The 56,844-nt window shown below is 57.2% G+C and carries 54 protein-coding genes, 3 pseudogenes and 1 riboswitch (2 of these 58 only partly in view); of the genes and pseudogenes, 21 read left to right on the top strand and 36 right to left on the bottom strand.

What is annotated here, in order from left to right:
* A protein-coding gene (locus CCOS865_RS11605; protein ID WP_119140828.1) for an MFS transporter crosses the window boundary here: on the bottom strand, positions 1-1,285 show its 5' portion. It extends 20 nt beyond the left edge of the window; only the first 1,285 of its 1,305 coding nucleotides appear in the window; it begins with the start codon at positions 1,283-1,285; its stop codon lies beyond the left edge, outside the window.
* 315 nt (positions 1,286-1,600) lie between these two features.
* Between CCOS865_RS11605 and CCOS865_RS11600 the strand changes: the two genes are divergently transcribed.
* Positions 1,601-2,515 carry a LysR family transcriptional regulator gene (locus CCOS865_RS11600; RefSeq protein WP_119140826.1) on the top strand — a complete coding sequence of 305 codons (915 nt, stop codon included), beginning with the start codon at positions 1,601-1,603 and terminating at the stop codon, positions 2,513-2,515.
* 150 nt (positions 2,516-2,665) lie between these two features.
* Here the strand turns inward: CCOS865_RS11600 and tenA are convergent, their stop codons facing one another.
* On the bottom strand, positions 2,666-3,325 hold the full coding sequence (gene tenA, locus CCOS865_RS11595) for a thiaminase II (protein ID WP_119140824.1): 660 nt from the start codon (positions 3,323-3,325) through the stop codon (positions 2,666-2,668).
* A gap of 2 nt (positions 3,326-3,327) precedes the next feature.
* A complete protein-coding gene (locus CCOS865_RS11590; protein ID WP_119140822.1) occupies positions 3,328-3,975 on the bottom strand; it encodes a TenA family protein in 648 nt (215 codons plus the stop codon).
* Between the two features lie 78 nt (positions 3,976-4,053).
* Positions 4,054-4,169, bottom strand: a riboswitch (TPP riboswitch).
* Positions 4,170-4,318: 149 nt separating this feature from the next.
* Between CCOS865_RS11590 and CCOS865_RS28430 the strand changes: the two genes are divergently transcribed.
* Entirely contained in the window at positions 4,319-5,236 is a 918-nt protein-coding gene (locus CCOS865_RS28430; RefSeq protein ID WP_415842657.1) for an RHS repeat-associated core domain-containing protein, read from the top strand.
* Between the two features lie 39 nt (positions 5,237-5,275).
* Here CCOS865_RS28430 and CCOS865_RS11580 read toward each other — a convergent pair whose 3' ends face one another.
* Positions 5,276-5,527 carry a type II toxin-antitoxin system Phd/YefM family antitoxin gene (locus tag CCOS865_RS11580; protein ID WP_119140820.1) on the bottom strand — a complete coding sequence of 84 codons (252 nt, stop codon included), beginning with the start codon at positions 5,525-5,527 and terminating at the stop codon, positions 5,276-5,278.
* Between the two features lie 170 nt (positions 5,528-5,697).
* On the opposite strand from CCOS865_RS11580, the gene CCOS865_RS11575 reads away from it, so the two are divergent.
* Positions 5,698-6,237, top strand: coding sequence for a WYL domain-containing protein (locus CCOS865_RS11575; RefSeq protein ID WP_119140818.1), 540 nt, complete (start codon positions 5,698-5,700; stop codon positions 6,235-6,237).
* Positions 6,238-6,375: 138 nt separating this feature from the next.
* Here CCOS865_RS11575 and CCOS865_RS11570 read toward each other — a convergent pair whose 3' ends face one another.
* The 4 genes from CCOS865_RS11570 to codB form a co-directional block, all read right to left on the bottom strand.
* Entirely contained in the window at positions 6,376-7,095 is a 720-nt protein-coding gene (locus CCOS865_RS11570; protein WP_119140816.1) for a hypothetical protein, read from the bottom strand.
* A gap of 361 nt (positions 7,096-7,456) precedes the next feature.
* The gene (codA, locus tag CCOS865_RS11565; protein ID WP_119140814.1) at positions 7,457-8,698 is read right to left on the bottom strand and encodes a cytosine deaminase; all 1,242 of its coding nucleotides are present in this window, start codon (positions 8,696-8,698) and stop codon (positions 7,457-7,459) included.
* Positions 8,699-8,702: 4 nt separating this feature from the next.
* Entirely contained in the window at positions 8,703-9,917 is a 1,215-nt protein-coding gene (locus CCOS865_RS11560; RefSeq protein ID WP_119140812.1) for a PucR family transcriptional regulator, read from the bottom strand.
* Positions 9,914-11,173, bottom strand: coding sequence for a cytosine permease (gene codB, locus CCOS865_RS11555; RefSeq protein ID WP_119140810.1), 1,260 nt, complete (start codon positions 11,171-11,173; stop codon positions 9,914-9,916). The genes CCOS865_RS11560 and codB overlap by 4 nt, the downstream gene beginning before the upstream one ends.
* Before the next feature lie 284 nt (positions 11,174-11,457).
* Here codB and CCOS865_RS11550 point away from each other — a divergent pair, with 284 nt between their 5' ends.
* From CCOS865_RS11550 to CCOS865_RS11540, 3 genes are all read left to right on the top strand, one after another.
* Positions 11,458-11,859 carry an antitoxin Xre-like helix-turn-helix domain-containing protein gene (locus CCOS865_RS11550; RefSeq protein WP_119140808.1) on the top strand — a complete coding sequence of 134 codons (402 nt, stop codon included), beginning with the start codon at positions 11,458-11,460 and terminating at the stop codon, positions 11,857-11,859.
* A complete protein-coding gene (locus CCOS865_RS11545; RefSeq protein WP_119140806.1) occupies positions 11,853-12,551 on the top strand; it encodes an RES family NAD+ phosphorylase in 699 nt (232 codons plus the stop codon). Before CCOS865_RS11550 ends, CCOS865_RS11545 begins: the two co-directional genes overlap by 7 nt.
* A gap of 83 nt (positions 12,552-12,634) precedes the next feature.
* Complete coding sequence (locus tag CCOS865_RS11540; protein ID WP_119140803.1) at positions 12,635-13,057, top strand: hypothetical protein; 423 nt, start codon at positions 12,635-12,637, stop codon at positions 13,055-13,057.
* A 9-nt stretch (positions 13,058-13,066) separates the two neighbouring features.
* Here CCOS865_RS11540 and CCOS865_RS11535 read toward each other — a convergent pair whose 3' ends face one another.
* On the bottom strand, positions 13,067-13,531 hold the full coding sequence (locus tag CCOS865_RS11535; protein ID WP_119140801.1) for a DUF6998 domain-containing protein: 465 nt from the start codon (positions 13,529-13,531) through the stop codon (positions 13,067-13,069).
* Positions 13,532-13,656: 125 nt separating this feature from the next.
* Between CCOS865_RS11535 and CCOS865_RS11530 the strand changes: the two genes are divergently transcribed.
* Positions 13,657-14,634: a hypothetical protein gene (locus tag CCOS865_RS11530; RefSeq protein WP_119140799.1), complete on the top strand. Its 978-nt coding sequence runs from the start codon at positions 13,657-13,659 to the stop codon at positions 14,632-14,634.
* A gap of 15 nt (positions 14,635-14,649) precedes the next feature.
* On the opposite strand, the gene CCOS865_RS11525 is transcribed toward CCOS865_RS11530, so the two are convergent.
* The gene (locus tag CCOS865_RS11525; RefSeq protein ID WP_119140797.1) at positions 14,650-15,057 is read right to left on the bottom strand and encodes a YybH family protein; all 408 of its coding nucleotides are present in this window, start codon (positions 15,055-15,057) and stop codon (positions 14,650-14,652) included.
* Between the two features lie 295 nt (positions 15,058-15,352).
* Here CCOS865_RS11525 and CCOS865_RS11520 point away from each other — a divergent pair, with 295 nt between their 5' ends.
* Together CCOS865_RS11520 and CCOS865_RS11515 are read left to right on the top strand one after the other, a co-directional pair.
* Positions 15,353-16,066, top strand: a complete 714-nt coding sequence (locus tag CCOS865_RS11520; RefSeq protein WP_167469047.1) for a CPBP family intramembrane glutamic endopeptidase — start codon at positions 15,353-15,355, stop codon at positions 16,064-16,066.
* Between the two features lie 135 nt (positions 16,067-16,201).
* Positions 16,202-16,648: a hypothetical protein gene (locus CCOS865_RS11515; protein ID WP_167469046.1), complete on the top strand. Its 447-nt coding sequence runs from the start codon at positions 16,202-16,204 to the stop codon at positions 16,646-16,648.
* Positions 16,649-16,776: 128 nt separating this feature from the next.
* Here the strand turns inward: CCOS865_RS11515 and CCOS865_RS11510 are convergent, their stop codons facing one another.
* The 5 genes from CCOS865_RS11510 to CCOS865_RS11490 all read right to left on the bottom strand — a co-directional run bounded on the left by CCOS865_RS11510 (position 16,777) and on the right by CCOS865_RS11490 (position 19,445).
* Positions 16,777-17,334 (bottom strand): hypothetical protein, encoded by a 558-nt coding sequence (locus CCOS865_RS11510; protein ID WP_208644519.1) that lies wholly within the window; start codon positions 17,332-17,334, stop codon positions 16,777-16,779.
* Positions 17,335-17,521: 187 nt separating this feature from the next.
* On the bottom strand, positions 17,522-17,860 hold the full coding sequence (locus tag CCOS865_RS11505) for a DUF3077 domain-containing protein (RefSeq protein ID WP_147406507.1): 339 nt from the start codon (positions 17,858-17,860) through the stop codon (positions 17,522-17,524).
* Positions 17,861-18,436: 576 nt separating this feature from the next.
* Positions 18,437-18,703 (bottom strand): DUF3077 domain-containing protein, encoded by a 267-nt coding sequence (locus CCOS865_RS11500; RefSeq protein ID WP_119140789.1) that lies wholly within the window; start codon positions 18,701-18,703, stop codon positions 18,437-18,439.
* A 115-nt stretch (positions 18,704-18,818) separates the two neighbouring features.
* Positions 18,819-19,127 carry a DUF3077 domain-containing protein gene (locus tag CCOS865_RS11495; protein WP_119140787.1) on the bottom strand — a complete coding sequence of 103 codons (309 nt, stop codon included), beginning with the start codon at positions 19,125-19,127 and terminating at the stop codon, positions 18,819-18,821.
* Between the two features lie 81 nt (positions 19,128-19,208).
* Positions 19,209-19,445: a hypothetical protein gene (locus CCOS865_RS11490; protein WP_119140785.1), complete on the bottom strand. Its 237-nt coding sequence runs from the start codon at positions 19,443-19,445 to the stop codon at positions 19,209-19,211.
* 577 nt (positions 19,446-20,022) lie between these two features.
* On the opposite strand from CCOS865_RS11490, the gene CCOS865_RS11485 reads away from it, so the two are divergent.
* From CCOS865_RS11485 to CCOS865_RS11470, 4 genes are all read left to right on the top strand, one after another.
* Positions 20,023-20,868 carry an HNH endonuclease gene (locus CCOS865_RS11485; RefSeq protein ID WP_244216086.1) on the top strand — a complete coding sequence of 282 codons (846 nt, stop codon included), beginning with the start codon at positions 20,023-20,025 and terminating at the stop codon, positions 20,866-20,868.
* A 439-nt stretch (positions 20,869-21,307) separates the two neighbouring features.
* The gene (locus CCOS865_RS11480; RefSeq protein WP_119140780.1) at positions 21,308-22,420 is read left to right on the top strand and encodes an FAD-dependent monooxygenase; all 1,113 of its coding nucleotides are present in this window, start codon (positions 21,308-21,310) and stop codon (positions 22,418-22,420) included.
* 134 nt (positions 22,421-22,554) lie between these two features.
* Entirely contained in the window at positions 22,555-22,755 is a 201-nt protein-coding gene (locus tag CCOS865_RS28305) for a hypothetical protein (RefSeq protein ID WP_208644518.1), read from the top strand.
* A gap of 459 nt (positions 22,756-23,214) precedes the next feature.
* Positions 23,215-24,120, top strand: coding sequence for a pPIWI-associating nuclease domain-containing protein (locus tag CCOS865_RS11470; RefSeq protein WP_147406506.1), 906 nt, complete (start codon positions 23,215-23,217; stop codon positions 24,118-24,120).
* 206 nt (positions 24,121-24,326) lie between these two features.
* Here the strand turns inward: CCOS865_RS11470 and CCOS865_RS28735 are convergent, their stop codons facing one another.
* On the bottom strand, positions 24,327-25,424 hold the full coding sequence (locus CCOS865_RS28735; RefSeq protein WP_119140776.1) for a tetratricopeptide repeat protein: 1,098 nt from the start codon (positions 25,422-25,424) through the stop codon (positions 24,327-24,329).
* Positions 25,425-25,647: 223 nt separating this feature from the next.
* Between CCOS865_RS28735 and CCOS865_RS11460 the strand changes: the two are divergent.
* Positions 25,648-25,758: pseudogene (locus tag CCOS865_RS11460) on the top strand (alkene reductase); the annotation flags it as partial.
* A 260-nt stretch (positions 25,759-26,018) separates the two neighbouring features.
* Positions 26,019-26,387, top strand: coding sequence for a hypothetical protein (locus CCOS865_RS28040; RefSeq protein WP_147406505.1), 369 nt, complete (start codon positions 26,019-26,021; stop codon positions 26,385-26,387).
* A 329-nt stretch (positions 26,388-26,716) separates the two neighbouring features.
* Here the strand turns inward: CCOS865_RS28040 and CCOS865_RS11455 are convergent, their stop codons facing one another.
* Entirely contained in the window at positions 26,717-27,580 is an 864-nt protein-coding gene (locus CCOS865_RS11455) for a restriction endonuclease (protein ID WP_119140774.1), read from the bottom strand.
* A 366-nt stretch (positions 27,581-27,946) separates the two neighbouring features.
* Between CCOS865_RS11455 and CCOS865_RS11450 the strand changes: the two genes are divergently transcribed.
* From CCOS865_RS11450 to CCOS865_RS11440, 3 genes and pseudogenes are all read left to right on the top strand, one after another.
* Positions 27,947-28,672 carry a DUF5677 domain-containing protein gene (locus tag CCOS865_RS11450; protein WP_244216085.1) on the top strand — a complete coding sequence of 242 codons (726 nt, stop codon included), beginning with the start codon at positions 27,947-27,949 and terminating at the stop codon, positions 28,670-28,672.
* Between the two features lie 101 nt (positions 28,673-28,773).
* Entirely contained in the window at positions 28,774-29,013 is a 240-nt protein-coding gene (locus CCOS865_RS11445; RefSeq protein ID WP_064615052.1) for a DUF2188 domain-containing protein, read from the top strand.
* 319 nt (positions 29,014-29,332) lie between these two features.
* Positions 29,333-29,758 (top strand): annotated as a pseudogene (locus CCOS865_RS11440) (class II aldolase/adducin family protein); the annotation flags it as partial.
* Positions 29,759-29,988: 230 nt separating this feature from the next.
* Here CCOS865_RS11440 and CCOS865_RS11435 read toward each other — a convergent pair.
* From CCOS865_RS11435 to CCOS865_RS28035, 6 genes are all read right to left on the bottom strand, one after another.
* On the bottom strand, positions 29,989-35,310 hold the full coding sequence (locus CCOS865_RS11435; protein WP_147406504.1) for an NACHT domain-containing protein: 5,322 nt from the start codon (positions 35,308-35,310) through the stop codon (positions 29,989-29,991).
* A 458-nt stretch (positions 35,311-35,768) separates the two neighbouring features.
* Positions 35,769-38,261 (bottom strand): nuclease-related domain-containing DEAD/DEAH box helicase, encoded by a 2,493-nt coding sequence (locus CCOS865_RS11430; protein WP_119140770.1) that lies wholly within the window; start codon positions 38,259-38,261, stop codon positions 35,769-35,771.
* Between the two features lie 356 nt (positions 38,262-38,617).
* Positions 38,618-39,001 carry a hypothetical protein gene (locus CCOS865_RS11425; RefSeq protein ID WP_147406503.1) on the bottom strand — a complete coding sequence of 128 codons (384 nt, stop codon included), beginning with the start codon at positions 38,999-39,001 and terminating at the stop codon, positions 38,618-38,620.
* 591 nt (positions 39,002-39,592) lie between these two features.
* Positions 39,593-40,315 (bottom strand): HNH endonuclease signature motif containing protein, encoded by a 723-nt coding sequence (locus CCOS865_RS11420; RefSeq protein ID WP_147406502.1) that lies wholly within the window; start codon positions 40,313-40,315, stop codon positions 39,593-39,595.
* A gap of 110 nt (positions 40,316-40,425) precedes the next feature.
* Positions 40,426-41,823, bottom strand: coding sequence for a relaxase/mobilization nuclease domain-containing protein (locus CCOS865_RS11415; protein WP_119140764.1), 1,398 nt, complete (start codon positions 41,821-41,823; stop codon positions 40,426-40,428).
* Between the two features lie 14 nt (positions 41,824-41,837).
* Positions 41,838-42,197, bottom strand: a complete 360-nt coding sequence (locus CCOS865_RS28035) for a hypothetical protein (protein WP_147406501.1) — start codon at positions 42,195-42,197, stop codon at positions 41,838-41,840.
* Between the two features lie 420 nt (positions 42,198-42,617).
* Between CCOS865_RS28035 and CCOS865_RS11410 the strand changes: the two genes are divergently transcribed.
* The 3 genes from CCOS865_RS11410 to CCOS865_RS11400 all read left to right on the top strand — a co-directional run bounded on the left by CCOS865_RS11410 (position 42,618) and on the right by CCOS865_RS11400 (position 44,703).
* Positions 42,618-43,688, top strand: coding sequence for a DNA repair protein RecN (locus tag CCOS865_RS11410; RefSeq protein WP_147406500.1), 1,071 nt, complete (start codon positions 42,618-42,620; stop codon positions 43,686-43,688).
* Between the two features lie 60 nt (positions 43,689-43,748).
* Positions 43,749-44,108 carry a histone-like nucleoid-structuring protein, MvaT/MvaU family gene (locus CCOS865_RS11405; protein WP_119140760.1) on the top strand — a complete coding sequence of 120 codons (360 nt, stop codon included), beginning with the start codon at positions 43,749-43,751 and terminating at the stop codon, positions 44,106-44,108.
* Positions 44,109-44,343: 235 nt separating this feature from the next.
* Positions 44,344-44,703 (top strand): hypothetical protein, encoded by a 360-nt coding sequence (locus CCOS865_RS11400; protein WP_119140758.1) that lies wholly within the window; start codon positions 44,344-44,346, stop codon positions 44,701-44,703.
* Between the two features lie 41 nt (positions 44,704-44,744).
* On the opposite strand, the gene CCOS865_RS11395 is transcribed toward CCOS865_RS11400, so the two are convergent.
* From CCOS865_RS11395 to CCOS865_RS11335, 13 genes and pseudogenes are all read right to left on the bottom strand, one after another.
* Positions 44,745-45,605, bottom strand: a complete 861-nt coding sequence (locus tag CCOS865_RS11395; protein ID WP_119140756.1) for a hypothetical protein — start codon at positions 45,603-45,605, stop codon at positions 44,745-44,747.
* The gene (locus CCOS865_RS11390; protein WP_147406499.1) at positions 45,602-46,813 is read right to left on the bottom strand and encodes a PDDEXK family nuclease; all 1,212 of its coding nucleotides are present in this window, start codon (positions 46,811-46,813) and stop codon (positions 45,602-45,604) included. Before CCOS865_RS11390 ends, CCOS865_RS11395 begins: the two co-directional genes overlap by 4 nt.
* A 449-nt stretch (positions 46,814-47,262) precedes the next feature.
* Complete coding sequence (locus CCOS865_RS11385) at positions 47,263-47,517, bottom strand: hypothetical protein (protein WP_119140752.1); 255 nt, start codon at positions 47,515-47,517, stop codon at positions 47,263-47,265.
* Between the two features lie 70 nt (positions 47,518-47,587).
* Positions 47,588-47,770, bottom strand: coding sequence for a hypothetical protein (locus tag CCOS865_RS11380; protein WP_244216094.1), 183 nt, complete (start codon positions 47,768-47,770; stop codon positions 47,588-47,590).
* A 40-nt stretch (positions 47,771-47,810) separates the two neighbouring features.
* Positions 47,811-48,305 carry a DUF2514 domain-containing protein gene (locus CCOS865_RS11375; RefSeq protein ID WP_119140748.1) on the bottom strand — a complete coding sequence of 165 codons (495 nt, stop codon included), beginning with the start codon at positions 48,303-48,305 and terminating at the stop codon, positions 47,811-47,813.
* The gene (locus CCOS865_RS11370) at positions 48,302-48,841 is read right to left on the bottom strand and encodes a glycoside hydrolase family 24 protein (protein WP_119140746.1); all 540 of its coding nucleotides are present in this window, start codon (positions 48,839-48,841) and stop codon (positions 48,302-48,304) included. Before CCOS865_RS11370 ends, CCOS865_RS11375 begins: the two co-directional genes overlap by 4 nt.
* 87 nt (positions 48,842-48,928) lie before the next feature.
* Positions 48,929-50,428 (bottom strand): hypothetical protein, encoded by a 1,500-nt coding sequence (locus CCOS865_RS11365; protein WP_119140744.1) that lies wholly within the window; start codon positions 50,426-50,428, stop codon positions 48,929-48,931.
* Positions 50,429-50,482: 54 nt separating this feature from the next.
* Positions 50,483-53,533: a host specificity factor TipJ family phage tail protein gene (locus CCOS865_RS11360; RefSeq protein ID WP_119140742.1), complete on the bottom strand. Its 3,051-nt coding sequence runs from the start codon at positions 53,531-53,533 to the stop codon at positions 50,483-50,485.
* On the bottom strand, positions 53,502-53,906 hold the full coding sequence (locus tag CCOS865_RS11355; RefSeq protein ID WP_119140740.1) for a hypothetical protein: 405 nt from the start codon (positions 53,904-53,906) through the stop codon (positions 53,502-53,504). The genes CCOS865_RS11360 and CCOS865_RS11355 overlap by 32 nt, the downstream gene beginning before the upstream one ends.
* Positions 53,907-53,908: 2 nt before the next feature.
* Positions 53,909-54,388, bottom strand: coding sequence for a DUF1833 family protein (locus CCOS865_RS11350; protein ID WP_119140738.1), 480 nt, complete (start codon positions 54,386-54,388; stop codon positions 53,909-53,911).
* Positions 54,385-55,542: a phage head spike fiber domain-containing protein gene (locus CCOS865_RS11345; protein ID WP_119140736.1), complete on the bottom strand. Its 1,158-nt coding sequence runs from the start codon at positions 55,540-55,542 to the stop codon at positions 54,385-54,387. Before CCOS865_RS11345 ends, CCOS865_RS11350 begins: the two co-directional genes overlap by 4 nt.
* A 217-nt stretch (positions 55,543-55,759) precedes the next feature.
* A pseudogene (locus CCOS865_RS11340) lies at positions 55,760-56,206 on the bottom strand (transposase); the annotation flags it as partial.
* Positions 56,207-56,218: 12 nt separating this feature from the next.
* Positions 56,219-56,844: the final stretch of a phage tail length tape measure family protein gene (locus CCOS865_RS11335; RefSeq protein ID WP_119140734.1), read on the bottom strand. The gene runs 2,404 nt beyond the window's last position; 626 of the gene's 3,030 nt are visible here — the last part of the coding sequence; its start codon lies beyond the right edge, outside the window; its stop codon occupies positions 56,219-56,221.

Raw genomic sequence — 56,844 nt, 5'->3', positions numbered from 1 at the left:
GGCTGCGGGTGTATTGGCGTGCCAGGGCCAGCACGCAGATCAGCGAAATCGCCGCGATCAGCGTGTAGAACAGCGCCATCGGCCACCACTGACCGATAAAACGGTGCGCCAGCCAGGTGCCGATCAGCGGCGTCAGGCCGCCGGCGATGGCGCCGCAGATCTGGTAGGCCAGGGAGATCGCGGTGTAGCGCACGCGGGTGTCGAACATGCCGCTGACGTAGCCGGCGATCACCGCGTAGAACGACGCCATGCACGCCGCCGCGAGGGCGATACCGAGCACGATCAACGGGCCCTGGCCACTGCTGACCAGCACGAACATCGGGTACGGCGAGGCCATTGCCAGCAGCGCCACCAGTGCCAGGAAGCGCGTGGCGCCGAGCTTCTCCGACAGCCACGCGGCCAGCGGTTGCACGCAAAACTGGATGACCGCCACGAAGAACAGGCATTCGAGAATCAGCGAGCGGTCGAGGTGCAGCTGCTGGGTGGTGTAACTGATCATGAAGGTGTTGGTGAAATACACCCCGGCGATGCCCAGGGTATTGGCGCCGATGCACAGCAGCAGTGGCCGCCAGGCGGTGCGCAGCACCTCGAACACCGGCGCCTGCTCCTTGCGCTGGGTCTTGGCCGCCTGCTCGCGGCTGGCAAGAAACTCCGGCGACTCGTTGACCCCCAGGCGGATCGCCAGGCCGACCAGCAGCAGCAAGGCGCTGGCGAGGAACGGCACGCGCCAGCCCCAGCTCATCAGTTCGGCTTCTGGCAGCCGGGTGACCGCGGCGAACGCCAGCAGCGAGAGGATCAGGCCCGCCGGGCTGCCCAGCTGGGCGAACGAGGCAAAGAAGGTGCGCCGGCCCTTGGGCGCATGCTCGCCGGCCATCAACACCGCCCCGCCCCACTCGCCGCCGACGGCGATGCCCTGGATCACCCGCAGGATGATCAGCAGCACCGGTGCGGCGGCGCCGATCTGGGCATAAGTGGGCAGCAGGCCGATGCACACGGTGACCACACCCATCATCAGCAGGGTGATCACCAGCGACTTCTTGCGGCCGATGCGGTCGCCGATATGGCCGAAGATGATCCCGCCCAGCGGCCGCGCGAAGAAGCCCACGGCAAAGGTGCCAAAGGCCGCCATGGTGCTGAACAGCGGGTCGTCGGAGGGGAAGAACAAGGCGCCGAACACCAGCGCGGCGGCGGTGGCATAGATGTAGAAGTCGTACCACTCGATCATGGTGCCGATGAACGCAGCGGCCGCGGCCCGGCGCGGTTGGGGCGAAGCGGTGGGCTTCATGGGTCAGGCTCCTTTGCTTGTTTTTTTGGCAGGAGTTATGGGGTCACGGGGGCGCTCTGGTGGCGCTTGGTCGGTGTCTGATCAGGCGGCTCGGCGGTGGCCTCTTCGCGGGTAAACCCGCTCCCACAAGGGTTGATGCAAACCTGCGAAGCCGCACTGAACCCTGTGGGAGCGGGTTTACCCGCGAAGAAGTCACTGCCCAAGCCGACTGCAGCACACCTTTCCTGAGCACGATTTTTCAGCTCAGGGCTATGATTAGTCAATTTTCTATTTATTATTCGAACTATAACGACCACTTATTATCCCGAGCCCGCCATGCCTGACCGCCTGCTCAACGATCGCCTCGACTGGAACCTCCTGCGCACCTTTCGGGTGATCGGCCAGGAGCTCTCGATCAGCCGCGCCGCCGCTCGCCTGCACCTGACCCAGCCGGCGGTCAGCCAGGCGCTCAAGCGCCTCGAGGAGCAACTCGGGCGCCAGCTGATCGCCCGCCGTGGGCCCCGCTTCGTGTTGACCGAAATGGGCGAGCAGCTGTTCGAGCTCGCCGGCGAGGTCTACGGGCAGATGTCGCAGATCGGCGGCCTGCTCGAGCAACCGGCCGACGAGTTGGTCGGCAAGGTCCGCCTGCTGATGATCAGCCGCATCTGCTCGGAGCGCTTCGACGACTTTCTCGCCGGTTTCCACCGCCAGCACCCGCGGGTCGACCTGGAAATCGACGTGATGCGCAGCTCGGACATCGTCGCCGCCCTGCAGGAAAAAACCGCCACCGCAGGGTTGAGCCTGAACCGCCGGCCGCAGCCGCGCCTCGAGCAGCGGCTGTTCCTGCGTCAGCGCTATGCGTTTTTCTGTGGCAAGCACCATGCGCTGTTCGGCAAGCTGGAGGGCGATTTGCAGCGGGAGAATTTCGTCAGTTTCACCAGTGACCAGATTGGCGGGATGCTCTCGCCGCTGACCATTTTTCGCGATCAGCAAGGTTTTAGCGGGCGCATCGTGGCGTCATCGCCGAGCCTTGAGGAAGTCAGGCGGCTGGTGATTGCCGGGTTTGGCATCGGCTGCTTGCCGGAGCATGTGGTGGCGCCGGATGTCGAGGCCGGGCTGTTGTGGCGGTTACCGCCGCAGGAAGGGATTGCCGATGTGGATATTCATCTGCTGTGGAACCGCGACCAGCGCTTGAGCCGCGCGGAGGGGGTATTTATCGAGGCGCTGCAGGGGTGTCTGGAGGATCAGTGAAATGGGGGGCTGCTTTGCAGCCCATCGCCGGCAAGCCAGCTCCTACAAGCATCGCACCGACCTCCAGGACGACGCGGCCGTTGTAGGAGCTGGCTCGTCGGATCGCCGCACCGCTGCGATGGGCCGCAAAGCGGCCCCAGGATCCAACGCTCAAACCGCCCCGTCGAAGCCCATCTGCCAAAAGTCCGCCTCGAGCTTTGAAGCCTGGCCAAAGATCCCCGCCAGCTCGACGAAGCGCTGCTCGGTCATGCTGCGCGCCGCCAGCTCATCCAGGTGTTTGCGCGCCGCCGCCGCCACGCTTTGATACCCCTCGCCGGCATACTCACCAATCCATTCGCGGTAAGGATGGCTGGCCAGGTCAGCGATGTTCTCCGACAACCTGCGACCAATCTCGGCATAGCCAATCACGCACGGCGCCAGCGCCACGTGCAGCTCCAGCAGGTCACCCGCCGCGCCGCAGTCGAGCACATAGCGGGTATAGGCCACGGTCGCCTGATGCTCCGGCGCCGCCTCGATATCCGCCTGCGACAACCCCCAGCGCGCGCACAGGCGCAGGTGCAGCTCGGTCTCGTCGAGGATCGCCGCCAACCCCGCCTGGGCCGCGCGGATATCGCTCGGCAAGCGGCTCTTGTACGCCGCCAGCGCCCAGGCCCGGGCGAACTGGATGAGGAACAGGTAGTCCTGCACCAGGTACGTGCGGAAGGCCGCCTCGCTCAGCGTGCCCTCGCCCATCTGGCGGACGAAGTCATGGTCGACATAGCTGGACCATTGCGGCGCGGCGGCGGCTTTGAGCCGATCGAAGATATCCATACTCACGCCTCCTCCTCATACACGGCATCGAAGAAAGCCAGCTCAAGGTCCACCGTGCGCAGATAGAAATCGCGGCTCAGTTCGGCTTCCTGCGGCCCGACACGGTCCAGTTCAGCCTGCAGAAACGCGACAAAGTCCTGGAAGAACGGGTTGTCGTGCAAGGTGATCCATTCGGCGTAGACGAAGTGCTCGGGCAACGGCTGCGGCGCCTTGAGCGCCCAGTCCAGGTACAGGCCTTCGGCGACATTGAGCACCGCCAGGGCCGCCGCATAGGAACGCGTGGCCGCCGCTTCGCGCATGATCGCCTTGAAGCCGGCGGTGGGCTCGGTGTCGGCAGGTTCGTCGCGCTGCGCCGGGCTCACGTCGAGCGCCTCGAAGGCACGCAGGAAGTAGGTGTTTTCATCGCTCGAGATCATCCCGGCGAATCGCCCCAGGCGCAGGCGCGCCTCGAAGGTGTCGGCGGTGGCGATCGCGGCGCCGAGCAGGGTCAGGAAGCTGTCGAGAAAACGGTGGTCCTGGACCAGGTAGCGGACCATCACCGGGTCGGCCACGGTACCGTCGCACAGCTGGGTGACGAAGCGATGGCCAACGGCGGCCGACCAGGTCGGCTCGCTCTGACGGCGCAGGGTTTCGGTGAAGCGTTCGGTCATCGTGCTGTCCTCTGAAAAGTGACAGCGAGACCGTGGCAATGTGGCATGGAGCGGCCTCGCAGTGAGGCCGGCGGAAAGGCAGGTCGGCAGTCCCATCCCTTCGCCGGCATGATCCGGATCAGGTTCGAAGGGTCACCGCGCTGCAGTCGCTAGCGGTTTCTCAGCCCGTTGCCGGGGCTCCCCTTGGTGACGCTCAGGTATACAGCAGGTGGGCGGGATTTGTCACCACGCATCCACAGTACCCGGCCCCCAGACACTGTCATTTCCACCAGTTGTGCAATGACGACTACGGTCTGATGATGCCCCCACAACTGCTGAGCCAGGAAACCTGCGGGTGAACGCCATGGACTATTTTTATCAAGGCCAGCAACTGGCGACGCTCACCCAGGACAGCGAGTACTTCTCGATCTTGAGCAACGGTGCGCAAGCATTGGCCCTGCTGCGCAAAGCGCATGACCGGGCCGAGAGTGGAGTGGTTGCGAGCGACCCATCGGGCTCGTTGATAGCGGTCAGGTTTCTCAAGACCGACGTTCGAAAAACCTACAGCGTTTACGGACATACACTAGCTACCACCGCCGTCCCCTTGGGCTTTACGGGAGCACACTGCGACTCATTTACCGAACACTACCTCTTGGGCAACGGCTACCGTGCTTACAACCCCGTACAAATGCGTTTCAATTCGCCGGACAGTTGGAGCCCTTTCGGGGAGGGGGGCCTCAATGCCTATGCCTATGGTTCAGGCGACCCGGTCAACGGCTCGGACCCGAGTGGGCATGCCTACATAGGTAGGGTCAAAATCATCCAGCCGGGTCTTCATGCCTATTACAAAAAGGGGTTCTTTGGCGGAAAAAAAGAACTGCGCATCATCATGCACGGGCGACCCGGTAGCGGCGAGTACAACGGTACCGTCAAGGCCGCTGGCGCAATAATCGCTGACTTGAAGGCTGGTGGAGTAGATCCAAGCAAACACACGACCCGTTTCTATACATGCTTCTCAGCCACGCCGAACCCGGCAACCCAGAGTTCGTTGATTCAGGACTTCTCTCGCCTGACGGGTAAACCCGCCATTGGCTACGATGGAACAGTCTCCATTGCCGCCGAAACTCAGCATGCCCGAAGAACAAGCTCGTCTCCCACAATGGTGTTCAAACACTTCAAGAAAAATCCACACCCCCCCGAGCACCCAGACTACTCCACGTTCACGAGTACCGCCGTCAAGGCCCTTCCTCAAAGTGCAACCGCCACCTCGATTCGCCGTTAGCGGTTCACGGTCTGCGCAGGCGGGCAATGGGTGGCTCACCTACCGGGCTAGATCATCCAGGCTAACCGGTATGCCCTGCTCATCCGCGCGCGACCTGGCCAGTTTGACCAGATCGAGGTCATCCAGGCGCGCTATCATCGCCTCGTACAGGTCGGCAGGTACCATGTAGCCCATCACGCGATTGTGGTTGAGTACGGCGACCGGCATGCCTTGTGCCCCGGCCATCACAGCCGTTGGATTCTTCTTCAGCTCGGATACGCTCACGGTGACGTCGGCAAATATCTTTTGCATGGTCTCAGACCTGAATTCAGAACACTATTCTGGTCATTATTTCGGTCATGAGTAAACCCTTGTAACCCTCTCTCCTTGGAACCTGCATCAGGCCGGGTTATGCTTAGCGCAATAGCCAATTGCCATCACCGGCGTTACCAGCATCCTGCTGAGCGCCAAGGATCCTCGTTTTGCCCAGCAACCCCACCCGCCAAACCATCGCCCGTCAGTGGCAGCTGCTCAAGCTGCTGCCCAACCGCCACCCCGGCCTGAGCACCTCGCAGTTGCAGTTCGCATTGACCGAAGCCGGCCAAAAGGCCAGCAAGCGCACGGTGGAGCGGGATCTCAACGAGCTGGCGACGCTGTTTCCGTTGCAGTGCAACAGCAAGGGCATGCCCTATGGCTGGTACTGGCAGCCGGGGCTGAGCTTGGGAGAGGCGCAGAAACTGCAGCCGGGCGACTTTGCCACTGCGGCGCCGATTGTGCTGAGCGCCTGGGTTGATCAAGGGCTGGCGCTACATCTGGCGGAACAACCATTGTCGGCTGACATGCGTTTGGAACCTCAGGCCGACGGCGGCGCAACGCTGGAGGCCACGGTCGACGACAACCGTGCGTTGATGGGCTGGCTGCTGTCGCATGCGGGGGCGATTCGTGTGCACGCGCCCGAGGTATTGCGCAATGCCATGCTCGAGCAGTTACGCCAGAGCCTGGCGCTGCACGACGAGGGTTGATAGGGCCCGGGGTGTGCCTGGCTTGACGCCATCGCGGGCAAGCCCGCTCCTACATTGCCCGCGTCGATCCCGAGATTCGGGCTTTGCAGCGGGGTCGTGGAGCGGCGGTGCGCCGATGCGACTTGCCCCGCGATGGCGTCAGGTTGAACGACGACGCAAGCTGCTATAACCCAGCCCCAACACCGCCAACACCAACGCCGCCAGCGCGGCCACCAGCACCTGGCTGTACTTGGCCACCGTCGCCGGGAAGCCGATGAACTCGCGGTACGCCCGCACCTGGGCGACGCCATCGGCATGGCGAATGCTCAACGCACCCTGGCGAACCTGCGAATAGTCCGAGTCGAAATAGACCCACACCTTGCAGTCCTCGCCCGCGCCGAGCGTGGCGATATCGACCACGCTGGTGGCCGTCTGCGGAATGATGTCGTTGCCGGCATCGTCGCGGATCTGCACCAGGCCCTTGGCCGGCAGGCGGATCTGCACGTCCTTGAGTGGCGTGTCGCGGGTGTTCTCGAGCTCGATCAGCAGGCCGGTGCGGTGGTCGACCAGGCCGGCTTCGAAGGGCTTGGCGAACAGCTGCGCATACGGCTCCTGGGCCAGGTCGATCAGTTTGTCGACCTGCTGATGGCTGAGCAGGCCGTCGCTGATGTCGCTCATGCGGTCATGCAGGCGCTCGTACCTGAGCAGGTCGTTGGCCTTGCTGATGCGCTCGCTGAACTGGCTCGGGTAGGTCAGGTAGGCGTAGGTCAGCCGCGCCTCGAGTGCCGGGTCTTCCTTGAACGCCGTGTACAGCCCGGCAGCGCAGGCGCCGACGACCAGCAGGCCGACGAGGGACTTCCCGACTTTTTCCCAACTCACCTTGGCGGTTCCTTTTTTTCGCTGGATGGGCGATGCAAAATCGCCGGCAAAGCGTGCCACCGATCCGCCCGAGGGGCAATTGCGAATTGCACTCAACGGGCCAGCAAGACCGGTATTGATGCCAGCAGCATGGCCAGCTGCAGTTAATCCTTGCGAAGAGAAGACACTGACAGGGTACCGCCGCAAACCCTGTAGGAGCGGGCTTGCCCGCGAAGCGGCCGACCTGAGCAACGAGGCTGTATGGCACCGGCTGTGCCGGTGTTCGCGGGGCAAGTCGCATCGGCGCACCGCCGCTCCCACAGGGTTGCGTGGAGCCGCAGAATTCGTGCCCTACAGCGAATCCTGTGGGAGCGGGGAGCACTCAGCCCAATCGCTCGATCTGCGCCGGGGTGCGGCGCATCAGCACCTTGCCATTACGCACCGACACCAACGCATGCCCCTGGCTACGCACCATCTCGTAATCATCCGGCGCCGACAGTACCAGCAAGTTCGCCGGCCGCCCCACCTCGATGCCATACCGCTCACCCAGGTTCAGCGTGCGCGCGCTGTTGTCGGTAATCAGGTCCAGCGAGCGCTGCAGGTCCTCGTACCCGAGCATGTGGCAGATGTGCAGCCCCGCCTCGAGAATCCGCAAGATGTTGCCGTTGCCCAACGGATACCACGGGTCGACGATCGAATCCTGGCCAAAGCACACGTTCATCCCGGCCCGGTCGATCTCCGCCACGCGGGTCAGCCCACGCCGCTTGGGATAGGTGTCGAAGCGCCCCTGCAAGTGAATGCTCTCGGTCGGGCACGAGACAAAGTTGATCCCCGACATCTTCAACAAGCGGAACAGCTTCGAGCAGTAGGCATTGTCATACGAGCCCATCGCGGTGGTATGGCTGGCCGTCACCCGCGCGCCCATGCCACGCACCCGCGCCTCCTCGGCCAGCACCTCGAGAAAGCGCGACTGCGGGTCATCGGTCTCGTCACAGTGCACATCCACCAGGCAGCCCGTGCGCTCGGCCAGGTCCATCAGGAACTTCACCGACGACACGCCCTGGTCGCGGGTGTTCTCGAAATGCGGGATGCCGCCGACCACGTCCGCGCCCATCGCCACCGCCTCGGTCATCAACGCCCGGCCATTGGCGTACGACTCGATGCCCTCCTGCGGAAACGCGACGATCTGCAGGTCGATCAGATGGCGCACCTCTTCGCGCACCTCGACCATCGCCTTGAGCGCGGTCAGCTTGGGGTCGGTCACATCGACGTGGGTGCGCACATGCTGGATGCCATGGTCGACCAGCATACCGATGGTCTTGGTGGCGCGGGTCTTGGTGTCTTCGTGGGTGTTCAGCTCCTTGCGCTCGGCCCAGCGCTCGATGCCCTCGAACAGCGTGCCGCTCATGTTCCAGTTCGGCTCGCCGGCGGTGAGCGTGGCGTCGAGGTGGATGTGCGGCTCGATGAACGGCGGCACCACCAGGTTCTGCTCGGCATCGATGTCGTCGGCGTGCGCGGGCGCGGCGACGTCGGCCTGCGCCTGGATCGCGGCGATGCGGTCGCCGTTCAGCTCGATACGGAACAAGCCGGCCTTGCCACGCAGGCGTGCATTGATGATATTCATGGGTCTACTCCTTGCCTTGGGCTTCGGTCATGCGCCATATCAGCATAGCGACCGCAGCATTCATACGAAAAAGCGGGTCGTCAAGGGACTGCCCGCTGAGGTGTTCGATGCGTTGCATCCGTTGATTGAGGGTGTTGCGGTGCAGGCCCAGGCGCTGCGCGGCCTTGAGCGCGTTGCCGTTTTCGCTGAGCAGGGCGTCGAGGGTGTGCAGCAGTGCGTGCGGATGCTTGCGGCCGGTCTCGATCAGCGCACCCACCGTCTGGCTGACGAAGGTGTCGATCAACGAGCGGTCGCTGATGCCTTGCAGCAGGCGCAGCACGCCCAGCTCGCTGAAATCGCAGAGCCCGCTGGCCGGGCGCAGGTGCTGCGCCACCTCCAGCGCCTGGCGCGCCTCGTTGAGCGCCTGGCGGTAGTGGGCGCAGTCTTCGGCAAGGGTCGACAGGCCCATGGACAGGCTCATCTCCCCCGCTACGCCGAGCAACTGCCGATGCAGCTCGGCCAGCACTGCGCGCAGGTCTGCCGCCTCCGGCACCAACAGCACGAACAGGTCACCCGGCAACTGCGCCGTGACCGCGCCCGGGGTGGCTCGGCACCAGGCTTCGAGGTGATCTTCCAGCGCCTGCTGGGTGGCCTGCCACAGCCGCTCGGCCTGGGCCGGATCGTGGTGTTCGAACAGACCATCGAGCGACAGCCGCAACGCCACCAGCCGCCGCGGTTCATCCAGCGCCAGCTGCAAGTGCGCGGCGCGCTGCCGGGCGATCGCCAGGCTCGGGTAATCGCCGGTCAGCAGTTGGCCAAGAATGTCGTGGCGCGAGCGCCGCACCTGGGCCATCTGCACCAGCGCCGTGCCGATCAGATGAGTGACCACGACCATCTTCAGCGCATACGGCTGCTCGATCAGCGGCAGGCCCAGCTGCTCGGCGCGGGCGATCACCGCCGGCGGAATCTGCTGGATGAAGGTGCCGCCGGTGAGGATCACCAAGCCGGCGATCCCCACCGCCTCGCCATCCTCGACCAGGCTGAGCAGGTTGGCCTCGCCGCGCGGGTGATTGATGCCGGTGACGAACACCAGCTCGCCGCCCATCACCCACTCGGCGATGCCCTCGTTCTCCGCCACGTACGGCCAGCGCACCCGCCGCTGCAGGTTGCGCCCGCCCGCACGCACGGCCATGTCCTCCAGCCCCGGCAGGTGCAGAATCTCTTCCAGCGCCAGGCTCACGTCTCGACCTGACCCAGCGCCCGACGCCGCCCGCTCAGTTCAAGCAGGAGGATGTAGCACAGCGCCGACGCGCCGATGCCCACCAGCGGCGCGACCCAGGGCGAGGCATACGCCAGCACCGCGCCGACCGCATAGGCCAGCAGCCCTTTGAGGTTGTAGCGCGGCAGCCGCACCGAGGCCAGCGCCGGGTATTTGCCGCGATGGCGGTACCAGAAGTCCGCCATGATCACCCCGCCCACCGGCGGAATGATCGACCCCAGCAACACCAGGAACGGGATCAGCAGCTCGTACATGCCACCGATCGCCAGCACGATGCCCACCCCCGCCGCGACCAGCGTCGCCGTGCGCCGGCGCTCGCTGCGCAGCAGGTGGCAGGCCGCCGCCGAGACGTTGTAGATGGTCGGCCCCTGGATGGTCCAGAGGTTCAGGCAGAGCATCACCACCGCCGCGAACGACAGCCCCTGGAGAATCATCACCTCGACGATATCCGCCTGTTGATAGACCATCGCACACCAGGCCCCGGCCACCACCATCAGCCCGTTGCCGAGCAGAAAGCTGACCACGCTGGCCGTCACCGCCACCCGCCCGCTGCGCGACAGGCGCGTCCAGTTGGTGGCCTGGGTGGCACCGCTGGCAAAGGTGCCGAAGACCATGGTCACCGCCGCCGAAAACGTCATCGCCTCATGCGGCACCACCGCCGCCAGCCCGGCAAAGCCGCCGGCGTCATGCGTGGCGATGTACATCGACACCACCAGCAGCGCGAACATCAGCGGCACCGACACCCGCGACAGCAGGTCCAGGCCCTTGAAGCCGATGATCGCGGTGATGCTGAAGCCCAGGCCGAACAGCACCATCAACGGGATGGTGAAGCCCTCTGCCAGGCCGAGGATCTTCACCAGCACGATCGCCACCGTCGCCGTGCCCCAGGCGTACCAGCCCAGCTCGGCGAAGCCCAGGAGAAAGTCCGACAGCCGGCTGCCCGCCTCACCGAAGCAGAAGCGCCCCATCAGCACCGTGTTGAGCCCGCTGCGCGAGGCAATGAACGCCAGGCTCGCGGCGTACAGCGCCAGCAGCGAGTTGCCGATAGTGGCGATCCACAGCATGTCGACGAAGTTGAACGCCATGCCCAGCTTGCCGCCGGCGAACATGGTGCCGGTGAAGAAGGTAAAGCTGAACAGGACCATCGCGATCGGCAGCAGGCCCTTGCGGGCTGACTGGGGTGCTTCGCTGAGGGGGAATTCGCTGGGCGCGCTCATGGGGTGGGGCTCCGGGTTTTCGATGGGAGCAGCTAGAGCAATATGCGGGCCGGTTTTGTGCGGGCCTGGAACGCGGGAAAAGAGTGCGAATGGAACAATGGTTTATGTGCAATCTGCACTGCTTCCACTTATGAATAGCCAGATCAGTGTGCTTAATGACTCATTGCGAGGCAGTGCTGCACCATTCAGGAACAGGGCGGATGAGTAGTTCAGAAACGCGCCATTTGATCTATAGACGCAAATTACCTACTATTGAGTCTATAGATATTGAAGGTGGAGTATTCATGAGCCAAGCTACTGCAGCCCCAGCATCACCCACCAAGGATGTGGGCGCGGTCGCCTTGCGCACCGCCATCAACATCATGGAAAAGTGGCAGGCCAGCACCAAGCAGATCGAGAACGTCCTGCGCATTTCCCGCAGCACCTACGCCCGCGCCAAGGATCAACAGCGCGCGGTCAGCCTCGACAGCGACCAGATGGCCCGCATCAGCCTCGTGCTGAATATGCACGCCGCGCTGCGCACCGTCTTCGACAACCCGGACAACGTCTACGGCTTTGTCTCGATGAAGAACAGCAACGACTTCTTCGACGGCCAGTCGCCCCTGGAGGTGATGGCCCAGGGCTCGTTCATCCAGCTGTACGAAACCTTCCGCCGCATCGACGTGCTGCGAGGTGCGCAGTGGTAAGCGCCGCTGAGCTGCAGCCCCTGGAGAGCCGCGAGGCGATCAAGTCTTACCGGCTGGTGAACTCCAAGTACCCACCGATCGCGCTGTTCGATGATGTGGCCAGCGCGGATGAGTTCGACATCCTCTACCAGATCCAGGCCCTCACCAACCCCCGCCTGCAGAACGAGCTCGGCGCGCTGAAGCTGATCGCGCGCAGCGAGATTCCGTTCGGCATTACCGGTTGCTCGTATGCGACTGCGCCGTTTACCCATGTGAACCCGGATGGCTCGCGCTTTGGCGATGGCAGCTTTGGCGTGCTGTACCTTGCGGACACGGTGGAGACCGCGATTGCCGAGGTGCGGCACCATCAGCAGGCGTACTGGAGCAAGGTTGCAGGGCTGAACTATGAGCGGTTCGTGTTTCGCGGGCTGGTTTGCCAGTTCGATGAAACTGGGGTGCTGGATGCTACGGCTTTGCCACTCTCGAATGCCATCTATGCACCGGATGACTACAGCGCCTCGCGCGTGCTCGGGCGTGACGTAAGGCAGGCCAAGGCCGTGGGGTTGCGGTATCACTCGGTCAGGTCACCGGGCAACACGTGCTGGGCGTTGATGACGCCTCGGGTGGTGACGTCGATTGTGCAGTCGAGTCATTACGAGATGGTCTGGAATCAGCGGATTACCAGTGTGAACAAGTTGGTTTCGGGGGGATGAGCCCCGCCCGCTCTCGACTTGACCACCCTCCCCGCCTCGCACGGTAAGATGACCCACCGCCGCTTTGAGCAAGGAGTAAACGCGTGACCGTCATTACCCAAGTCGACACTACCCTGTGGGCCCTGATCAGCCGGCTTCAGGGCACCGAGCTGCAAACGCCCTACACGCCGTCCAACAGCCGGTTTGGGGTCGCCAGCATTGATGCGACCAGCGTCACGATCACTACCGGGGCCAAGGACAGTGCCGTGGTGCTCACCCGCGCCGCGTTTCAGCAGACGCTGGACTACCTGACCACGCACGAGCACATCGGCCAAGCGCACGCGGTGGTCATCCAATCCAGCCATGACAAAGAAAAGGCCGGCCCGTTGTGCCTTGCCGCACGCAAGCAGCCGAATGGTAAATCCGGCACCTGCGTGATTACCTACATTCTGCCAATCCTCGAGCAGTGCCAGGTAGTGGGCATCAGCCGCATGGCGGCACCGACCACCACCTGGCTGCTGCACTAACGCCCGCGCTCAGCGCCGCGGAATCCGGTCGCTGTCCGGCACGGTTGCGTTGATGCGTTTGAGCATCGCCATCAGCCCGCCATGCAGGCCCGTGCGGGTCGGCCTGCGACCCGCCAACTGTGCCTGGATGAGATGGCCGGGGCCGTTGTAGACCTCCTCGAAGGTACCGTCCCGGTTCATGCGGATGCCCAAGTAGTAGTCCGGCACGTGATGGACCGGGAAGGTTAGCGTGGTGCCGAAGGTGGTCTTGATCTGCACGTTGCGGCCTATGTCGCAGACGGCGTCATGGTGCCTGGTCAGGCCCTCGTTGAGGGTCAACTGGTAGGCCAGGCTCGCCACCACCTCACCGATATCACCGACCAGGCGGCCATCCAGGGTGAACGGCTTGCCGGGGTAGACTTGCTGCAACTGAGCGACAGCGCCGAACAGGCCTTCGAGGGCCTGCTTGATCTTCAGTTCGTGGGACGGGTCCATACGCTTCCTTGACGGGTGATCTGATGGGTGCACGAATCAGGTCGGCAACGCTAACGCGGCTTGGGCTGCAATGCCATCACTTCGCGCCAGCCCCACAGTACAGGGGCAGCCGGCGTTGATGGTTAATGACCGTTTCCGGCAAGATGCGCCGCCTGGTTATACGCCAACTCCATTTTGAAAGGATCACGCTCGTGGCTATGACGGCCTTTGAAACACTGTCTTCGGCAATAAAGTTGCATTACTGGGCAGTACCCGGCCCACTCGCAGACCTGGTGCGGATGTCTCTGCCTGCGTCCTTGATCGCTTGGGCGGTCTTCGCCATTTGCGCGGCGGGCGTGCCCTTTACCGTAAAGAGTACCCGAGCGCAGATCATAGGATTTGGCATCGCCATTATCGGTGCGCTGCTCATCTGCGTTTCATCTACCTCGAGCGCGCTGACGGCCAAACGAGCGTTGCCGGCCCTGCAGCAGCAGATCGCCGAGATCGACGCCAAGACCCGCGATCACACCCTTTCGGCCGAACAGCGCACATCACTTGCCGAGGACCGCGCCGAGTTCGAACAGCAGGTGGAGAAACAGGAAGCGCTGATCGACCTTGCCAGCCTCATGACCAACTTCGCAGCCATGACGCTTGGCGGCTTTGGTGCCGGCCTGCTCACCGCGGTGGCGACCACTACACGCACCCGTGAAGAAGAAGAGGCGCTGGACGCGCCGGTGTTCGCGAACATCCTGCTCGGGCTGCGTTACTGCTTCTGCGGGGTCATTGGCTCCTCCATTCTCACGACCGTGGCGCTGCTGATTGCAGCGGGGATGGGATGGATCAGCACGCAACCCTACCAAAGCGGCTACATCGTGGCGTGCTTCAGCCTGATGGTGGCTGCGGTGCTCGCCCAAATAGGCTACTGCCTGGCGGTTGTGCAGTCCGCGCCCAGACCCAGGCCGCTGGGGTCGGTCGTGCTTGGCCTGATTGCCGCTTACCTCTATGTCATGGGCATCAGCCTCGCCGCAGACTTTTTGGGCGGCTGGGTCTGGCTCAACGTGGTGGTTGTGCTGCTGTTCGGTAACGTGAGGCAGTGCTTGCGCTTGCAGCGTTCTGTCGCCTGAACCCGCGAGCAGGCCTCAGTCCAACACGCCATCAAGCAGCCCGGTGCCATACGAATTGTCCACCACGCACAACCAGCGCTCCCCCACCTGACGGAACACATACGTCGCCCGCCGCGTGAACGACTCGCGCGCTCCAGAGGCATCGGCTACCGACAGCGATGTCTCCATGATCACCAAGGCCACCTCCCCGCCCTGGACCACCTCCATCCGCCCCTGGCCGACCTGCAAGCTGTGATTGAAGTGCTCGGCGATGGCGACGAAGGCCCGGCGAATCGCCGGCTTGCCGCTCACCGTGAGCCCAGGCTTGACCACCAGCGTGGCGTCGTCGGCGTAGAAGTCCATCAGCGAATCGAAGTCCTCCGCCGTGATCGCACGGTCGGCGGCTTCGATGGTTGATTGCAAGGCGTGGGTCACTGCATCCATGGTGGCTCTCCAGGTAGACCCCGGATGGCGAGCATGAAAAACCCGCCATCGAGGCGGGTGGTGTGTGCGTGGTACGCGCTAGCCCGCCGGGGTGAGGACGGCGTTAATAATCAGCGGGGCGCGGAAAACGGCTTGGGTTGTCATGGGTCGACTCTGCCGCAGATCGTGCGGCAATACAACCAGTACGCTGGGCCGCGGCGCGCGCGTTAAAAGTCTATTTGTTCGCCAGGCCATTGATCACGCGGCGGCGACACCGGCAAGATGCCCGGCGAATTGCTCACACAAGGACCGTCCCGTGCAAACCTCCGCACCTGCCCTCTCCTCGCCCGCCGCACCCGTGCCGTCGAACTACAACTTCTTCAAGCGCCTCGCCATGCTCGTGCTGGCTGTCGTCATTTATCTCGCGGCAAGCCTGATCGTCGTACTCCCCGACCCGTCCCTCCCCCTCACCAGTCAGCGGCTGATCAACACGGTGGGGTATGCAGCCGTCGGCCTGCTGGTGCTGTTGTTTTTGCAGTACCGCAAACAGGGCCTGGCCGAAGTCATCATGGGCCAACGCTTGCGCCAGCCGTTGGTGTACGGGCTGGTGGCCATGGTCGGCACCTATGCGCTTGGCGGCCTAGTGATGTCCCTGTTCGACATCCCCCGCGAAAGCTTCATGGTGCATTTCTACGACGGCCTCGGCCCGATGCAGGTTGCCCTGCTCAGCCTCACGCTGGTGCTGTTTCCACCGGTTGCCGAAGAGCTGCTGTTCCGCCATTACCTGATGCGCGTGTTCCCGCTGCACAAGGGCCGGTTCTGGCAGTGGACGGCGATCGTGGTGAGCACGTTGGTGTTTGTCGGTTTGCATGATCAGTACGACAACTACGTGACGCTGGTGACCCTGCTGGTGGTTGGTTTGATCCTCGGTATCGCCCGCGTGGCCAGCGGCGGGCTGCTGGTGCCGGTGCTGTTGCATGCGTGTGCGGAAGTGGTGGCGATCACCATCAACTACCTGCAAATGGATTGATCTTTGGGCGCGGGCTTGCCCCGCGATTACGGCCGGTGGGCGTGACCAAACGATAGTATCACCATGATATCATCGCGCCCGCTTCCGGGAATTCAGTCCGGCCTCGCACCACTCACCACTGCCTCAAGGAAGATCATGAAGAAAATCACCTGCCTGCTCACCCTCCTGGCCCTCCCTCTGGGCGCCATGGCCTACGGCGAAGTCGGCCAATGGTCGAGTGGCTGGGGCCAAGGCACGTCCGAGTACAACGTCACCGACGCTGCCGGCAACAGCCTGTACATCGCTTGCAGCGAGGACCGGCCCGTGAGCATGACGCTGACTGTGAAAGGTGCGGAGTACGGCACCTACAGCGACAAGGGCTTCGACCTGCTGGTGGATGGTGAAGAAGTCCAAACGCCCTACGAAACCGCCTCGCGGGTAGGTGCCAACAACTTCATCTTCGTCTGGGACGCGCTGCGCAAAGCCAAGACCTTGCAAGCCAAGACCAGCGACGGCCAGGTCGTCACGCTGCCAACCAAGGGTTCGGCCAAAGAGCTGCCAGCCTCGGGCACTCAAGGGTTCGCCTGCACAACCGAGTTCTGATCTCGCGTTACAGCGATGGCGCCCTACTCCGGGCGCCTTTTGCCATGTGACGGTCTTGCCTGTCCCGCTCTGGTGGCAGCGGCCCGATCAAGTCCTGGCCTATCACTCAGCAAGCGCGACGCTGAGCGCTACTGGCCATCCTCACACTCGAGATATTCACTTGCCGCGTGCTCCCAAGGCAGCGCCGGTTGCGAGCGATACAGGCGATGAGTACCGCCTTCGAACACATACGTTTGCAGCTCCTGGAACCAGCGATTACCGCTGTCCATGGTGAACGTCACTACGAAGAATATCAGCGGCTTGCTGGCCGACGCCCAAAGCTCTGACGCTTTATTGAGGGTGGCTTGGAGGTTCTTCTCCGCGCTGTAGGAAATGAACGTCGAGAACGCGGCGTTCGCATGGGTGTTCAGCAGCTTCTGGATTTCCCCGACATTGTCCTTGTGCGCCTCGATCCATTCCCACTCCACATTCGACAGGACCTTGCCATCCGGGAACTTCAGCACGGCATCGGTGCGGGCGTTTTCGAACACCGCCCTTGCGCCCAGCAGCTTGGCGCATTGCTTCACCATATGGCCGATGTGGATAGTCCAGTTCGAGGTATTGGAGTACGCCCCTTCGATAACCGGGAAGTCTTGGTACCAGAGGCAGTTGAACAGCGTGATGAAGTCTCGCTCGATACGTTTCATGGTCGATCCTTGATAGGTGCTGAATATAGGCGCGCTCTGCCCTTGCCTGCATGGGGAAACGAAACTTTAACCAGTGATAGCCTATCGCCACAACCCTCGATTGCGGGGTAGCCACTGTTAATGCCTGGGGGCGCACGAAAGCAATAAAAAAGCCGCCTCGATCAATCAAGGCGGCTTGATATACAAGTCACTCAGTCTCTGTCTCAGCCTTATCCGGAGTCATCTCCTCCTTGCCCTGCGCCTCCCCACGCAGCCCCGGGATCTGCCCATCGATCATCGCCTTGGCCATCCCGCTGAGGTAGTAGGTAGCGCGCAGCAGTGGCTTCGCTTGCGCAGGGTTCTCCAGGGCCTTCTTGCTGAGCCCGGTGATGCACGCCAGGATCTGCAACGTTTCCTGCAGCACCTCCCTGGCGGGCAAGCCCGGCACAGCCTGGACCCAATCACGGTGGCTGCCTTTGCGCACACGCCCGACCACGCTGACCACCTTGAGCCCTGCCGCATGCTTGGGCTGATCGTCCTTCTCCATCTTGCTACCCCGCTGTCTGACAGCGCAGCCAAGGTCCGCCTCTACCGGCAAGCCCTCGTCCGCGCCCGATTGAAAAAAGGAGCCTGCCGCTCAACAGCGCCTGGTTCACCACGTCGACCCGCGCAACCCTACGCAGATCTCTGCCCGTCACCTGGCCAACCACAACGCTGAAAAACGACAGGCGAGCTGAGACTAGAGCGGGGTTAGCGCCGCCACAACGGGGGTACACGGGGAAAGAGGACCTTTGGGAAAAGGACTACACGATCCTCGGAAGAACACGCGAATGTCCTACAAAATGCCGGAGCATTATGCGGCTGTACTGGATCAGACAGATCTGCGCCTGGCGCACTTAAACCAAAACCTCTGCAGCGAGGCATCCCCCTTGTAGGAGCGGGCTTGCCCGCGAAGGGGCCGCCCGGTGCACAGTCCCTGCCGGGTAAGCCTTGGCCCTCAGCCGTGGGCCACTACGCAACTTCAAAACGGTGGCATGAGCGCGGAATCAAGCAGGGAAAAACCCACAAGAGCACATTTGTACTCCCGTGGATTTTCCGGGACATGGAATGGCGTCCAACCCTTTCAAGGCGCCAACCCAAGCTCCGCATCATCAAGCAGCGCCTTAGCCATCGCACTGAGGTAGTACGCCGCCCAAGCCGCACGCTGATCCCCCTCCATCACGCCCTGCAAACTCAGGTGGTGAGCGTAATCAAGCAGCTCCGACGCCTGTTCGCGCGCATGTTGGCAAGGAATCCCCGCCTCGATGCCGAACAACGGCACGGGCTGCTCATCGCCTTGGCAGAATTTGGTCAGCCCAGGGGTGGTCGGGGTTTTGGTGGTTTCCGTCATGTTCAGTCTCCCTCTCGCGGGTGTCTGGCCGGGCCTCATCGCGGGCAAGCCCGCTCCTACAGGGACGAGGCCAACAGGAAACCGCCTGTGCCGCTTTGCACAGGCGGTTCTCGGGTTACTCGGCCACTGAGCGAATCATCAGTCCATGATTCACATCCTGAGCCAGCGCCTTGGCCATGCCGCTGAGATAGTGGATCGCCGTCAGCAACGTCGGCCCCTCCTCCACTTCGCCCATCGCCAGATCACTGAGCTTGTGTACTGCACAGATCAGCACAGTCGCCTGTTCGACCGCATGGCTCATTGGATGCCCCGCCTCCACGCGGAACAGTGGCGTTTCAGTGTCGTAGTCAGCGCCTACGCCGAAATGACCTACGCCCACGGTGGTCACGGCATCGATGGCCGGTTTTTGCAGATCCTTGTCCATACCACTCCTCCCCCGGCCCCGCGTGTACCGCGAGGCCTGATCTTGAATGTGAATACCTGAGTTACCGGGGAATCCCGGGGATCAGTGCTGCGGCTGCAAACGACTCAGCGCCACTTCCACCAAGGTGCGGGCGTGTTCGATTTCGTGCATGGCTGCCAGGGTCAGGACTTGGCCTGGAGGTTTGACGTGGAGCAGTACCGTCTGCTGGGAGACGGTCAGGGCGCAGACCAGGTATTCCGAGATCTCAATCAACAGATCTTCAAGAGAGAGGGATGAATCTTTCGAATGCAGCGGTGGATCAGGAACGATCTTGAGCACGGAGCTCCTCCTTGTTTTAGGTCGGAGCCACAACGCACCTGCTGTCAAACAAGAGGTGGCGGCTATACGTGGGTTGACAGACCGGAAAAAACAAGGAAAACCGGCGCACTCGAGGTGCCCCACGTACAGCCACCATAACGGCGTCGCACATGCGGTTTTTGTTTTATCTGCAGTCTGTCAAAACTGATCGCTGATTTGGCAGCGACCTGGCGAGACTAGACGGCTGGATACACCGCCGCAATGGCTTGAGAGCTCAAGAAGTGTGTTTGGGAAATGGACTACACGGAAGCGGGAAATTCTGAGAACCGGCAAGAAATTGCCACAGTTAGTTGGGCTGATCTATCAACCGCGCATGCGGACCACAGCAAGATGCTCGTGGTGGCTGATCAGTACCAGTCGTCCCTATCTGAGGGGCACAAGCTTCGAATTGCCCGCGCCGAGCCTGCGCTACGTTCTGTGGAACGTCCTTTCCTAGCCACACACCACTTAGCTCCTGTAGGAAATTTCCTTCTCTTCTGTAGGAAGTCGCGCTATCGTGCCTGGCGATATGCCACCTCAAGGACGCGAGCTGTAGACCGTGGAAATATTTACCCCTCCAAGCCCTGGAACCTTTCTCAATAATACCGAGCTGACTGCCATCTTTCGATGCAGCACTCAAGGCGGAATGCGCAGATCACACCTGACAGAGACTCTAGTGATTGTCTCAAATCACACTAAGTCAGTTTACGATGACAGGTGGATAGGCGAGATTTTCCACTACACCGGCATGGGGCAAACGGGTCACCAATCTCTCAAGTTTTCGCAAAACCGAACGCTTAATCTTTCAGCGAGCAACGGCGTTGCGGTGCATCTATTTGAAGTATTCGTACCTCAGCAGTACACATATATTGGGGAAGTACAGCTGGAAAGCCCGCCATATCAAGAGTCGCAGCTCGATGCTAAGAAGATTATGCGAACCGTATGGGTCTTTCCCCTGCAACTGAAAACCGCGCTGCCTCCGGCTATCAGTGCCGCATCCCTTCAGCAACTGATTGCTCTGAAGCAAAGGAAGATCAGCAGAATGAGTGACGCTGAAGTCGAGCATGCTGCCCGAAGGACTGAGCAACGCCAGGTAAGCCAGCGCGCATCAACAACTACCTACTTTCAGCGGTCTATCTGGATAGCTGAACATGCGAAACGGCGCGCGAAAGGGAAATGTGAACTCTGTGTGAAAAATGCTCCTTTTCTTCGAAAAAACGGAGAACCTTATCTCGAGACCCATCACATCCAATGGTTGGCTAATGGTGGTTTTGACACCATCGAAAATACCGTTGCTCTATGCCCCAACTGTCATCGCCGCATGCACACCTTGAACTCAAATACAGATATCAAAATTCTGCAAAACAGGGCTAAGTTTGGAAATAATCGAACAAAGCCTAAATGACGAAAAAGGGAGATGAGAAGCCCAGTTAGCTATGACTTAACTTTTACGTTCTGGATAATAGCAATAGTGAGATTATTCGAAAATTCGCACTACTTCCATTCAGCTCCGAGAAACACCAAGGAAATAATTTCCTCTTTCTTCCAAATTAGGTCTCTTCAAAGCGGAAGCGGAACAACTCCCAGCCGCCTCTCTCTCGCCCGCCAATCCTGCGACCATCAAAGGTTGAATTAGGGGGCGTGCAGGGGAAGATTAATTTATTGGCAATTTTTAGCCGAACGACGAATTTCTGCATTGGGTCAGTAGCGGCCACCCGCCAACAGGAATATCGCTCCTCTTGCCCCTTGGCAATAGAGGCGACGAATGAGTCGCCTTTTTTGTAATGCCGTCGACGTGACGTCACCCGCCTTCATGGTTGTCCTCATCACCGGATCTTGAATCAATGGCTTCAGACGAAGAGATCACCATCATCGGCGGTTCACTCGCCGGACTCACCCTAGCACTCGCATGCGCAGCATCAGGTTTGAGAGTTCGTGTACTTGAGCAGTCCGAAGGACACGCGTCAGGCGGCGACAGTCTAACCGTCGATCTGGCCCTCCTTGCCGCCACAACCGGGTACGATCCCCGTGTGTCACCTGCGCTCCCGGTCGTCCCAGCCTACAGAGATCTCACTACTTGGCCAGCGCTCTATGGCTGGTTACGAGACCGCGTGAACGAGGCTCCCGGCATAGTGCTTGAAGGCGGCAGACGAGTGTCTTCTGTTTCTGACCTGGACGACTCAGTTCAAATCACCTTCGCAGATGGCCATCAGCAAACGGCGCCAGTGGTTACTGGGGCGGATGGCTATCGTAGCGTTGTTCGACGAGCGATATCGCCTGAGGCGCCGTTTGCGAAATACGCAGGCTATCTCGTTTGGCGTGGGCTTGTTGAAGAGCAAGCGCTGCAAAACCCGGTGTCCTGGCCCTCGGATGGGGGCCTTTGGATTGAGTTCGTAGGCAGTTACAGACTTGTTGCAGCAACGCTGCCAGGTCGTGACGGATCTGTTCAGCCTGGACAGCGACAAATCACATTTGCCTGGTTTGACGCCCATCAAGATGAGCTGCTGCGTCGTACTGGCTGTTTGACCGCAGAAGGGCATATTGTCGGAACTCTCGCCCGAGGCATGATCGATGACAGCGTCAGGTCAGCACTAGCGAAGCGTGCCCATACCATATGGCCGGAAAGATGGCGGGAAGCCGTGCTGGCAGGTATCCGCTCTCCAAAGACGCTTAGCGGCTCTCCCATCGCTGAATACCTTCCGCAACGGCTTGCCCGAGGCAACATGGCGATCATTGGTGATGCTGCGCACGTCATCACGCCTATGACAGGCAGAGGGCTTTTGACTGGCATGGAGGATGCTTCGACCTTGGCGCATCTGCTGGCGAGGCGAAGCCCCGGAGAAACATTTGCTACTGTGCTTGCGCGTTATGAGCAGGCTCGACTGCCATTCATCCGGGGCTTAGTGAAGCACTCAATGAATATAAGCAGTGAGTATCTGAAACTCGCCCGAGCATGAAGAGAAGCGGGCAGACGGTTTAACTGTCAGGGTCCGCTTTGGGTCGATAGCGGTCAGTCGCCACCGGCGGCTTTCGACCCGAAGCTGCCGGTGAGCCGCACTGCACTCTTTTTGGGCAGGCCTCAAGGATGCTCGTGGGTGACCACCTGCTTCACTGGTCATCCTTGGAAATCCGATCACCCCAAGACCTGTATTCGCTGTTGCTCATCCAAAGCGATGGTCAATCGGTGCAATGGAAAGGATGGTTTGCAGCGAACGATATGGTGACACCAACAAACTTCGGCTTAGCCTTTGACCGCAGCGGTGGGCTGCAAGCCCTCAGAATTGCTGCTTGATGCTGGGCTGTAAGACCGAGACAGGAAAAATTGAGATTGCTCCCACAGGCTCGGGATGGGTGCATTTGCCTAGCATTGGCGAGTCTAGATCTAACCCTGTTGAACCCCGTGACAGCGGCATCGCCATCCCATACGTCGCTAGCAGCCCCATTACTAGCTGACCTGCGGGAGCAACAATCCTAAAGCCCGGCCGTTGTCGCAAGGTGACGGCGGCCATCTGCGGTGCTCAGGCCGCAGCCGTGTTAATCGCAGGTCCGCCATCGACCCATAGCAGACGTTTGTGAAAGGTAGCAATCGGCCAAATGCGACCACTTGGAGATGCCTACGAATCAAGTGGCGATTCAGACTTCGGTGTATCCTCGGAGTATTATCTACGAGGCTCGTCGCATTTTTATAGTCGACTTGCATAAACACCGGACCAACACCAGGCTCGATGATTACCGAGAGGACTGCTGGCGCATGACTGAAGAAGAGATCACCATCGAAGATCCAGTAGAGTGGCTGCTGGGGGCGGATGAGTTCCATCACGCTCTATATGCCGCAGCGCTTCGAAATTTGGAAGACCTTGATAATAAGCTCCGCTTTAACAACTTTGCCTATGCCTTGCGGGAGCTGACCAGCTCCATTCTTAAGCAACGGGCTCCCAAGGAAGACGTCTTGAGGTGTTCGTGGTACAAGAATGAGGTTGATCACATTGAGGATGGGGTCACGAAAATTCAGCATGCTCGGTATGTGGTTCAGGGTGGATTGTCAGACGAATACGTGGAAAAGGACTTAAATCTTGATGTATCGCCGGAGCGTAAGGCGATCCGAGACTCGCTGAAAGAGTTGAGCAATTACACGCATGTAAGCGAGGCAACCTTCAACCTTCCGACTCAGGAGGTCGAAATACTTGTTGAAAAGTCACTTGATGCCCTAAGAGGGTTGGGAGTGGCGATGGTTAACTGTCGCAGCCTTATAGCTCATAGTCTTTTTGAAGCAATCGAGGCCCAAGCGATTGACGAGGTCGTTTCTGACTCTCTCGAAGCACTAGATAGCGTAGCTCATCACTACTCGCTGGAACACGTCAGCGTCAATATCAGCGGGGTTGAGCGGATCACCCACGACACTGTTCATTTGTTCGCAGCCGGGTTTATAGACGTTCAACTTCAATGGGGTTCTAATTCGGATGTTCGGCGCGGTGATGGTCACTTGCAGGATGATTCGTTTGAGTTTCGGTGCAACCTCACATGCTCTGTCGAGGATCCTACAGGTGATTCACTAGCAATGGAAGAAGACTCCATTATGGTGAACACGAAAACTTGGGGACAGCGGGAGGACGAGTGGGGCCATGTAAATATGACTGACTCTGAGCCTGCGGATTAAGCAAATTGGCCCAGTCCGGAGTGCTGCCCCCGATCCTGGCCTTGAGTTGAAATTCGTTCGTACCCAACAAACTGATCAAATCGACCTGGGTTTTTCTAAAATCATCCAACTGACTGTTTCTGGCTGACTGCTGCTTTCCATGAAGGGTGGCTATGGGGCTAATAGCTGCTTATTCGTAGTGTGTTCATCATGGCTGCACCCAGCAGTCAGCCCTGGCCTTCTTCGCTGTAATCGTCGTGACAGGGATTCGTACCAATCCGCCCATCAATCTCACGAAAATGAGCGCCCGCGTTTCCACCTAGGTAATCAGCGTTTGAGATACGCGAACTTTCACCAATTGAACGATCTGGACGATAGACATAATCGTGCTCCATTGCACTGGGCACCCACCCGCTTCCATCGCATTTACCACACCCTCCCCTCACGCCACCATCACCGCCACAGCGCGGACACAGCGATTCGAGTGCAGAACTCTGCTCAAGGCTAGGTGTGTGACAGGATGATGCGGGCAAGATGGGTAGATTTGGACCAGATACCTTCTTGATTGGAGGGTGTCTTGAGGCATTTTGGTCAAGCTTCGGCTCAGGTCGGTGGTACTCCCGGACATGGTTTCTCAGGGCGTGACTCGCGATCCGGACTTTGCAAATTGGGCAAGGGCTGACCTCAATCCTTCCAAAGCTCCGATCCTCGGCATGCCCACGGAACGCTTCGACGCTTTGCCGCTTACCTCTTTCTTTCGACAGATCTCCTTGCTTCTTGGGCTGGGCTTTTCCTAAGCCGCTCAAACAGGCTGGCTTTACACCTCTTTCACGCATCTCACGGTATCTGCCTTCTGCCAGATCACTACCTTGATCTGCTGCTTTCTTGAACCAAGCCGCAGCTATCGAGTAACTGATCCCGATGCCCCTACCTGATGAATAAAGACAGCCGAGATTGTACTGGGCTGAAACCTCGCCCTGAACGGCGGCTTTATAGGTCCAGGAAAAGGCCATCGAATCATCAGCTGGCACTCCTGCTCCAAGGGCATAACACGAGCCAAGGTTGCACTGCGCGGGGGCGTGCCCTTGCTGCGCAGCTTTGCGAAACCAATGCGCAGCTAAGACCTCATCCTGGGAGGTCCCTATCCCCGCTGCGTAGCAAACCGCCAAATTATGCTGTGCCGGCGCAAAGCCCTGCTTTGCAGCTTTGCGGTACCAATCAAAAACTATCTTAGGTGCCGATCGTCTCGATTTCGAGTACCGAAGCCCAAGGTTGAATTGATCGACTGGATCTTCGACCGAGGAAGGTGGGGGCGTAGCGCTCATTTGAACCTTCCTTGATTAGCGATGACCGTTGCTGTCCGAGAGGAACCATCCCCATACCTTGAAGCGATAGAGACAGAGTGTAGCCAAGGAGAGCCTAACCCGGCATGAGCGGCTCTCAACAATGTACCAAGGCCGCTGAGAGCCCGCCTTTAACGCCTGCTACCCATATTGGCACCAGAAGGCGGTCAGCGTCTGCTTGAGAATGCCGAGACTAGGCACCTAGGGCCGTGGCTACGCTGCGACTCCGGGCATTTGGAAGAAAGAGCAAACCGCTGGCTGGAAGCAAGCCACTGACGCTGTACATCCCGAAAGCGGCAAGATCGTGCTGCAACTGTAGCATGTCGGGCGCTTCTCAAGCGTCGAACTGCAACCTGTGCCGTGGTGCAGAACTGAGCATTGCTCCCAGAGAAACCTATTACTGCGGCGGTGCCAAGGCTTACACCGATTGGCCGAATAGCATCTATTGAGGTATGAACACCTTCGAGAATCCTACTGACATTCAAAATATACTGATCTAGCTGTACTCAGAGTCTTGGATGGCCCGATCGATCGTGGTAGCTTATGGCCACCAAAACTAGACAAGGAGCTGTTTATATGGAACTGAAGATCTCTAAAGTAGATGGACGAGGGTCATCGTCTAGTGAGTACGTTATTATTAGTGTACTCAAGGACTGCAATCTGAAGAACTTCATGATTTGCGATAAGACTTTCAATTCTGATGGCACTCCAAGCAATAAGCACCGCCATGTGTATTTCTTCCCGTCGTGCGAGGTAAAACAGGGAGAGGTGGTATGGCTGAACACTTGCCCCGGCACAAATGGTAAAAATGAGACGAGCGGTGGCAAGCGCGCCCATGAATTCTATTGGGGGCTAAACTCTTCTGTATGGAATGACGGTGGCGACAGAGCGCATCTGATTAAGATAGCGGCAATTGACACCTTGGATATACCGCCTATTGCGTAGAAAGCGCTGCTCAATCGAGAGTCGACGAAACTAATATTAAACTCGGCAACTCCCGTGATGGGCAGCTTCAATTCACAAAACATCAACTTACAGTCAAAACCAGACTTCAATTCACCTTAAATAAAAAATCGCGAACTGCTATAGCTAGGCACGACAGCGACTAAAACCTTCACCCCCAATCCACTCCAGCCTCACTAATCCCGATACTAATACTAAGCCCCCCACTAGGTGTCCGCTTACACCACAGAATGCCCTGCAACTAATGAAGTATCGGATGCTAGCCGTCAGCTACTTCGATACGCTTTCACTTTTTCTATGTCATTACCCACTCATTTTCCTCCTAGACCTGGCATTACGCGGCGGTCACGGAGCTGCTCCTTGTACTGCTCGCAGTATTCATCGATAAGAATCTGTCTCGGCATATTACTGAACATGTTGCTATCGCCGGCGAGCGTGTGATTTGGAGGTGGGGCCGTCACAAACTTGCCGTTCATTGCATCAACAATCAGAATGTAGGAAAAAAGATGGCGCGATTCTAATCCTCGAACCTGCCAATTCTCCGGAACTCGATTCCGAACTTTGTATTTAGCGGCTTGGTTTTCTGACCAAAAAAGCAATGCGTGAGTGCCTTTCTCATGACTCGTCCCGTAAGGTGCTCCTGTCTCTAAGTCAAACAGTGTCCAAAAAGGGGCCCCTACACTAAGCTCGGTTGGGATTACATTATGACGGAGCCGCATTCCCAAAAGCTTTCCAATTGAGGGTATTTCTTCAATGCTCAGAGCTGAAATTCGATTCCGCTCAGCGAAATCCTTTGCCCCGGATTGGAATCCGCTTGCAGAAACGATGACGCCTATCACGTCTGAAAACTCATCAATCTTTGCTTTGAACGCCAAAACGTCGTTGCGCTCTGTACGCCTTTTTGTATTTTTACACTCAATAGCAACTCGATGCCGTATCCCAACCACTTCAAACTCATAATAAACGTCAATCTGATACTCAGCCCCATCTCTACCTATCAAACAAGCATCTTTAGCTACGACGACGTTGTGGCCACCAAGGCTCAAAAGCGTCTGATAGATATACTGAACGTGATCTTCAAAATCCTTCCAATTTAATTCACTAGACGGTTCTTCACGTTGTTGTTCGAGGATTTCTATTAGGCCAAGCATCGACCGAGGGGTTGTCTTATACATGGTAGAAAAATTAACCTGAATATGATTGGAGCCTGACTTGACTACGTCGGAAGCTGGTTTGTATCTTAGATGAATTACATTACGCTATGCAGTAGCTCTCAGGATGCTTGCAGCCAGAGAGGGGCTAGCCGCACCCGAAGCGCAGAGAGCTGACTTGCAGCATTGATGCGGCGTGGTTGAGTAGATCAGATCGACATAGCCGAAAGGTGCTAGCAGATGCCTGGTCCGAAACCAGCTAGTAGTAGCGGAAGGTGATGACTCTACCGGCGGGACGATCCTCAGCTCCGAACGGTTCGGATGGGTAGAAAAATTCGCCTTAAGTCAATATTGTCCGCACCAACATTGTTGAAAAGGCGCCGAAATCGCATGAGTGACCTATCACCGAGTACGAATGAGCTAGTCGAGTCGCTGAAGGTGCAAGCTGAGGTGCTATTTCAGGCATCGCAAATAGAAGCTGGAGACTCACCTGATGAACGCGATGAGTTTACCCGGCAGCAACTGAGGCGTGCATCGGAGCTGGTCAAGGGCGCAGCAGCTTTGGGCGCGATTGAAAACTCAGCCTGTTTGGGAATTCTTAGCCGAAGCTTGCTTGAGCAATTGATCACATCCTTATGGGGCATCAGGTCCATCGAGAATGCCGAATCCCAGATGGGCGCGGGGTCTGCTGAACTGGCGAAGGCCCTCAAAATGAACCTGAAAGCAGGTACCGCCAGGATCTTTGATCGTGATACGGGGGAAGACGTTACCGCGAAATTTCTGGAGAGCGAGCAGGCAAAACAAACACGTCGACGCAAAAACGTAGAAGATCAGGCTAGGGAAGCCGACGTACAAGATCTGTATACCGTGTTCTATCGACTGTTATCACTCGAAACGCATGGTCACAGTGAGACCCCGGCTGAAAAATCTGAAATCAGCGCTTTGTGCCTCATCCATCTTCAAGGCATCGGGGCAATCAGTCGAGGTATCGGCCAGGCGTGCGTTTGGTGGCTGATGCATAGGTCTTGGCCAGACAACGAGTCGTTACGTGAAGTGTTAGGCCTGAACACTAATCCTCAGAAATCTGCCGACTCCAGAAGTACAGGGCGGCAGTAAACATGCTGGTAAAGCCTTATACGAGCAGAGGCGCGCAGTCCGAGAAGGCAAAAGGCCATTTCCTGGTCTATAAATGGAGACCCCATCACAGGAGCTTCATCATGAGCAAACCTCAAGACCGCACCATTTCCCAGCGCCCAGATGGAAAGTGGGAGAACAAGCGAAACGATTCTGACCGAGCTTCCAGCGTCCACGACACACAGGCCGAGGCTCAGCAGGCCGCACGAGAAATGCTGCAAAACCAAGGTGGCGGTGAAATGACGACCAAGGGGCGCGACGGCCAATTCCGGGCTAAAGACACCATCAAGCCAGGCAATGATCCTCGTAACATCAAAGGCTGAGGGACTAGCCCTTCTCGCTGGTTCCTATGGCGCTTCGCAGACGAAGCGCCAGTCTCTAAAAACCTGACAACTGAGCCCTCCAGGGACCCGGCTAGTTGACCTCTGCGCGCAGAATGACACCAGCGGGTAATCAGCGACTCCTTGAGGAGGACTAGGTCGTTACAATTTCTTTCACCGGCGCGAGCAGCTCTGCTCGACTTAATCAGTCATGCGGAAATGAGGCGAGCCTTGCCATCACTCAGCCTCGGCCGAGGTGACTATGAAACCTTAGTCGCTATGCGTGGTGGCCATCACTTCGGCAATTATCCACTCGCTAAATGCCTTGGAGTGCGGGCTTTTGCCGGTGAATCAGATTTCGATGGAGTTCTACGGCAAGGTCGGCTACCACTCGTATGAGGGTCTCGCGCTGGATCTGGACGAGCAGAAACGACTGGTAGAAGACCTAGACAGTAACTCGGTGATGATCTTACGCAATCATGGATTGCTGAGCACTGGCCGCACCGTCGCTGAGGCCTTCTTGCGAATGTTCTATCTATAAAAAGCCTGCGAAATACAGCTGGCAGCCCAGCAAGCAGGAAAGCTGATCCTGCCTAGTGACGAGATATGCGCTTACACTGAGCGGCAATTCAACCAACCGTCTAGAGCATTGAAAGCTGGTGAGCTTACTGATCCAGATGCCATGCGATTGGCTTGGGATGCGTTGCTTCGAATGCTCGATAGGATCGCGCCTGACTATCGTGACTAAGCTGCTTCGACCGACAGCCGTCGTCTTACGCTCTCGCATTTTCTGCCCCTCTTGCCGGAGCATCGCTCGCGAAAGACAAGGCTGTTCAGTGGAAATCGTGTCCGCATTTCTAAGAGCGGACACGATCACCCTACCGATCTTGTCTGTTATATGAGGTTCGCTAGGTTAGTCCTAAAGATAGCCTTCAACAATTCCGCTCCAGTAGTACCGTTTGGATGCAGGAACGAGCATTATTTCACCATCCCTTTTACTTGAATTCCCCGGAAGTGTTCCGACTGTTGGAGTGCTGCTGCACGTCGGTCGCCACTGTCTACAAGGCGGTCGAGAATGACTAGCAGGCCGCGGGCTTGCGTATGCGTCAGTGGGTAGTTGGCATGTGCGAGGCTTTGGATGACCCCTGAAATAGATGCCGGAATGTCCGCTGCCTTCCAGCGTTCTAGGCGGAATCCCTCGGCGTCCATGCTCACCGACACTAAGCGCTCGAAGTCCTGGATAGGCATTAAGCTACCTGCCCGCTCGCTGAGGATTAGAAACTGATCCATTACCGAGTCTACCCAACCCGCTGCCGTCATCAGTCGATCGATCTGACCAAAAAGCATTGGAAGGTCGTCCCACTTGCCATTTGCAAAGCGTGCTGCACCTGGACACTCCTTCGCGGACGTCAACATGAAGGAGCGAATCATCGAGTTGAGGTGCCGATCTCGAATTTCTCCGGAGCGATAACTGTCCGGAGAGAAGTCGACCTCGTCTAGCATTCGGCTCATCAGCACTTTTAGAACGCCAAGAACCCGTTTGGACAGCACAGGAGCATCGTAGATGAAGCGACATGTCAGGTGATCTGTCAACACGTCGATGAACTGAAGCACGTCTCTGTGTTTGTGCTTCATCAAAGGCTCAACGAACGCATGTGCTATGGCATCGGTAGACGTGTGGACGATGACGCGTGCCACCAGACCTGCTAATGCATCGAGCCATTCGTAAAGCTGCGTTGAGGGATCATCCTTTTCATCACCGAATGAGGGGAACATCCGCCCTGCTGTCCACGAAATCAGTTCGCCGGTAAACGCGAGTATCTGAGGGCGATACGCATCGCTTTCTCCCCAGGCTTCAATGGGGAACAGTTTCATCACGCCTGCTGCATACTGCGGATCGATGTCGAATTCAGGATATGTCCACGCTTGGGAGTCGTCGTCGTAGCGTTTTCCTCTGTAAAGCCGCTCAGGACTGCGGACCCAAGGTTGCGGAGGTGCAATGAATGTCGATTTGCTCTCAGGTGCGTCTAAGCGCTCAATCGCTCGCCTCAGCGCAGCCTCACGATGAGCGCTAGCCTCCTTGTCTTGTCCGTTATTTTCAAAGGAACGACTAGAAAAATGGGTGGCGAATAGTTCAGATGCGAGAACACCGGCATTCCAGACGAGCGATTCAGGCATCACCCGTGCGTCAAAGAGGCCGGTGAAAGCTGTCTGAGAAATATTCGGATTGGGGTCAGCTGCCAAGGTGAGAAGGCGGGACGCCGACGTAGGCCTCGGCGAGTTGCTCTCCAGGTCGCGCTTGATCGCGGCCATGTAATAATTTCGAGGGTCATCGGCATATTTGCTGTAGCGGAACAGGCCGTTTGGCTCTTTGATCTCGGCCATACGATCCATGATCGACCAAGCCCATTCAAGATTTTCTGCTGTGCTATCAAATCGAATGACCGCTGCGGCGCAGGCCACGACAGCTGTTTGTCTGATTGCTATTCCCGCACCGGCTTCTTCGATCCTGAGCAGAAGGCTCGAATCCTCCCGTGTCCTTGCGAATGCCACAGCAGTTTCAATTGTAGCTTGGACATTGATTATTCCGTTGCTGAGAGAATCAGCAGCCCATGCAACGATGTTAAAGTCATGCAGCGTTTTTGCGTTTTCTTCTAATTTTTCTTTACGAGATTCGCTAATTTCTGTGGGATTGCGATAGATAACCTGCGCAACGTTCTCATTTTCGCACATTTTCACTAGGCGATAATTGTCCTTGTTCGCAAATTGTGCCCATCCCTGCGCCCGCTCGCGCATCTCTGTCTCCAAAACTTCATTGCCAACTTCCTCCTCGATTTCGTAAGGAAGATTGGTCGAAAACTGACCGATATCAGTCATGAAAGAGGTTCGCTCACCTTCATCTTCACTAAGCGCATAGAGGTAAGCCAGATCCTTCAGAGAGGACTTGCGGTAACTGCGTCCTTTGAGATAGGCATCTCCCTCTCGCTGTTTGGGGTTCATGCGCGCCCTGGGGTCCAGCCCAAACAGATTGATATCGCGACTGCCTTCTTGGACGTGTCGAATATGATCGTGGCTCCACAAACGCTGAGAGACCAGCAGTGCGCGAAGAGCGGGTGACCTCTCATTTCGTTCGATTACAAGAGACGCGGCAAGCCCGAGCGCTGCGATACCTTCATGGCCCTCGGTGACTTGCTGGATCAGTTCGGCCAGGTCCGCGCCGTCGTCGAGCCTTTTGTGTGCCCAGTGCGTGAGTGCTAGATAGGCCGCCTCGACTGGGAGAGGCCCCCCTTCACCGAAGTACCACGAATAGCTCCGCTGGTTACCCCAGAAGGTTTGCTGCCCCCACGGAAAGCTGATTTGAATCGGGATCAGAGTTCCAAGTTCTTGGCGGTTAATCTCGTAAATTTGGCGAAAGCCGGTTGTAGCGTGATTGGCAATGTCGCGGACCAGTGCACGTGCGACATGCGGAGCGCTCTGAAAAAGGCCGTCAAAAGGCTCATGCGCCGGAGACTGTGGATAGAAGAGATTGTCGCCCCGGTCCACGCCGATGTGATCGAGGTTGTAACGATCAGTGCCGATGGAGTGGAACATGTGAGACTGATTGAGCATACGCTTTTCGGCTTCGCTACGATCCTGCTCGGGCTTATCTCTCACCGCCTTCAGGTTCGCAAAATATTCTTCGTCCTGGCGTCTCTTGCGGTCGCGCTCGTCCTTCGGAAGCTCGCCCAGAACTTCGCTCCGCACAAGCTGTGCAAGTTTCTCGGGGAAGGATTGTGCTAGCACTCCAGAGAGCGCGAAAACCGTTTTCAGTACCGTGTTTTCTCTGCGTTCCCAAGCCGTTATTCGATCCAGTGCACGCCCAGCGGGTTCTGGATAGCTACGCGCAGCGCGCAGGATGAGCTTGCGCAAGTCTCCAGCCAGGTTGTCGAGTGTGTCGCTCCTGAGACCTGCCCAGCGCTCTGATTTTTTCGTCTCAAGATCTATGAGCCATTCCTCGCAGATTGCGATGAGTCTGGCCGAAGGCACGTTCGGGACGTCGGAACACATGTTTTGCCATACGCCGAACAGGTCAACCACATGAGGAATAGCTTGCGCTGGGAAGTCGATGTGCCTGGCAAACACCCATTCCAGTACGCGTCGCCAAGTTGGCACATCCGAGGGCCACCCCAACATGTCGGCAGCTCGGACGAGCATTGAGCTTTCGAAACCTAGATTCAGACTTTGCAGAACGACCGGACTAGGGATCGTCCGCTCGGCTTGAAACCATACTAAAAACTTGTGGAGAAGGGCATGTTGGTCAGCCGATGTGAGCGCATCAAATGCCGCGACGTGCTCCAGAAACCTGCCACTTGCAGAGGGTCCCAGCAGCCAGTCTCGTCGCCACTGAGGGCGCAGATGGCGTTGAGTCAGTTCAGCAAATGTACTGCCCCAACTATGGCCTCGCTCGTAATCGCGCTGCGAAAGTAGACCAACGATGCGCGCAAGCAGTGGAGGCTCACCAGCTGCAACTAGTGCGTCAGGCCAGTCTCCACGCTTGTCGATCAGGAGGCGGTAGAATGCCCACTCGAAGAAGATGTCATGTGTGAATTTGTAGGCTGTCCCGGCCTCGACAGCGTCGATGATTTTATCGCGCCTCAGTCCTTGGAGTTGAGCGATGCTCTCTGGTTTTACTGCACGCCCGTGAATGTCTTTGCCGAGCGAAGAGGCCCCCATCTCGGCAAAGTCAAGGATGGCTCGTTGGCGAGCGTCCGCGGCCTCAGGTTCAACATTGTGGCCTCCAGCGCGCCACCAGGCCTCAATCAATTCACTCTCGGTCTGAGGAGCACCTTGATCGAATCCGAGACTAGAAGCTTGATCCGCGAGTACGGCAGCAAAGAAAGGACGGCGTGCGATTTCTCTAACCGCAGGTACGCCGAACAGAAGAGGCTGGAGCGCAGCATGCTCCTTTGCAAGGACAGTAGCCTCTTCATCGTCCAGCACGCCGACAGTCACGTTACCGATGCCACCGGTAGCGTAAAGCGATCTGGATATCCATGACCTCAGTACCTCAAGTCCCTGGTCGCGAGAGGTTACCAAAACACGCCAATGAGCGAGTTCTGTCTCTCGTTCGATTGCATGTAACAAGTCGGTGATGATGCCTCTATTCTCTTGATTGATGCGATCGACCCCATCAATGAAGAGAATGGGTGTGCCCGAGCCTCCGATCTCGCCGAGAAGTGCCGCTGCTGTGTGGTGAATGAGCCCATGGTGTCTCGCAAAGCTTCTCCAGTTCGCCCCTTCCAAGCGGTCCGATTTTAAGAAAAGCACCGGTCCATTTTTCATGGCGCGCTCGACATATCGGCGGAGCACCACCGATTTCCCACAGCCGGGAAGCCCACTGATGTTTGTCAACACATGGCGCGCTACCGCTTCCTCCGATAAGGTGAGAAGCGCGGGCCGATCTACAGTAAATCCAGCAATATCGTCTCGAATGTCCGCGACTGCGTCCTTCGCTAGGTCGGTAAGGATGGCAATATCCGGCTCATAGACGGGAGCAATGCGCAGTTTTACCAGGGTGCGCATTTCGTGAATCAACTCGTTCCTTTTCCAGACTCGCGCAGAACCTTCGCCGGCGCGGACATGGCGCGCCAAGACCTCCGCGAAATTTTCACCCCCAGAGGTCGAAATCTCACCCAGACGATTGGTGAGGTCGGCGTACCGGTCACCACCCGAAGCAAGGTTGTCGAATCGGTGGCCTACGAAGTGGCGATAGAATTCCCACTCTTCTTGCGAGTTGCCAGCTTGAGTGAGAGGTAGTAGCTCCTCTCGGAGGCTGATGTCCTCAACGCTCGACTCGCCGCCCTTCACAAAGCGAGATGCGAAGTCCGCTCCATTCGTGCTTGCTACAGCACGCGAAATGATGTTGCTCAGAGCGTCGAAACGGCCGATTGCCACGGTTTCAGCTACAAAGCCGTACCGATCAGAACCAACTCTAAAGTCTGGCTTTTTTCGCGTTGCGACTGCCTCAGCCATGATCGCCTTGAAGTCCGAATCATTCTTGCTGATGACGATTTTGCTTTTGACTTGGAGGCTGGTCCTCGTTTGTTGACCAGCCGCTTCAGAGTCGACAACGAGGTCGTCCATGGGCTCGCCCTGACGATGTTGTTGAACGGCAACGCGCACCACCACTCCGCGTGTTGCCATTGCAGACTCTTCGCGCAGTAGCGCTGTGAGGTAGTAAGCCACGACGAGGTCTTCATAGGTGAAGCCTTCACCGCCAGTGAGTTTTGAAGAGCGGGAACGTTGAGGAAGTTTTGCCATACTTTTGCCTAATTTGCAGCTCAGCCTCGCTCAGCGTTTTGGCTAGGCGGCCGGGCTGGTTTCGTTTTTCTGAGCGCACATGGTTCCGTGGCGCTTCGTCGATCTTTACCTGTGGCGCGTTGGCCGTGATGTGTCCTAGCGACAAGCTACGTTACTCACTTAGACGTTACGGGCAAGCGGCGCAAGACCATCGAGTCTAGCCCGCCTAGCCAGCGAATGCGTACTCTTGATCAAGAAAGCCTGTAGCGCATTCTCGTCTATTTGCCGACGCACACTGGCAGCAAACTCTTGGATCAGTTGCTGAACAGAACGGGCTCTGATTCCGGGACATACCCTTCACCTGACTGTTGCGAAAGATCGTTGCAAAGTTTTGATGATATTTACCGCCCCCTCTACTGGAAAGGCTGAGAGGCGTCCGCTTGAGCATGAGAATTACGGAGCCCCTCCTACGATCTTGATCAGTCGACGTTATACCGTTTGGGAATTGGAGCTTCGGAGTCTTCCACCGGCCGATAAGTCTTTTTTGCTATCCACTCCACGTAACCCTTTTGCTTGAATGTGGCAAAGGCGCTCGCGACAATCGAACGCCATTCAGCGACGGTGATCTGTTCCAGTTCTTTGTAGCGGTAGTAAATTTCGTCGGCGATCGCATCGACTAACATGATCGAGCCTGTGAGACATGCAGCAATCCTAGACTGAGTGAAAACGAAGGCGGTTACATAAAGATTTCGCCCCGAAGGCAACTGGACCATAAGGACTTTGCTGCGGACCTTGTTCTTCTCTGCGCGCATCAACGCCGCCACTGCTGCCACTTCTATCGGGAGATGGGGACGTAGCTCAAGAGTTTGATTCTTTGGCAACCGCGAGGTGATCACCGCATCATACAATGCGATTCGGTCCATGACTTCCTGGTCAGGCGGAAGAAGACGGCTTTCCGTCGTGTAACAGAGTGCACACCCAATTTTTGTGGTGTCACTGTGCGGTGTTAGGCAACCGCATGCCTTGCACTCGTCAACAGTCAACGTGTAGTGATTGCAGAATTCAACTCCACCATCCAATTCGGGCACAATCATATAAAATTTTGTAAGCGTTTCTCCATACCATATGAACATAGGGTGAGTGATAGTTCGAGATAGATAATTCACCCATAGCAGAAGCTGTGTTTCATGGGCCTGAAACTCAACTAATAACGCTCCCCAGTCCTTAGCCCACATAACATCCAAGCTCTTCATCCCCAGCGACTGAACAGAAGTCGAGCGAGCAACCAAATTCTTTATTCGCAGGGGAACCTGAGCTTTTGCAAGAATTTCCGCACTCACAGGATTGGCCTGCAACCGAGCTTGGAAATCCAAATTACCTCGCCACTGTCGATTATGGGCATTGTAAATAGCCACAAACTTGGTCGTAGCACGGGAGTAAGCACTGAAAAGCTCTGCCGTGTCCAAGGCTTCGGCACCGAAGACTATGACAACTGGTGCTTCCAAACCTCGAAACTTAGCGATATTTTCAGTCGCAATTTTCTCACTTTTGAGAAAATCGTAGTACTGCCTACTTATTATCGCACCTGTCAATATAACTATGTCACCTGAAGCAACACCACTCTCAACTAGCTCAGACTTGATACGCTTCAGCTCTTCACCAGGCGACAGAGTGATGACTTCGAGTGCTGTGTCGGGTTCGGAGTTACGCGGTGACGATAATTGAATCCTGGGAGGAATAACCTCATAAAGAATTTCTGTAACTGCCTTAGGCATTCGGAGAATGATGGTTAGCGCAAACGCTTCAACACTGAGAATTTTGCTCAATCCATTCAAAGTCACACCATTCCGCTCGAACTTGAAAACCTGAGTTTCATCACAGAAAAACGTTTTAGGCTTACCGTCAAACCAGCATATTAGAGTCTCACACCAAGCTTCCGCCAATGCTTGCGACTCATCCACAATCAGAGCATCGTATACATCTAAAAGTCCTTTGTTTATTGCAAGCTTAAGGTCTTCGACACAATTTGACTTATACCATTCCTCCCCCGTAGAAGGGTGGCTCAAGGCATTCGCTGCCTGGCGGCATATGCCGTGCCAAGTCATCACTGTACACAGCCTATAATCCGTAAGCTGAGTGCGAATATGCTCGGTCAGCCTTGCATTGAAGGAAAGTACAAGAACTCTCCGACCCTCCGCAGAAAGCTTTCGAGCGGCCTCAATAGCTATGAGAGTTTTCCCAGTACCGGGCCACCCTGTGATGAGTGAGTTCTGACTCTTTAAAATAGACTTTACTACCAAGCTTTGCTCGCCAGTCAACTGGAGCCAAACTTTGTTGTCGTACTGAATGCGGCTAGACCACTTAGGCTGTCCGTCAACCGTTGGTGAGAGATAGTCGATTAGATCTTGAGCCCTGGATAGGCCCAAATCAGGTTGGCTATGCGTACCTTTCCAGTACCTCATAAGCTCGACGACTTTCTGCGCTACATCTGGATACGCCTCGTAATCGATGTAAAGGGGTTGTGGCGGACTTGCGCTAGTATCGAACATCCCCGGCAGATGAGTCCGTTGGAAGTCCGAATTAGGAAAAACAAATCCATATCCAACTCTAAATCGGAAGGACGGCGTGGCACCAAGCCACGAAGCAAATCCGTGCACATTTCGCTTAGTCTGCTCAAGGGGGTCAATTTGATAGCCATCGCGAACATGAACGAAGCACGAATTCTCAAACTTATACCTACCGCTTTTGACCTCCAAAGCTAGAACACCATACTCGGGATGGATGATGAGGAAATCTATTTCCCCTGTAGGCCGAGATCCTTTATCTAGCTTGCTCACAGCAGAGCAAAGCCAGGGTAAGCTGTGGATTACAGTGTAGTCGTTAGATAACTGAGATTTGAAGATTGAATAGAGGTCTCGCTCACCAAAGCTGTCAGTATTGCGTGGGCCATGCTCCGGAATCATCCTTGCCATCTAAAACGCTCGCCTCCACTTAATCTCAGACACTGGACACTGTAATGATAGCATTCTGAGATTGGAGTGCGCTCGCTCCAGAGGAAACGCCGGTGGTAACGCAGTTTACCGGACCACAGAGGGCTTACCAGCAATACCTCGCCCATGGTGCGCCTTACACCTGCACAAGCCTACGTCGAAGCGGCGTCGAGCACCTAGGCCAGCCGCCCCCAAAAACAAGTTTCTATAATCCACCTATCAAGCCACGGCCAGACCTATCCACCGTTCATGTTACAGGTTATCGCTGATCAAGAGATACCCCTAGAGGGCCGGTAGGTCCCACCGTTCCTTCGAAAACACTGTATCAGACAGAGGGGCTAAAACTCGTCACTGTAAAAGCCCCACGGCGACATCAGCTCATGCAATGCAGAAGATATTCTCGACTCAGCAAGTAGCTCCGAACGCTTGTAGCTCAAAGCTACTGCCACCCCTCTAGCAAACGCACTAAGCTTAAGTGGATCAACAGACCAGACCTGTATCTTCATCACAGAGGCATCACGAAAGTCACATTGTTCGACGTACTCCACACTTGCTTCGATCTGTCTCCATTCATAAATCGACATGGCGTAGGTTTTCTGCACTCCATCCGCCAGCATCGTGCAAGTATCTAAAAAGGAATCTCCAGCGAAGGCCAACCCTGGATGATTAAACGCCTTAACTCCGAACGACATCAATCGCGGCGAGGAAACAATATCTCGCACAGCAGTCTCCACGCTTCGAAATCTGCGGCCTTATCGTCCGAGATTTCAGGATGGCGAATAGGATCATCCAGTCCAAATGAGGCCACCTGCACTGTAGTACTTTTACGAACACCTTTGAGAGGATGTCCGCTAGAGTCAAAGGCTTCCACTGACATAGAAACAGACTTTAGCACAACAACTTTATCGCAATACTGACTCATACGAATATACATCCACCACCACTATTTGTAATTGTTATTTATTATAATAATAACACAATTATATTTAAAAAACGCACAACACCTCAATAAGCAAACAATTTATTATCACACAGCAGGTAATTTCCACCCAAAGCAAAACAAATAAGACAAGAGAGCACTACTATTAAATATATTTGAGCAAGACGAAGTATGCACTTATAATAATTAAAGAAGAGAGGCCGCACGATCAAAAAAATCATGATTCTGACTGCCGGGAAAGTTCGGCGACCGTGTTCTCCCTTCTACTTATTTAAGGACTTAAGTCTCGACTTTGGATGCAATCCATTGCTGGAGCATATCTGAGCGCTACGCCCCAAGCCGCTTGAGAAATCGCAGATGGGGCTTATTTTATTCAAAACCGAGCAGACGCATACTGAGCAATCGATTGCATAATCCGAAGAATCTTAAAGACTAATGAATCGACTTTCTCGTTCTGCCTTTCAACCTGATTCCAATATTCCTGTGTATCTAATGCAGCATCTGGTATAAATCGGAAGTCATCGGCCAAAACCCGATACTTCGAATCATCAATTACATTCACAAGTTGCTCGATCAAATCCATTACCTCATCTTGTTTTGATCGTAGATCGGGATCATGAGACCTTAGCCTTTGCTCATAATCAACTTCACCCTCGACAATATCCTTAAGCTTAAAGTAGATTTCCATTGGGAAATCATAACCAGCCTCAGTTAGGATTTGTCGATATTCGTCGCAGTCTTGGTATCTAAAGGCATCAAGTACAATTTCTTTAAAAATGTACGCCCTATCACTCTCAGTCGAGCGGACGAATGCAATTGATGTCAGATCACGCTTAAGCTCAAGTTTGTGGCGCTGAAGAACCGAGCGCTTCATCTTTTTATCATGTGCCATTCGATGATGGACTAGACAAAGTACAATTAGATTTTCTGGGCGATTGTCCTCACGATTGAAATTAATATGATGAATATCGTAGTAGGTAAAATTCTCAGTACAACGACGCACACTGCATCTGCTGCCAGATTCGACCAAAAGGTCTTCCCTGATCCGCTCGGGTACGTGTGGTCTCGATGCGTTGTAGATAGGCCCGCTAGACATTTATCGATCCTGAATAACTGAACAGTAAGGCCTCATAATACATTTTTGACATCAGATCGCCAGCCTCAACGGCAACCCAATTCACCTAACTGGGTCACCGCAGCGATGCTCTAAAAGGCAAGCTCAGAGATGGCAGGCTCAGCAGCACAGCACGCTGCTAAACGCTGTAGCTGAGCCAAGCTCTGTTCGTGGATCGACTGCTCCGCATCCTGTACTAGGACGTTATCCTCAACTCCGACACTAAGTTTCAAGGCTGGCCTGGTGATATCAGAAGTATCAGAATTGTAATCAACGTGTACCTCAAAAAGGCTAAAGAGATTTTTGAGCATGGCTTCAACCACTTTCATTGTTTGGCGAAGCAGATCTTCAAGCCTTTTGCGCTCGCTCTCCAGTTCAACCTCAGCTTTCTTAAGCTTCCTGAAAGAGTAGTTTATTCCAACATTAAAGCCAAGGCATGTGGAAATACGATCATCTCCGCTATAAAAATTCATGCGGATTGAGCGCTTACGCACATATTCTTTCAGCTCTTTTGTTTGCTTGGGAAGCTTTACGTACACGCGAAATAACGCACCATCGTTGTTCAGAGATTGTGTTGCTGGCTGGGCGATGCCAATACCTACGCCAAGCTTTGCGTTGTCGCGGAAAGGCGAGTAGCTTACGCCGTTTCGCTGTAATGCGCTCCAGGTGAGCTTTGTTGCCATTACTGTAGACCCAGAAATCCATCGACCATTCAGTCTATCCAGTCGATAGCTAATACCCTGTACTACACCATTTTTTTCAGAAACGCGGATTTGGACGCCTCGTTCTGCTAGGCGATCAACAAGCTGCGCCATAGTACGAGGCCTGTTCGAAGCTTTGAATACATCTTTCGAGATCCCACGTATGATATGAGCATGATCTTTAGCTGGATCTGAATGACCAGGTAGTTCTTTGCTCCAGCCGTCAGTTTTTGGTGTAGAGAGTTCGTATTTGTGCTCAATTGCACGAGCAGCACCCATTCCTTTATGTCTGTCATTGCTGTCAGAAACGAGCTGGAAATTCGCTCCCAGGGCAGCACGCTTACTGCCGGGGTCGCGATCCACGAGACGCACACGAGAAGCGACGATGTGAACGTGCTCTTTATCAGTGTCTCTATGCACCACAGCTACATATTTAGTAGAGCTGTCGTAGCCTAGCCCTCGCATGAAGTCGTTGACGGCCACCAGCCACTCCGCGCTGGTCAGCTTCTCGCCAGGGGCGAGGGAAAGGATGTAGTGGGCACACAGCTTGTCGCTGTCACCCTTGTACATCGCTGTATGGTTTCCAAACTCTTCAATGATCTGCTCCGGATCAACAAAGACTTTGCGCGCCCCTGCCTCAGTGAACTCGTAGTACGGATTAGCTGAGACTAGGTTCCCTCCGATAAATTCGACATGCTTGATTTTTTCGCAATCACATTGATGAGCGGCAAATTCGTAAATTATTCGCTCCCGAAATGTCTTTGAAAACTCTTTGATCTTACTGATCATAAATCACCTTCTTATTATTGTTTTTGTATGAGGTTATTTAAACGCCTAATCTTATCCTGCACTGACCCAGAGATCAGGAATGCAGTTTCAGGCATGCCAGGACGGCTTGATATGTCATGCAACAAATTAATGTCTGACATGATTGCACCGAGATGTGATGCCAGTAATGACGACCTTGAGTCTAAGCCGATGCTTTTCTGCTTTATCAGTGCGAATGCTGCGGTGCGAAGAAACTGCGACAGGTATGCAAATCCAAATTTTTTTCCAGCAGCTCTAAGCTCTTCAGCCTCAGCTGGTGTCAGATAGACTTCTGATACGACGGTTCTGGGATTTTCCTTCTTAGGACGACCGCCTTTGCTTTTATTATTTTCCATAACTCACCTTTCTTATTATTTTTATTTGGAATTGCTGACAACTCGCGCAGAACCCGAAGGGTTTGAGCACAAGCGTTTGGGCACTGCATCAAGCCGAGGAACGAGGTTTGGTGCGGGGGGTCGAACATAGCTTGCATTCTGTGTCAATAAAAATATTATACCATTAAAATAATCTAATTCTTGACGTTATAATAAATTTATTTAATTATTTTATTGACATCTATCGTTTGACCACTACCTTTGCTGGGGAGCCATTCTCAACGCTACTTCAGCAGTCATATTTTCGCTTTTTGACCAGCTCACGCTGAACGTGGCCAGCGGGTGTGGAGTGCTTGGATTCTCTGCATACGTTCACAGCTCCCAACAGGCAGTACGTGCCCTACGAATCAACGTCGGCATGCACAAAAGTGAGGTAGAGCGATGAATACACATGCAGCAATCAGTCACACGTCACGTACACAGCCGCAAACGCACAATCCGCTACTAAAAATGTGGCGTGGATTCACCAGCCAGAAGCCAGCTCTTCAGGATGAACAGCAGGCAGGAGTAAAAGCAGTGAGACCAAAAAAAGACGCGATCCAGAAGCTGATCGACAGAGCAGGAACGCTCTATTGGAAATGGCAGGAGCTGCTGGAGAAGGACGAAGACGACCAGGAAGCTGAGCGCCAGGGCAATAAAAGAATGGGCCGCCCGCCTGTTGCACTTCCTGTCCTGCGTCAGCGAGCTAAAGACGCGTACGAATTTCAGATTGCTGAGCTGCGTGCAGCAGAGCTAGCTGAGGGACGTGAGCCAACTCCAGAAGATGAAATCATCGCTAAAGGCGAAAAGCTCCGGCAAAAAGGACCAGGCCGCCCTGCTATCAGTGAGATCGGACGCAAATTCCGACACCTGCGCCGCAAGCTCAAGACGCTTGAAGATGCCATGGCTGCAATCGACCACACTGCCAGCCCTGTCTACGACGGCATCGGCAGACCCGCTATGTCTTCTCGTGAACGTGTTGCTTACTACGAGCGCGAGATTCACGAAGTGAAACGCGACATCGAACAGGCTATGTCCGAGATGCCGGCAATCGAGCGCATCAAAATCATGCTCGACAACGCACGCATTGACCGTCGTGATGCAGGGATGCGCCTGAAAACGGCCGAGCGCGGCGAAATTGAAGAGGACGTGGTGGCTCTCAGCAGCCTCCATAACCAGCTTGAGGCAGAGATCCAGGCGCTAGAGAAGCAACTCGAAGATGAGCGTCAGGCAGCAAAAGGATCGGTAATTATCGGCGCTCCCGGAACAGCTGTTGGAATCCTCCCCCCAGTGGGTAAAGAATTCAGTCCTGGGATTCAAAGCGTCGTCGCTCAGCTCGAAGCTCAGCTAATCGTTCCAAAGCTACCGGCTGAACTCACTCCTGAAACGCTTGAGAAATACAAGCAAGACGTAGCCTTGGCTAAAGAGTTCAACGAAGCAATCGTTGCCCAGATCCAGTCGCTGAAAATCTGACGCAACCCCGTAGCAGCAATTAAGCTGTCAGCCCAACAAACACACCAAGGAAGCCGCTACATGTCCATACTCGCAGAATTCAAAGCACTGGAAGCTCAGCTCGCAGAACAGCTGAAACAGCTTGATGCACTGAAAAACGACGACGGCCTCAAGCGCGAGATCGAGTTTGAAAGCAAACTGCGCAACCTCTTGGCTGAGTATGGCTTTTCGCTGCGTGAAGTGAAGCTGATCCTCGATCCGCATACCAAGGCTGAACGAGCTGCTCCAGTAGCTCAGAAGCAGCGTCGTGAGCGTCAAATCAAGCAGTACAAGAACCCACATAACGGCGAAATCATCGAAACAAAAGGCGGCAATCACAAGCTGCTGAAAGAGTGGAAGTCTCAGTACGGTGCTGACACGGTTGAGTCCTGGCTTCAGTAACGGGGCGATAGGATATGGAGTTCCTCGGCCTCACAAAGATCAGTGGGAAATCATCAACGGATTCGCTAACTGGCTTGCTGCATTCGGCACAATCGCAGCTGTCTGCATCTCCCTGAAGCTTGCGAGGGACGCAAACCGAGTCAAAGCGAAATGCTCCGCTGGCTCCAGCATCGTTATTAGCCACGGCCCTGGCTCCGCGATACAAGAAGCGGTTATTCAGTTGAAAGTGGTGAACATGGGTGACAGACCATTTACCGTCACTCACATCGGCTGGACGGTGGGCTTCAGGACAAAAACTCATTTTGCGCAGATGATCACTAACCACGACAGTGACCCTCTCCCTCTCCAACTGCACCACGGCGGGCAAGGGCGCTGGTTCGTGCAAGCAGAGGGAGATGAAGGCTGGTACGTACGGATCGGAACGCTACTACTGCGCGATGGGGAGCCGTGGCTAAAGACGCTGCGCTTCGTAGTGACAACCTCGACTGAACAGACGTTTACGTGCAGACCTGACGCAAAGCTGCTGGGCAGACTCGCAAAAGCAATCACTCAGCTCAAGCAAGAAGCGCAGGACCGCATGAGCCCCGTGGCCTGACATCTCCCCCTAGGCAAATTTGTAAGCTAACAGAGCGTCGCTCACTCCCCCTGGTGATCGGCGCTTTTCATTCGATCAAAAACGAAGTTCATATCTTCAGCTTTGAAGTGCCACATGTCAGCAACTGGCTTTGCCGGCGAAGCGGCCAGTAGATCCGCAGCTTGCGAAAAAAGGGACGCGTACAAGTGGATGAAATGCGCAAGGATGTGGATGCTGATCTGGATGCCTGCTGAAGCCAGCCTGGACTGATCAGCGATGCTTTGAGCTTGCCCGGTCTGCATCGCGCTGATGTAGTTACTGTGAGAGTAACCACATAAATGGCTATAAACGTTATCGAAATACAGCTTGTGAAAGCCAGCACGTACAGCTTCGCTGCCCCATGACCACCCTACTCTCCAATTGCCCTTTTTAAGCTCTTTGATCTCTTTTGGAGAATACTCAGAGATCAGAGGTGAGCCTTCAATGAACCGGAGTAATTCCGCCTGCTGAAGCCTTGCGTCAGCCTGCTTAACACGTCCTTCCTCTGTTGAAGTGTTCAGATTTACGCGATCAGTAAGGCCCGCGTACTGCCACAGAGAATGTCTGAACTGGGAGCGATCAGCGGGACAACCGAAAATCCAATGCAAGGCCAGGAAAGTCTCTACTGATGCGCGGGCGAGAATCGACACTGAACCTTGATCTATGAACTCAATGCTTTTGCCCGTCGCGCTCTTGAAAACACAACCATCGGCAAGGCTTTTCGTAGAACAAAGCTGCTTGAAAAGCTTGATCGAGAGGGTCTGAATGTCGTTGAGCCAACCCATGCCATGAGAGATAGAGCTGCCGGCACAGGCATCGACCATAGCCGACATAAGCTCGATCAGCGCACTGAAGTCACCATCCAAATCTCTAAAATTTGTCACGCGTTAACCCTCAAGAACCTCAAAAGCCGCTGCTTGATTGAGCGATTGGTGAGCGGAGCGTCGAATCTGAAATCCACCACCTCAATGCCATTCTCAGCGCAGAGCTTTCGCTTCAAGGCATCTCGCTCTACCACCTTCTTGTGCGCCTCATCACCACCAAAAACAGCCAGAGGTCGATAGTGCTGCTCTCCGTGGTGCTCGATGGCAAGCTTCAGCTCAGGCAGGTAGATGTCTAGGCGCATCCTACCGAGCCATTTTGGGGATGCTTCACGTAGCACCTGGTGATCAGGGAAAAGCTCTCTTACTAGCCCATACAGAGTCGACTCACGCCGCCATTTGCTCAAGCCCAGCACATGCATCACTTCTGCTCGCGCAGTTCTCTGATCAACACTCAGATCGAACATCACCTGATCGAGGTAGCTTTCATACTTCGTCTCGATGCTGGCTCCATAGCGATCATCTTCGGGACTCTGCTTGGCGATGCACAGGTGACAGAGACACGCTTTGTAGGCGCACGTGGGCAGATACTGACGAAGCTCGGACGCGAGGTATCCGTCAGCCTCCTGGGCGGCCAAAACGCTCTCATGGAAGGCTTTGGAGCAATCACATACGAAACGCTCACCAGTAAGCATGTGATCAAATGAGACGATTCTGAGCCCCCAAGAACTAGACAAAGGGTCCAGGTTAGAAATGAGTGGCTGAGAGGGCGGAGATTGCTCAAGGCGGGTCAAGACTGCGCGGATGACATCTGAGCCAAGCTTGATGTGATTGATGCGGATGACATGATTCGACTGCCGCTTCAGATCTTTCCGCTTCAGCTGATGGACCCTTGACACACCTCCGCCATACGAGATGGGGAGCAAGCCAAGTGATTCGGATGAAAGCTCTATTTGATCAAACGCATCGGCAAGGCCGGTAGACAACGTGATTTCTGGATACCATGTCTCGTATCCACTACCGAGCAACGCGGGCAGCGAAGCGTACCGCTGCTTGAAGTACATCGAGTGAAATTTGACCTTCGGAGGCTTCACGAGGACATGCGCAAATGCTGCTTTGAATTGCTCGTGAAGGTGAGCTTCGAGGGCTCGCTCGATAGCAAGGACGGGAGTCATGCCTGGGGCAGCAAGATCTTGTGCGATTGAGTCTACAAGGCTCATTCCGTTAAGTGACACTTCCATAGCAATCTCAGCTGCCTGAATCTGGATCAATCATGACCTTGCTGCACGTCTGAAACAAGCGCCCTTCGGCCCCGCAACCTTATCGGCTCTACTCCGAAACCCGCCAGTGAGATTCGGCTCAGGGCACACGGCACTCAACCCGAAGAGCTGTTGTGCCCTATGTGTGCCCTAACTGCCAGGGCACACAAATATCGCGGGCATAAAAAAATCCAGTCACCGCTAAGTGACTGGATTCTTTGGAGTTTTTTGGTCGGGACGGAGTGATTCGAACACTCGACCCCTTGCACCCCATGCGTGCAGGATACCACGAAAGCCTTATCGATCAAGGCCTTGAGCGGGCGCTCGCTGCAAACGGTGCCGTACCGAGGCTGACCAGATTCCACCCTCCCCCGAAAATCTCCCCACGGGCCTCGGCCTGCATCCGGCGTTCTGCCGACCATTTCCCTTCCTTTATATAACTGTCCAGACCCGCCCCGCGATCACCAGGTCGAATCCGGCGGGAATTCCTGGAAAATCCCGAGAAACCAAGCCTCCTCGCGCTCCATCATCGCCCACTCCCTGGCCGCGTCCGCAAGCTCGAGCATGTCGCTCATGTCGTCGTAGCTGACGACGCCGCGGCGGCACATGTCGTAGGCGAGTTGGCGCAGCACCACGACTCGAGCATCGGGGTCGTCGATCAGCGGTGTCTGGTCGTTGAGGGCGTCGTTCCAGTCTTTCGGGTACGGGCTTGCCATGAGAAATACTGTATATAAAAACAGTATCGTATAGCCTCGACTTGCGCCGGGCAATGGCCGGCCGACGGGCTCAGTGCTTCGTGACCGCCTGGACACCGAGCACCTGGAGTTGATAGTCGGTGACCGCCTGGAATAGCGACTCAGCGAGCAAGTGCAGTCGCTCGACCTCCGCTGCAGAAGCGCCAGCGGCCTCAGCCTCGTGATAGCGCCTCATAGCGTCGATCGCCTGCTGCATCAGCGGGTCGCCGGCCATGATCATTCCTTCCAAGGTCCGCTTCACGCATCTGCTCCGCTCATTTGGTCAGGCCATCATACTCCCGCTCGCACTGCCGACCAGCTATTCGGGCACCGTCATAAGCTTTCGCCAGCTCTCCCGCTCGAGCGTCAGCCCGTGCGAGCAAGTCGGAGAGCACCATGGCGGCGCGGGTGGCTGCCTGGCCTCGGGCGACAGCGCCGGTATCCGTGCCGGGGCAACTGACGGTGGCGGCGAAATCGGATGCGTCGTCGTGCAGCCGCTGGCCAGCAGCATCGGCGCCAGCAGCACCAGCGCCAGCAACCTGGTGTTCTTCGTGTCCATGGGCTCTCGCCTCCTCCTGCGCCGTGGCGCGGCGTTGCTCTTTATCCCGGGCGCTGCGTTCGCCCAGCGTTTCGGCAAGCCTGTCACCGCTGTCGCGCTGCGCTGCAGCGGTGCCGGCGTCGGCGTGCTCGACTGATCGGCCGTGCTGGTAGGCGGTCCAGTGGGACCCCAGCAGCAGGACGACCGCAGCGGCAACGGTCCAAGGGCTCATGCGGCCATCTCCCCACCGCACGCGCTGAACATGGCCAGCAGCTGATCCTCCGGCTGTTGCTCGGCGGCGCGCTCGGTCTCGTAGATGCCCAGCAGCGCGGCCAGCTTGTGCTCGCGCTGGCCGTAGCCCGCGCCCGGCAGGCTGGCCCAGATCGGCGCCGCCTTGGCGATCGCTTCCGGGATCCGGCCGGCCTTGATCAGCGGCAGCGCCCCGCACTCAGCCAGCAGCTTGATCGCGGCCAGGTCCTGGGCCTCGGGAATGAAGCGACCCTTGAAGCCGTAGTTCTTCACGATCGCGTCCCAGGTGCGCGCCAGGAACTGGTAGCGGCCGGCCGCGGTGCTGCTGATCTTGTAGCGCGGCAGCGGAACCAGCACCCGAGGGTGACCGTCATAGCCGGCGAACAGCTTCCCGCCGACCAGGACGTTGTAACCATCATCGCTGGCCTTGATGGTGGAGGTGCCCTCCGACCAGGCGAGCATGTCCAGGAAGGCGAGCACGTTCGGGCCGCCGGCGTCGGCGGCAGAAATTCGAGCCATCGTCAGTTTCCTTCAGGCAAAAAAATGCCCGCTACTGCGCGGGCTTTGGGGGCATTGGGCGTGATCACGCATGGCAATCAGGAATAGCTACGGGAGTATTTTCACGAAGCCGCCATCCTCATAGATTGTCTTTGATGGCGACCCAGCGACAGTTGTTGCGTTCTTGATGTCAGGGAAGCTGATCGAGCCATCGGAGGCGATGGCGATGGCGACGGTGGAGCGATTGTTCATCCGAATTCTAAGGATGCCCAGTGGGCTTCCCGAGTTCGGGTTCGTCCACTCGAAATTCGCAATGGCGTGACTCGTGCCGCCCGCATTCAGTCCCCTCAGCGAAAACGCAGCGACATTCGAGCTGAATGCATCGATAGTCAATGCAGCGATCGCACCATCGCTGATGTCGATATCGAGCTCATGCTCAAGCGCGCGCCTATTGTTGAGGCCAACTCGGCTCCGCACGGTAGACGTCGAAGCCTGGGCGACACGTATGGCCCCGGTTGTCGTGCCAGCGCCAATCGCGATCTCGTTTGCAGCTACCTCTTTCAGAGGCGATCCGGCATTCGGACCCCAGCCAAACACCATGGAATCAGAAGGGTTGATGAATCGCCCTATCCCATAGGCCTGCCCGAAAAGGCTCACATTTTGGCCTGCTCCAAATGCTCCAATCGGGGCCGGAGTTGCGACGCTAGGCTGAGATGTCACCGCATAACCACACCCCACTGCAGCCCGGGTATTGATAATGTGCTCCTCACCAAACGCTGCCGTTTTCTCACCTGAAACCAGATTGTTTTTGCCCCATGTGATCGAGCAGTATCCTGCAAACGGCGAAGTCGGAATGGATGGGCTTCCTGTTGCGCAGCCAGCCCCGCCAGCAATCGATGCAACCCCATAAGTTACGCAATCGTGCCCAAAGGTCGCTGAGTACTCACGATACGCTGCACCATTGCGCCCAAATGACTGGCTGTACAGACCTATGTTCGATTGGTTCCCCCAGGCATTTTGGGATGGCAGCCCTGACCAGTACCCCCTCTCATCGTTGAGCGGAGCGGTATCAGACCCCCCGACGCGGAGGGCGCCAGCCTTTGCTGGGTAGTAGGCATGTGAGTAGCCACGGCTCACCGTGGTATCTGGGGCGGTCCCGTTGGGGTCAAGGGCCTCTCCTTTGAAAAGAGCACCCCCGACAAGCGTCTGAGCGCCATCTGGCTGAGAAAGAGCGGTCCTGAGAGCCAGATCCCCGACTGACTGCAGCTTCGGTGCGTCAGTGGCCCAATTACCGGACAGCGTAAGTGGCAAGTTGGCCGCCAGGGCAACCCTGTACAGCTCCCCAGCCCTTTCTATGAGCTGAGTCTGCCGAAGAACGATCACCCCAGCTCCATAGACGAGGTTTGAGGCCTCGTAGCCTTGGGCAAGCAGATAGTCCGCAACCTGCTTCATTATCCCTCGCCACGAGGTTAGCGGAACGCCAAGGCGATCGAGGTAGTTAGTGAGGCTCCCGGTCATCAGGAGATCAAGGATCTCCGAGTTGTCGTTCAGGTCGAGCGGGGAGTTGGAGCCCTCAGCGCCGACCGGGTTGTTCGTGTTATAGCGCATGTCTTCTCCTGGCATACACGCCTTGGAATTTAGGGATCGCTGGCTGCAGTAAAATCAGTTGGGCGGGAATTGATCGTCGTATGTGTAGACTCGGTCGTCGTACGGCATGCCCTTGACTGCGACATTCCCGTTGGCGGGGTCCGAGCTCGTGATGAGTGTCGGATAAGCCCAGCGCGAGGCCGGCCCGAACAGGATGTGCGGCGGTTCCAGCGGACCGTCCACGACAGGCGTGAAGCCGAGGACATCCACCTTTGCCGTGTAGTCGTCAATCCTGGTCGCGGTGAATGGGCCGGCCAAGGTCCCGTCCAACTTGCGCACGCCTAGTCGGTGCTCGCCGCCTGCGCTCCAGTCCAGCGGCTCGGATGATCTGAGCAGCGTCCCGCCTCCAGTAACTGCGAAGTCGAGCAGGATGGAGCTTTGGCAGCGCTTTGGCGTGTCGTCGGCAACCGCGGCAAACGTCAGATACCCGCTGTTGCGGCCATCCATCTCGGTCTCCCAGCTGTACACGTCCGTGCGATACTTCTGGTGCCCGCGCCGGCGCATACCGAAGCGCCAGGCTCGAGTCTCGTCGCTGAACCCGACCACCTTCACTCGCTCGACCTTCAGGCCCTCATCTCCCGGCCAGCGGCACTCGACCGTTTCCCACGCCCATGTCGAACTGGAGAAGTACTCCACATCCGCGCCGTCGAAGTCGTTGATCGACGGCATGGCGCCGTTGATCTTGAGCATCTTGGTCATGTTTTGCGGGGAGTAGGTCTGCGTTTTTGGGCCGTACTCGGCGCTGAAGACCGAGCGCTTCTCGTCGCGCACGGGCCGCAACAGGCCGTTGAACACGACGAGCTCACCGAAGCCGCAGGCAAGCGCGTTGTTGACCATTTCCTTGACGGTGATCGACGAGTCCAGGGTTTCGTCGTACGTGTCGCCCCGGGCCACGCACGTGGCGTGGAAGGCAGCCCATTCAGGCAGGTCGAAGTCATCATCGGTGTAGCCACGCGCCTTGAGCTGAGCAAGGCACCAGGGGACGATATCCCGGGTAGCCCCCTTCGGCAGCCATCCGCCTCCACTGAAGAGCGGAAGAATCCGGGTTGCCTCAACGCTCACTTGGCTCTCCGACTGTGCCGAGAGGCGATCGCCGCCCCGGATATCCAGCGCGATGACGGTTAGGCCGGGATAGCTGGTCGGCGAGTTCTGCATCCGGCCGCGCATGTCGTACCAGGTGATGTCGTCCCGCGCCTCTTCGCTGTAGCTGGCCTCCCTGCGCACCCTCGCCTCTGCCCTCATCGGGTATGGCAGAACCTCTTGGTAGGTGAACCCCTGGGCGTCCAGAGAGCCGCCCGTAGACACCTTGGTCAGCGTGGTCCAGGCGCCGGCCGTATCCATGTCGCGATACTCGAGCGTGTGGTAGGCGGTCATCTCGTAGATCTGACCCTCCCTGCCAAGGCCGCAAAGACCGTTTGCGAAAAAGACACTCCACTCCAGCTCGGTCACCTTCTCCCCTTCAGGGCAGCAGGCGAACGGCCCGCGGTAGCCGCCGGTGAGGTTGGTCACATCCAAGCTGATGATGCCGCTCACGGTCTGCAAGGCGTTGAAGCCAGGCCATCCCGTGTCTGTCGAACCTGATGAGGTCAGACGCTCCACGGTCATCAGCGTGGTGCTGAATGCGGTGATGCGGTACCGAAGGCCGCGCGGGCCGATCGAGGCCAGACCCTGACCAATCGTGAGGCCCACCACCGGCGCGCCGCCGTCGTAGTTCAGCGTCATCTCTGCCAGCTGCTCGGGCGATCCGCTGGTTGTCGCGGTTCCTGTCACGCCCACAGGAGAAGCCCCGAGAATCGTTGCCGCCCCAGAGGACGATACCGCCTGGCCTGCGAACGGGGATTGCTCAACGAATTTTACGCGTCCAGAGCTTTGCTCGGCGCGAATTGGGGTTGCCGAAAGCAGAGAGTTGAGCGCCGACACCAGACCGGCCAGGTTCGTGGTCGCGGTGTTTAGCGTTATCGAGTAGTTCGTCGCGCCCCGGCTGAGGGTGAAGGTCAGAGGCGTGACGTTGAAGTCATACCGGGTCGGGGCGGCGGATCCTGTCAGCGTGGAGGCTGACCCAGCACTGGCTGGTATCGCTGGGCTGTATGGCGTGTAGCTGTTGACTACGTACATCCCTGCGTTCGAGCCCGCAACTTCGATCAGCATCCCAACCGTGGGGTTCAGCATATCCAGCGGCCCGCGCACGATATCTCGACCCGCACCGCCGTCCACCACGGTATAGGTGTAGGGCGCAACAACCCTGGTTATGATCCCGCTGATCCAGTCACTGGGGAATTGGCCTGACCCGGAAGGCACGCTAATCGAGGCACCATTGAACTGGTAGGCGGTGGCGTTGGAAGCTCTGGTCAGGCTGGTACCCACGGTCAGCTCAAGGCCGGCTGAGCCACTGGAGCTCGCGCCGACCTCCGGCACGTTGAACCAGTTGATGTGCGCGCTGTTGGCCGAAAGATCAGCGCCAGGCTGGTAAATAGAGAAGGTCGCGTCGGAGCCAAGCGAGATGAGCGGGGTCTCGCCCACCCGGACTTTGGATGTCGGGATGCTGTACTCGCCCTCTCCCACGTACAGCAGCATTTCGACCCGCTGATCGCGCGGACCGAGAAATCGGCGGCGCGGCTGGGCAAGGTAGGACGGATAGGTGCGCTGATAGCCGGCGATCTGCCGGACAGCATCGCCCAGCTTCATCTTGTTGCCCTTGGCGCTGGCCTCGGACAGGGGGTCGCCCTGCTGCGCGCCGACGTTGCTTGGCATGCCGGGCATCTTCGGCATGATGGCCTTGAGCACGGCCTTCGCGCCTGCGAACAGCGCATAGGTGATCGAGAACGGGTCGGTGCCTTTCGGCTCCATGTAGATCTGCAGCAGGTCGGAGGGCTTGAAGCTGACCTTGTGCCACAGGCCGTGGTCGATCAGCTCGTCATTGAGGACTACGCTGATCGGCGGGCTTTCGCGGCGCTCGTAGGATGGCGCCTGGGTCTTCAGCCACTCCTCGATCTTCTGCCGGCGATCGGTCTTCCAGGTGCCCAAGGGCGCTGTGTCACTGAGCTTGTTCGGGTAGAACTCGATCACGGTAATACACCACCCTTGGGTAAGCGGCTTCGAACTCGCCGATTGTCCGGAGGCAGGCGCCACCGGGGTTTGTGTCGATGACCTTGAGGCGGCCTTCGCTCAGCACGACCACACCCACATGCAGGCACAGCTCGCCGCGGAACACGGCAGCAATCGCCGCCGGCTCCGGCTGGCACACCTCCATGCCTTGGCGTAGGTCGTGATAGGCGCTGGTGTTCTCGCGGATCCTGTCCTTTCCTACGGACCCAAACGTCGGCATCAACGGCAGGCCGAAAAGTTGATTCCGCACGGCGATGCAAAGCCCCCAGCAGTCGAAGGCAATAGGACCCCGTGCACCCTCGCGATACGGGGCGCGCATGAATTTCTCGATCATGGTCAGATGTACTTCAGGCCGGGTGCCAAGGAGGTGGTGAGGATGTTGCGGATGCCGTTGGTGTTGAGCAGATCGAAGAAGCCGCACGTCAGCTTGGCCACATCGTCCTCATACTCGCGACTCAGCACGGTCATGCGGTAACGCTCAGCGGGGAACGTAAGGTCGGAGGCCAGGTATCGCCGGAAGGTGATGAAGATGCGATTTCCGGCCTCCTTGGCCGACTCAACCACCTCCTGGACCTCGCCAGTGACGTTGTCCATGCCGATCACGATGTTCTGGAATCCACTGTTGTCGTTCTTCGGCAGGGCCAAGTCCATGGCCAGGGCGATGAAGGTGAGCGTCCTGCCGTCCTCCGTCATGCAGGTGCGGTCCTGGTACCCCGAACAGTAGAGGTGCGAGAAGCTGCTCCCCTCCTCCCGGGCCTCAATCGTATCGACCAGTTCGCCTTTCCCTGATGCGTAGCACTCTTCGATCAGGCTCATGATGTGATCGCCTGAAGGTCGGGGGCTGAAAATCGATAGGGGTACACGCGAATTTTGCGGATGTGCCCGCTGAGCTGGTCAGTGACGGTGCCTCGAGCGCCCAGGGTCAGCCGAGCAGGCGTTGGGAGTGCCCCTGAATTGTCAACGGCGCTCACTACACCGTTAAAGGCGCATTGGAAGTCGTCGGCCTTGAATGCTACCGCCTGCTTCAGCACCTGGTTAGGCGCGCCGATTCCTGGAGCCACGTTGAAAACGGTAGCGCTGGTGTCGTCTGCAACCTGTGAGCCTGTGCTGCCGGCCGATGTTCTGTAGTTGGACACCCTTGGGCCTGCGCTGGCGGTAGTGCCTAAACTCGCGTGAAAACTGGTGGTAGCGCCAAGCAGAGCGACCACTTCGCTATAGAGCGTGCCGCCGGTAGGGCTGTACCAAGGAGAAAGGCTCGCTAGAAACGCAGCATCTGCGCCTCGAGTTGCGGCGGCGGTGGTGGTTGGGATGTAGGAGGAGCTCCAGGTGCCAATCTCCACTTGAGATCCCCATAAACTCATGGAGTTGGTGGTGGTAGTCCCCACGTTCACGACGACCCACGCGCCACCACCTGCAGTTGTTGGGGTGGCTACCAGCGTGCACCGATACCAGCCGGCCGCGCATTGCTGTATGTGAGCGACGACGGTGCCGCTGGTGACGACAAACGAACCCGCGCCAGTCAGATCAAAGTTGACGATGACAAGGGTGCCGAAGGCGTCAGCAGGCAAAAACAGCGAAAGCACCGTGGTCGTACCGGCCTTGGCGAAAATACTGACCGCGTGGGGGCTGCCGGCCACCCAGGTCTGCGCGTTCCTGCGCAGCTGTGAAACCCCTACTTCGCCGGTGCCTGCCAGGACGTAGGCGGTGGCAGTCCCGTCAGGCGCTACACCGGAAAGCGTTGCGGTGGTTCGCGACTTGATCCATACCGCGTTCGAGAGATCCTGCGAATAGGTCAGCGAGTTGGTTCGCGCTGGCTCCATTTTCAGCCCCAGCGGCGCCAGGGTTGCTGGGTTGAACTCAAATCTCGGCTCGTTCACTGCCGCCTGAACTAGCAGTCCCGCGGAATTGAAGTACCTGGCAACAGTGGATCGAGAATACGTAATGAGATCGGCGAAGTTCTTAGATTCCATATACGGCCACCAAATCCAAATAGTCCACAGGCTGACCAACCCGGTAGCTCTGACTCATGAAGTCCAGGCTCAATGATGGGCTGTCAGCCCGAACAACCCTGTACGAAGCGCGCTTCCCTTCGTGCGTCTCGTCAGCCCGTATGTAGATTGTGATCCCTGGGCGCATGGACAAAATGTTCGCCATCGCCAAGGCGTAAGTCTCGTAGTCGAAGACCATTTCCGGCCAGTTGCGGTTGACCGAAACGTCGATGATGTTCTTGTTGAACCACAGTTCGGGAAGCTGCTCCCACCCAGGCGGAATTAGCGGTCGCTCCTTGAGCTCGAGGATTGCCGAATACCTCCAGCGGCTGACCTGGGTAAGGTCAGGCCCCTGGTAGATGCCAGTGAAATGCGCCTGATAGGCTTTGAACCCGGCCGGCGTTTTCAGAGGCATCTCGAACCATTCCATGCCGTTCGAAAGGGTTCGCGCATACCAGGCCTCGAAGAAACCAGCCTCTGCTTCGTCGAAGTTGAAGTTGAACTTCACCTCGGTCGGCACGTAGCTGTGCACCACCCTGTACCGCTTGCGACCCGTAACCATCGGGGTCGCGCGCATGGGGTCGACCGTGCTGAGGCCGTACCCCTCTTGCAGGGGCAGTGGCAATTCTGCCGGGTACTGAATCATTGCCACTCCTCGTTATGATCCCTGGCGGACCAGGCCGTATGCGCTTTCAAGGGCTTGCGCCCGATCACCGCCGCCGAAGATGTCAGCCACGAAGGCATCGACCTGGGTGCTGCCGTCATCTCTGGTGCTTTGCTGGACGGTGCCGGCCCGGCTTTGGTCCTCGACCAGGCTCACGTAGACGTTGGTCTGCTGCGCGGCGCCGGACTGCTCGCCTGAGCTGCTGATCTTGTTCACCGAGACGTTCTCGCCAGAGAAGGAGACCCGCTCGTTGGAGTTGATCGCCTCGAGCAGCTGCCGATTGCGCGAAGTCGCCTTGGCGTTGACGACGAACTCGCCGTTGCTGAGCCGCGCCGGGATGCTGTCCGATGTGCCCGTGCCAGAGCCCGACACGTAGCCGCCGGTGCTGAAGCCCTTGATGAGGGCGAACGCAGCCAGCAGCGCGCCGCCGCCCACTACGGCAGCAGCACCGAACGAGCCGATGGATGCGACCAGGGCGGCCGGCAGCCAGGCGGTGAGGGTTGTGCCTGCCGCGGCAGTCTGAGCTGCGGTGGTGGTGGCCGTTGCGGCCAGGCTTGATGCCGTGACCACGCCGTCAGCTGCGACCTTGGCAGTGGCCACGGTTGCCGCCCCGGCAGACT

The organism is Pseudomonas reidholzensis (genome assembly GCF_900536025.1).
Lineage (GTDB): Bacteria > Pseudomonadota > Gammaproteobacteria > Pseudomonadales > Pseudomonadaceae > Aquipseudomonas > Aquipseudomonas reidholzensis.
The sequence above is the reverse complement of the archived record's forward strand: the minus strand, read 5'-3'. Positions and strand labels throughout refer to the sequence as shown.

Bases quoted from the DNA above. Each gene is read 5' to 3' on its own strand.
- CCOS865_RS11600 (WP_119140826.1), top strand. From the start codon at position 1,601: ATGCCTGACCGCCTGCTCAACGATCGCCTCGACTGGAACCTCCTGCGC.
- tenA (WP_119140824.1), bottom strand. From the start codon at position 3,325: ATGGATATCTTCGATCGGCTCAAAGCCGCCGCCGCGCCGCAATGGTCC.
- CCOS865_RS11590 (WP_119140822.1), bottom strand. From the start codon at position 3,975: ATGACCGAACGCTTCACCGAAACCCTGCGCCGTCAGAGCGAGCCGACC.
- CCOS865_RS28430 (WP_415842657.1), top strand. From the start codon at position 4,319: ATGGACTATTTTTATCAAGGCCAGCAACTGGCGACGCTCACCCAGGAC.
- CCOS865_RS11580 (WP_119140820.1), bottom strand. From the start codon at position 5,527: ATGCAAAAGATATTTGCCGACGTCACCGTGAGCGTATCCGAGCTGAAG.
- codA (WP_119140814.1), bottom strand. From the start codon at position 8,698: ATGAATATCATCAATGCACGCCTGCGTGGCAAGGCCGGCTTGTTCCGT.
- codB (WP_119140810.1), bottom strand. From the start codon at position 11,173: ATGAGCGCGCCCAGCGAATTCCCCCTCAGCGAAGCACCCCAGTCAGCC.
- CCOS865_RS11550 (WP_119140808.1), top strand. From the start codon at position 11,458: ATGAGCCAAGCTACTGCAGCCCCAGCATCACCCACCAAGGATGTGGGC.
- CCOS865_RS11535 (WP_119140801.1), bottom strand. From the start codon at position 13,531: ATGGACCCGTCCCACGAACTGAAGATCAAGCAGGCCCTCGAAGGCCTG.
- CCOS865_RS11530 (WP_119140799.1), top strand. From the start codon at position 13,657: ATGACCGTTTCCGGCAAGATGCGCCGCCTGGTTATACGCCAACTCCAT.
- CCOS865_RS11525 (WP_119140797.1), bottom strand. From the start codon at position 15,057: ATGGATGCAGTGACCCACGCCTTGCAATCAACCATCGAAGCCGCCGAC.
- CCOS865_RS11515 (WP_167469046.1), top strand. From the start codon at position 16,202: ATGAAGAAAATCACCTGCCTGCTCACCCTCCTGGCCCTCCCTCTGGGC.
- CCOS865_RS11510 (WP_208644519.1), bottom strand. From the start codon at position 17,334: ATGAAACGTATCGAGCGAGACTTCATCACGCTGTTCAACTGCCTCTGG.
- CCOS865_RS11505 (WP_147406507.1), bottom strand. From the start codon at position 17,860: ATGGAGAAGGACGATCAGCCCAAGCATGCGGCAGGGCTCAAGGTGGTC.
- CCOS865_RS11500 (WP_119140789.1), bottom strand. From the start codon at position 18,703: ATGACGGAAACCACCAAAACCCCGACCACCCCTGGGCTGACCAAATTC.
- CCOS865_RS11495 (WP_119140787.1), bottom strand. From the start codon at position 19,127: ATGGACAAGGATCTGCAAAAACCGGCCATCGATGCCGTGACCACCGTG.
- CCOS865_RS11480 (WP_119140780.1), top strand. From the start codon at position 21,308: ATGGCTTCAGACGAAGAGATCACCATCATCGGCGGTTCACTCGCCGGA.
- CCOS865_RS11470 (WP_147406506.1), top strand. From the start codon at position 23,215: ATGACTGAAGAAGAGATCACCATCGAAGATCCAGTAGAGTGGCTGCTG.
- CCOS865_RS28735 (WP_119140776.1), bottom strand. From the start codon at position 25,424: ATGAGCGCTACGCCCCCACCTTCCTCGGTCGAAGATCCAGTCGATCAA.
- CCOS865_RS28040 (WP_147406505.1), top strand. From the start codon at position 26,019: ATGGAACTGAAGATCTCTAAAGTAGATGGACGAGGGTCATCGTCTAGT.
- CCOS865_RS11455 (WP_119140774.1), bottom strand. From the start codon at position 27,580: ATGTATAAGACAACCCCTCGGTCGATGCTTGGCCTAATAGAAATCCTC.
- CCOS865_RS11450 (WP_244216085.1), top strand. From the start codon at position 27,947: ATGAGTGACCTATCACCGAGTACGAATGAGCTAGTCGAGTCGCTGAAG.
- CCOS865_RS11445 (WP_064615052.1), top strand. From the start codon at position 28,774: ATGAGCAAACCTCAAGACCGCACCATTTCCCAGCGCCCAGATGGAAAG.
- CCOS865_RS11435 (WP_147406504.1), bottom strand. From the start codon at position 35,310: ATGGCAAAACTTCCTCAACGTTCCCGCTCTTCAAAACTCACTGGCGGT.
- CCOS865_RS11430 (WP_119140770.1), bottom strand. From the start codon at position 38,261: ATGGCAAGGATGATTCCGGAGCATGGCCCACGCAATACTGACAGCTTT.
- CCOS865_RS11420 (WP_147406502.1), bottom strand. From the start codon at position 40,315: ATGTCTAGCGGGCCTATCTACAACGCATCGAGACCACACGTACCCGAG.
- CCOS865_RS11415 (WP_119140764.1), bottom strand. From the start codon at position 41,823: ATGATCAGTAAGATCAAAGAGTTTTCAAAGACATTTCGGGAGCGAATA.
- CCOS865_RS28035 (WP_147406501.1), bottom strand. From the start codon at position 42,197: ATGGAAAATAATAAAAGCAAAGGCGGTCGTCCTAAGAAGGAAAATCCC.
- CCOS865_RS11410 (WP_147406500.1), top strand. From the start codon at position 42,618: ATGAATACACATGCAGCAATCAGTCACACGTCACGTACACAGCCGCAA.
- CCOS865_RS11405 (WP_119140760.1), top strand. From the start codon at position 43,749: ATGTCCATACTCGCAGAATTCAAAGCACTGGAAGCTCAGCTCGCAGAA.
- CCOS865_RS11400 (WP_119140758.1), top strand. From the start codon at position 44,344: ATGGGTGACAGACCATTTACCGTCACTCACATCGGCTGGACGGTGGGC.
- CCOS865_RS11385 (WP_119140752.1), bottom strand. From the start codon at position 47,517: ATGGCAAGCCCGTACCCGAAAGACTGGAACGACGCCCTCAACGACCAG.
- CCOS865_RS11380 (WP_244216094.1), bottom strand. From the start codon at position 47,770: ATGGCCGGCGACCCGCTGATGCAGCAGGCGATCGACGCTATGAGGCGC.
- CCOS865_RS11375 (WP_119140748.1), bottom strand. From the start codon at position 48,305: ATGAGCCCTTGGACCGTTGCCGCTGCGGTCGTCCTGCTGCTGGGGTCC.
- CCOS865_RS11370 (WP_119140746.1), bottom strand. From the start codon at position 48,841: ATGGCTCGAATTTCTGCCGCCGACGCCGGCGGCCCGAACGTGCTCGCC.
- CCOS865_RS11365 (WP_119140744.1), bottom strand. From the start codon at position 50,428: ATGCGCTATAACACGAACAACCCGGTCGGCGCTGAGGGCTCCAACTCC.
- CCOS865_RS11355 (WP_119140740.1), bottom strand. From the start codon at position 53,906: ATGATCGAGAAATTCATGCGCGCCCCGTATCGCGAGGGTGCACGGGGT.
- CCOS865_RS11350 (WP_119140738.1), bottom strand. From the start codon at position 54,388: ATGAGCCTGATCGAAGAGTGCTACGCATCAGGGAAAGGCGAACTGGTC.
- CCOS865_RS11345 (WP_119140736.1), bottom strand. From the start codon at position 55,542: ATGGAATCTAAGAACTTCGCCGATCTCATTACGTATTCTCGATCCACT.